The sequence below is a fragment of the Chryseobacterium sp. FR048 genome, from assembly GCF_056844665.1.
The window spans coordinates 57672-115342 of record NZ_JBXDSE010000002.1 but is presented as its reverse complement, the minus strand read 5'-3'; the positions used below and the strand labels follow the sequence as shown (position 1 = coordinate 115342).

At 35.8% G+C, this 57671-nt stretch carries 57 protein-coding genes, 1 other RNA gene and 1 pseudogene (2 of these 59 cut by a window edge); 5 read left to right on the top strand and 54 right to left on the bottom strand.

Features of this window, described 5'->3' with window-relative positions; genetic code table 11:
- The 3 genes from AC106K_RS05465 to AC106K_RS05455 all read right to left on the bottom strand — a co-directional run.
- Positions 1-109, bottom strand: the start of a protein-coding gene (locus AC106K_RS05465) for a hypothetical protein (protein WP_482443622.1). Its footprint begins 239 nt before the window's first position; only the first 109 of its 348 coding nucleotides appear in the window; it begins with the start codon at positions 107-109; its stop codon lies beyond the left edge, outside the window.
- Between the two features lie 234 nt (positions 110-343).
- Positions 344-1294: a glycosyltransferase family 2 protein gene (locus AC106K_RS05460; protein ID WP_185288660.1), complete on the bottom strand. Its 951-nt coding sequence runs from the start codon at positions 1292-1294 to the stop codon at positions 344-346.
- Positions 1295-1310: 16 nt separating this feature from the next.
- Positions 1311-1913: a DUF4199 domain-containing protein gene (locus AC106K_RS05455; RefSeq protein WP_482443621.1), complete on the bottom strand. Its 603-nt coding sequence runs from the start codon at positions 1911-1913 to the stop codon at positions 1311-1313.
- Between the two features lie 131 nt (positions 1914-2044).
- Between AC106K_RS05455 and ffs the strand changes: the two genes are divergently transcribed.
- An RNA gene (gene ffs / locus AC106K_RS05450) (signal recognition particle sRNA small type) lies at positions 2045-2142 on the top strand.
- A gap of 115 nt (positions 2143-2257) precedes the next feature.
- On the opposite strand, the gene AC106K_RS05445 is transcribed toward ffs, so the two are convergent.
- From AC106K_RS05445 to gyrA, 6 genes are all read right to left on the bottom strand, one after another.
- Positions 2258-2944: a metal-dependent hydrolase gene (locus AC106K_RS05445; protein WP_482443620.1), complete on the bottom strand. Its 687-nt coding sequence runs from the start codon at positions 2942-2944 to the stop codon at positions 2258-2260.
- A 142-nt stretch (positions 2945-3086) separates the two neighbouring features.
- On the bottom strand, positions 3087-3533 hold the full coding sequence (locus tag AC106K_RS05440; RefSeq protein ID WP_482443619.1) for an SRPBCC family protein: 447 nt from the start codon (positions 3531-3533) through the stop codon (positions 3087-3089).
- A gap of 17 nt (positions 3534-3550) precedes the next feature.
- Entirely contained in the window at positions 3551-4480 is a 930-nt protein-coding gene (gene menA / locus AC106K_RS05435; protein ID WP_482443618.1) for a 1,4-dihydroxy-2-naphthoate octaprenyltransferase, read from the bottom strand.
- Between the two features lie 84 nt (positions 4481-4564).
- Positions 4565-5401 (bottom strand): 1,4-dihydroxy-2-naphthoyl-CoA synthase, encoded by an 837-nt coding sequence (locus AC106K_RS05430; RefSeq protein ID WP_045497172.1) that lies wholly within the window; start codon positions 5399-5401, stop codon positions 4565-4567.
- 384 nt (positions 5402-5785) lie between these two features.
- Positions 5786-6829, bottom strand: a complete 1044-nt coding sequence (locus tag AC106K_RS05425) for a tetratricopeptide repeat protein (RefSeq protein WP_482443617.1) — start codon at positions 6827-6829, stop codon at positions 5786-5788.
- Between the two features lie 28 nt (positions 6830-6857).
- Positions 6858-9470 (bottom strand): DNA gyrase subunit A, encoded by a 2613-nt coding sequence (gene gyrA / locus AC106K_RS05420; protein ID WP_482443616.1) that lies wholly within the window; start codon positions 9468-9470, stop codon positions 6858-6860.
- Positions 9471-9618: 148 nt separating this feature from the next.
- Here gyrA and AC106K_RS05415 point away from each other — a divergent pair, with 148 nt between their 5' ends.
- Positions 9619-9933, top strand: a complete 315-nt coding sequence (locus AC106K_RS05415) for a DUF4286 family protein (RefSeq protein ID WP_482443615.1) — start codon at positions 9619-9621, stop codon at positions 9931-9933.
- Between the two features lie 40 nt (positions 9934-9973).
- On the opposite strand, the gene AC106K_RS05410 is transcribed toward AC106K_RS05415, so the two are convergent.
- The 4 genes from AC106K_RS05410 to AC106K_RS05395 all read right to left on the bottom strand — a co-directional run bounded on the left by AC106K_RS05410 (position 9974) and on the right by AC106K_RS05395 (position 11626).
- Positions 9974-10174 (bottom strand): hypothetical protein, encoded by a 201-nt coding sequence (locus AC106K_RS05410; protein ID WP_482443614.1) that lies wholly within the window; start codon positions 10172-10174, stop codon positions 9974-9976.
- Between the two features lie 149 nt (positions 10175-10323).
- On the bottom strand, positions 10324-10509 hold the full coding sequence (locus AC106K_RS05405; RefSeq protein WP_482443613.1) for a quinol oxidase subunit 4: 186 nt from the start codon (positions 10507-10509) through the stop codon (positions 10324-10326).
- Between the two features lie 108 nt (positions 10510-10617).
- A complete protein-coding gene (locus AC106K_RS05400; RefSeq protein ID WP_482443612.1) occupies positions 10618-11109 on the bottom strand; it encodes a GNAT family N-acetyltransferase in 492 nt (163 codons plus the stop codon).
- Positions 11110-11113: 4 nt separating this feature from the next.
- Complete coding sequence (locus AC106K_RS05395) at positions 11114-11626, bottom strand: YetF domain-containing protein (RefSeq protein ID WP_047095775.1); 513 nt, start codon at positions 11624-11626, stop codon at positions 11114-11116.
- Between the two features lie 145 nt (positions 11627-11771).
- Here AC106K_RS05395 and AC106K_RS05390 point away from each other — a divergent pair, with 145 nt between their 5' ends.
- Entirely contained in the window at positions 11772-12320 is a 549-nt protein-coding gene (locus tag AC106K_RS05390) for a hypothetical protein (RefSeq protein ID WP_482443611.1), read from the top strand.
- Positions 12321-12350: 30 nt separating this feature from the next.
- On the opposite strand, the gene AC106K_RS05385 is transcribed toward AC106K_RS05390, so the two are convergent.
- From AC106K_RS05385 to AC106K_RS05340, 10 genes are all read right to left on the bottom strand, one after another.
- Positions 12351-12485, bottom strand: a complete 135-nt coding sequence (locus AC106K_RS05385; protein ID WP_002979182.1) for a bacteriocin-like protein — start codon at positions 12483-12485, stop codon at positions 12351-12353.
- Positions 12486-12598: 113 nt separating this feature from the next.
- Positions 12599-13003, bottom strand: a complete 405-nt coding sequence (locus tag AC106K_RS05380; RefSeq protein WP_482443610.1) for a hypothetical protein — start codon at positions 13001-13003, stop codon at positions 12599-12601.
- A 278-nt stretch (positions 13004-13281) separates the two neighbouring features.
- Positions 13282-13986: a hypothetical protein gene (locus AC106K_RS05375; RefSeq protein ID WP_482443609.1), complete on the bottom strand. Its 705-nt coding sequence runs from the start codon at positions 13984-13986 to the stop codon at positions 13282-13284.
- A 191-nt stretch (positions 13987-14177) separates the two neighbouring features.
- The gene (locus tag AC106K_RS05370) at positions 14178-15338 is read right to left on the bottom strand and encodes a hypothetical protein (protein ID WP_482443608.1); all 1161 of its coding nucleotides are present in this window, start codon (positions 15336-15338) and stop codon (positions 14178-14180) included.
- On the bottom strand, positions 15325-17637 hold the full coding sequence (locus tag AC106K_RS05365; RefSeq protein ID WP_482443607.1) for a hypothetical protein: 2313 nt from the start codon (positions 17635-17637) through the stop codon (positions 15325-15327). The genes AC106K_RS05370 and AC106K_RS05365 overlap by 14 nt, the downstream gene beginning before the upstream one ends.
- Before the next feature lie 78 nt (positions 17638-17715).
- Complete coding sequence (gene uvrA, locus AC106K_RS05360) at positions 17716-20547, bottom strand: excinuclease ABC subunit UvrA (protein ID WP_185288649.1); 2832 nt, start codon at positions 20545-20547, stop codon at positions 17716-17718.
- Positions 20548-20853: 306 nt separating this feature from the next.
- Entirely contained in the window at positions 20854-21744 is an 891-nt protein-coding gene (gene bla / locus AC106K_RS05355) for a class A beta-lactamase, subclass A2 (protein ID WP_482443606.1), read from the bottom strand.
- Between the two features lie 107 nt (positions 21745-21851).
- Positions 21852-23735, bottom strand: a complete 1884-nt coding sequence (locus tag AC106K_RS05350; protein ID WP_482443605.1) for a type VI secretion system baseplate subunit TssF — start codon at positions 23733-23735, stop codon at positions 21852-21854.
- A gap of 25 nt (positions 23736-23760) precedes the next feature.
- Positions 23761-24201, bottom strand: a complete 441-nt coding sequence (locus AC106K_RS05345; protein WP_047095769.1) for a GPW/gp25 family protein — start codon at positions 24199-24201, stop codon at positions 23761-23763.
- A gap of 170 nt (positions 24202-24371) precedes the next feature.
- Positions 24372-25784 (bottom strand): APC family permease, encoded by a 1413-nt coding sequence (locus AC106K_RS05340; RefSeq protein WP_482443604.1) that lies wholly within the window; start codon positions 25782-25784, stop codon positions 24372-24374.
- 142 nt (positions 25785-25926) lie between these two features.
- Between AC106K_RS05340 and AC106K_RS05335 the strand changes: the two genes are divergently transcribed.
- Positions 25927-26427, top strand: a complete 501-nt coding sequence (locus tag AC106K_RS05335) for a DUF4920 domain-containing protein (protein WP_482443603.1) — start codon at positions 25927-25929, stop codon at positions 26425-26427.
- 238 nt (positions 26428-26665) lie between these two features.
- On the opposite strand, the gene AC106K_RS05330 is transcribed toward AC106K_RS05335, so the two are convergent.
- Entirely contained in the window at positions 26666-27775 is a 1110-nt protein-coding gene (locus tag AC106K_RS05330; protein WP_482443602.1) for a M14 family zinc carboxypeptidase, read from the bottom strand.
- A 970-nt stretch (positions 27776-28745) separates the two neighbouring features.
- Here AC106K_RS05330 and AC106K_RS05325 point away from each other — a divergent pair.
- On the top strand, positions 28746-29282 hold the full coding sequence (locus AC106K_RS05325) for a helix-turn-helix domain-containing protein (RefSeq protein WP_482443601.1): 537 nt from the start codon (positions 28746-28748) through the stop codon (positions 29280-29282).
- An 86-nt stretch (positions 29283-29368) separates the two neighbouring features.
- Here AC106K_RS05325 and AC106K_RS05320 read toward each other — a convergent pair whose 3' ends face one another.
- The 30 genes and pseudogenes from AC106K_RS05320 to atpA form a co-directional block, all read right to left on the bottom strand.
- Positions 29369-30391: a T9SS type A sorting domain-containing protein gene (locus AC106K_RS05320; protein WP_482443600.1), complete on the bottom strand. Its 1023-nt coding sequence runs from the start codon at positions 30389-30391 to the stop codon at positions 29369-29371.
- 233 nt (positions 30392-30624) lie between these two features.
- Positions 30625-31791: a proline dehydrogenase family protein gene (locus tag AC106K_RS05315; RefSeq protein WP_482443599.1), complete on the bottom strand. Its 1167-nt coding sequence runs from the start codon at positions 31789-31791 to the stop codon at positions 30625-30627.
- A 63-nt stretch (positions 31792-31854) separates the two neighbouring features.
- Complete coding sequence (locus AC106K_RS05310) at positions 31855-32784, bottom strand: UbiA family prenyltransferase (protein ID WP_482443598.1); 930 nt, start codon at positions 32782-32784, stop codon at positions 31855-31857.
- Between the two features lie 10 nt (positions 32785-32794).
- Complete coding sequence (locus AC106K_RS05305; protein WP_047095680.1) at positions 32795-33721, bottom strand: mevalonate kinase family protein; 927 nt, start codon at positions 33719-33721, stop codon at positions 32795-32797.
- A gap of 160 nt (positions 33722-33881) precedes the next feature.
- A pseudogene (locus AC106K_RS05300) lies at positions 33882-33977 on the bottom strand (T9SS type A sorting domain-containing protein); the annotation flags it as partial.
- Positions 33978-34143: 166 nt separating this feature from the next.
- Positions 34144-35634 carry an MFS transporter gene (locus AC106K_RS05295; protein ID WP_047095682.1) on the bottom strand — a complete coding sequence of 497 codons (1491 nt, stop codon included), beginning with the start codon at positions 35632-35634 and terminating at the stop codon, positions 34144-34146.
- 106 nt (positions 35635-35740) lie between these two features.
- A complete protein-coding gene (locus AC106K_RS05290; RefSeq protein WP_482443597.1) occupies positions 35741-36919 on the bottom strand; it encodes a thiolase family protein in 1179 nt (392 codons plus the stop codon).
- 58 nt (positions 36920-36977) lie between these two features.
- A complete protein-coding gene (locus AC106K_RS05285; protein WP_482443596.1) occupies positions 36978-37394 on the bottom strand; it encodes a hypothetical protein in 417 nt (138 codons plus the stop codon).
- Positions 37391-37795 (bottom strand): hypothetical protein, encoded by a 405-nt coding sequence (locus tag AC106K_RS05280; protein WP_185288637.1) that lies wholly within the window; start codon positions 37793-37795, stop codon positions 37391-37393. The genes AC106K_RS05285 and AC106K_RS05280 overlap by 4 nt, the downstream gene beginning before the upstream one ends.
- 149 nt (positions 37796-37944) lie before the next feature.
- Positions 37945-39036: a hypothetical protein gene (locus tag AC106K_RS05275; protein WP_482443595.1), complete on the bottom strand. Its 1092-nt coding sequence runs from the start codon at positions 39034-39036 to the stop codon at positions 37945-37947.
- 77 nt (positions 39037-39113) lie between these two features.
- The gene (locus AC106K_RS05270; protein ID WP_482443594.1) at positions 39114-39821 is read right to left on the bottom strand and encodes a hypothetical protein; all 708 of its coding nucleotides are present in this window, start codon (positions 39819-39821) and stop codon (positions 39114-39116) included.
- A complete protein-coding gene (locus AC106K_RS05265; RefSeq protein WP_482443593.1) occupies positions 39787-40341 on the bottom strand; it encodes an RNA polymerase sigma factor in 555 nt (184 codons plus the stop codon). The genes AC106K_RS05270 and AC106K_RS05265 overlap by 35 nt, the downstream gene beginning before the upstream one ends.
- Before the next feature lie 115 nt (positions 40342-40456).
- Complete coding sequence (locus tag AC106K_RS05260) at positions 40457-41839, bottom strand: nucleoside permease (protein WP_482443592.1); 1383 nt, start codon at positions 41837-41839, stop codon at positions 40457-40459.
- 22 nt (positions 41840-41861) lie between these two features.
- Positions 41862-42461 carry a bifunctional nuclease family protein gene (locus AC106K_RS05255; RefSeq protein ID WP_047095690.1) on the bottom strand — a complete coding sequence of 200 codons (600 nt, stop codon included), beginning with the start codon at positions 42459-42461 and terminating at the stop codon, positions 41862-41864.
- Between the two features lie 189 nt (positions 42462-42650).
- On the bottom strand, positions 42651-43598 hold the full coding sequence (locus AC106K_RS05250; RefSeq protein WP_482443591.1) for an electron transfer flavoprotein subunit alpha/FixB family protein: 948 nt from the start codon (positions 43596-43598) through the stop codon (positions 42651-42653).
- Between the two features lie 49 nt (positions 43599-43647).
- Positions 43648-44394 (bottom strand): electron transfer flavoprotein subunit beta/FixA family protein, encoded by a 747-nt coding sequence (locus AC106K_RS05245; protein WP_047095692.1) that lies wholly within the window; start codon positions 44392-44394, stop codon positions 43648-43650.
- A gap of 149 nt (positions 44395-44543) precedes the next feature.
- Positions 44544-45251, bottom strand: a complete 708-nt coding sequence (locus AC106K_RS05240; RefSeq protein WP_482443590.1) for an SDR family oxidoreductase — start codon at positions 45249-45251, stop codon at positions 44544-44546.
- Positions 45252-45329: 78 nt separating this feature from the next.
- Positions 45330-46268: a T9SS type A sorting domain-containing protein gene (locus AC106K_RS05235; protein WP_482443589.1), complete on the bottom strand. Its 939-nt coding sequence runs from the start codon at positions 46266-46268 to the stop codon at positions 45330-45332.
- Positions 46269-46488: 220 nt separating this feature from the next.
- Entirely contained in the window at positions 46489-47406 is a 918-nt protein-coding gene (locus AC106K_RS05230) for a T9SS type A sorting domain-containing protein (RefSeq protein ID WP_482443588.1), read from the bottom strand.
- 309 nt (positions 47407-47715) lie between these two features.
- Positions 47716-49095 carry a dipeptidase gene (locus AC106K_RS05225; RefSeq protein WP_482443587.1) on the bottom strand — a complete coding sequence of 460 codons (1380 nt, stop codon included), beginning with the start codon at positions 49093-49095 and terminating at the stop codon, positions 47716-47718.
- Positions 49096-49265: 170 nt separating this feature from the next.
- Entirely contained in the window at positions 49266-49541 is a 276-nt protein-coding gene (locus AC106K_RS05220) for a hypothetical protein (protein ID WP_482443586.1), read from the bottom strand.
- Positions 49542-49679: 138 nt separating this feature from the next.
- Complete coding sequence (locus AC106K_RS05215) at positions 49680-50828, bottom strand: class I SAM-dependent methyltransferase (RefSeq protein ID WP_482443585.1); 1149 nt, start codon at positions 50826-50828, stop codon at positions 49680-49682.
- Between the two features lie 129 nt (positions 50829-50957).
- Positions 50958-51341 (bottom strand): GxxExxY protein, encoded by a 384-nt coding sequence (locus AC106K_RS05210; protein ID WP_482443584.1) that lies wholly within the window; start codon positions 51339-51341, stop codon positions 50958-50960.
- 196 nt (positions 51342-51537) lie between these two features.
- A complete protein-coding gene (locus tag AC106K_RS05205) occupies positions 51538-52701 on the bottom strand; it encodes a methylmalonyl-CoA mutase family protein (protein WP_482443583.1) in 1164 nt (387 codons plus the stop codon).
- Positions 52702-52805: 104 nt separating this feature from the next.
- Positions 52806-53162, bottom strand: coding sequence for an FtsB family cell division protein (locus AC106K_RS05200; protein WP_482443582.1), 357 nt, complete (start codon positions 53160-53162; stop codon positions 52806-52808).
- A 3-nt stretch (positions 53163-53165) separates the two neighbouring features.
- Positions 53166-53780, bottom strand: coding sequence for a uridine kinase (udk, locus tag AC106K_RS05195; protein ID WP_034697618.1), 615 nt, complete (start codon positions 53778-53780; stop codon positions 53166-53168).
- A gap of 535 nt (positions 53781-54315) precedes the next feature.
- Positions 54316-54621 (bottom strand): ATP-dependent Clp protease adaptor ClpS, encoded by a 306-nt coding sequence (locus AC106K_RS05190; RefSeq protein WP_482443581.1) that lies wholly within the window; start codon positions 54619-54621, stop codon positions 54316-54318.
- A gap of 14 nt (positions 54622-54635) precedes the next feature.
- Positions 54636-55994, bottom strand: a complete 1359-nt coding sequence (locus AC106K_RS05185) for a hemolysin family protein (RefSeq protein WP_185288622.1) — start codon at positions 55992-55994, stop codon at positions 54636-54638.
- A gap of 271 nt (positions 55995-56265) precedes the next feature.
- A complete protein-coding gene (gene atpG, locus AC106K_RS05180; RefSeq protein WP_047095704.1) occupies positions 56266-57129 on the bottom strand; it encodes an ATP synthase F1 subunit gamma in 864 nt (287 codons plus the stop codon).
- A gap of 77 nt (positions 57130-57206) precedes the next feature.
- Positions 57207-57671 carry the final stretch of a F0F1 ATP synthase subunit alpha gene (atpA, locus tag AC106K_RS05175; RefSeq protein ID WP_482443580.1) on the bottom strand. 1113 nt of this gene lie beyond the right edge of the window, so only the last 465 of its 1578 coding nucleotides appear in the window; its start codon lies beyond the right edge, outside the window; its stop codon occupies positions 57207-57209.

Sequence of the window (57671 nt, the reverse complement as noted above, 5' to 3'; positions counted from 1 at the left end):
AATTGTTTGTTTGGGTTTTCAAAGTGTCGGTGTTACGAATTTCTCCTTCATAAATATCAATAAACTCCCAGGAACCGGAAAGTTTGTTGGATGAACAGGAAGTTATCATGAATAAAAGAAAATAAAAAAAGATTGATTTGAGTTTGAACATTGAGGATAAAAGTTTTTATAAAATTACAAAAAGCACCCTGTTGACAGAGTGCTTTATTGATTAAGATGAAGTTCTTATAATTAATTGTGGTGTATATTTAGTTTAAAAACCACTAATTACACTAATTTCAGACACGAATATCACAATAAATAGTGCTATTTGTGAAGCATTTATGACACTAGTGTTTAAAAATTATATCACTTCATCAATATTATAGTTCTTATGTTCACGGTTGGTTCTGATGATCATTTCGCCTAAGAATCCTGCCACAAACAGCAGCGTTCCTAAAATCATCATCGTCAGTGCAATGAAAAACCATGGGTTGTTGGTGATTAAATGTCCGTAGATTCCTCTGGCTACATCAATCAGTTTTGAAATTCCCAGCCAAAGTGCTGAAAGGAAACCGAAGATAAACATTACTGTTCCTACTGCTCCGAAGAAATGCATAGGTCTTCCGCCAAAACGACTTACAAACCAAAGGGTTACCAGATCTAAAAATCCTCTTACAAATCTCTCTGTCCCGAATTTTGAAGTTCCATAAGGTCTTGCCTGATGCTGCACTTCTTTCTCGGTAATTCTTCTGAAACCTGCATTGGCAGCCAATACCGGAATATAACGGTGCATGTCTCCGTATACATCTACAGATTTTACTACCTGTTTTTTATACGCTTTCAATCCGCAATTGAAATCATGAAGATAAACACCGGATACTTTTCTCGCCGCCGCATTGAACAGTTTTGAAGGAATATTTTTCGTCATAACATTGTCAAAACGTTTTTTCTTCCAACCGGAAACAATGTCATAATTGTCATGGATCACCATATTGTACAATTCCGGAATTTCTTCAGGGAAATCCTGTAAATCTGCATCCATGGTGATAACTACATCCCCATTTGTTCTTGAAAAGGCCGCATGAAGTGCCTGTGATTTTCCATAATTTCTGGAAAATTTGATGGCGTGGATCTGAGGATGCTGTACTTTCATATTCTCAATAATGCTCCACGACAAATCCGTACTTCCATCGTCTACAAACCAGATCTCATAAGATAAATCACTGGTTTTACAGACTTTATCAATTCTTGAGAAAAGCTCTTCCAGAGAGTCTTCTTCGTTCAGTAACGGAATAACTATAGATAAATTCATTTAATTTTAATAAAAATTAGGCTTGATTGGTTTCTTCGGGTTGATGAATTGTTCTTGTTCTGAAAAACGCTCCGAAAAACACCGACAAAACTACGTAAAATATAAGAATTGCTGCAAAATATCCTGAAAAATGACTTGCGGTAAGCATATCTTTTCCTTTTACAGCCTCTGGAGTAAAGCTTTGCAGCCTTTCTTTATACTTCTGATCCAGTTCATCAATATCTTTCTGATGCTTCAGGATCTTCCTTGCAGTGGTATACTCTGTATCCAATTCTGATTTTTGTCTTTGAACATATTGGTAGTTCAAGAGTTTTTTGGCATCTGTATCTGCAAAGTTTAAAAAGGCATAAATACTGAAGATGGAAAGAATCCCTCCAATGAACATTGGAACGAATGCTCTTTTGAAAGCTTCTTTAAATTTTACCACTCTATGGTTGTTCCAATATGATTTTACGGACCAAAAAGCTGCACCTGCATACAAAAGAGGCAGAACAAAAGCATTGGCTTTCAGTGATATATCAAAATAATTGATTCCTGAAAAAAAAGTGTATACTACAAAGAAAACGATCATTGTAGCAATAAAAAGTATAATTCCTAGTGTTGATGGACTTTTCGTCATATTTAATTTTTTAGAAAAAAGTTGAAAAATTATTTCCCTAAATGTCAGCCGATTAGCTCTACCACTGCATTTTTTCTACTAATTTTCTTTAATAAAGTTTTGAAGTTAACAAATATTTCCTACCTTTGCAACGGCAAGTCCTAAACAACCAGCTCCTGAGAATCCTCCAGGGTGGGAACGCAGCAAAGGTAATCGGTCGTAGCGGTGTGATTTAGGTAGCTTGCCATTTTTTTTTGTTTTAAAGTAAGAAGAGAGGTAATTTGATAATTATCTTTTTTTGTTTTTAATACCTTACGCATCATTTTCATTTTTCTAATTTTCAGATTACCTCTATACAGTTTTGATTAAAATTCGAACGTCTCGCCTAATTTTGGTAAAACAAGTTCTACATTTTTCTCAGCGAAATGCTTTAATGCACTTTCATGATTGATCTCAATTGCCGGGAACGTATCAAAGTGACATCCGATTACTTTTGGAGTTTTTAATAGTTCTGCTGCTGCAAAAGATGCTTTTCTAGGGCACATTGTATAGTGGCTTCCGATTGGAAGGATAGAAAGGTCGATATTCCCGTATAATCTTGGAAACAGCTCCATATCTGCCATTACTCCTGTATCTCCAGCCAAATAAACATTCTTCCCTTCAGGAAGTCTGAAAATATATCCCACAGGAACACCACCGTAGCTTCCATCAGGGAAAGAACTTGTATGGTGAGCCGGAACCATGGAAATTTTAAGATCGTCGATTTTTGCAGACCCTCCGAGGTTCACATCGTCTGTATTTTTAGCCTGTGTAAAGTAACCGCATACTTCCGGCACCCCGATTACAGTAGCTTCCGGATAATGCTGTAATACTTCTGCCACATCTGCGATATGATCTCCATGCGCGTGGGTCAACAGAATGTAGTCGATCTTCTGAGCGGTAATATCAAATCCTGATTCCGCTTTTTTGTAATTGTAGAAAGGGTCGCTCAAAATTGTCTTGTCCTTGTACGTAAACAGGAAGCAATTTTGCCCTAAGAATTGTATTTTCATTGTCAATTTAATTTCAATTATTATTAAACACAAATGACTCAAATAATTTCACAAATCACACAATGAGGTGAGTGATACTCGTGAAAGCATTCGTGCCATCCGTGTTTTCTTTAAAACGCAAAGCGTTGTTTATTTACTTTATCTATTTCGACGGGAATTTATCTTCGATAAGCCTCAGATTGATCCCATGTTCCAGATAAGCTTTACAACCATCTAAAACCGTCGTAAAACCGCCTGTATTGTCATTAATTACCTTCAGCAGATCTTCACCGGTCTGGCTGAATCCATAGCTTTTAATGACAACAAGAGTACCGTTCTCCATCGTTTTGAATTCATAGTCTACGTTGACTGAAGGATCGCCCCATTCTGTTCTGATAAGTTGGTTCGGAATGATCTGGTGAACTTTCACTACGTTTTTTACACCGTACATTTCCCATTCCCAGGTAATTGTCTTACCCTCTTCTAGTCTTCCGGTAGATTTTGTAAACCAGAAATTAGTCGTCACTTCAGGGTTGATGAATGCTTCAAAAACATCTTCAACCGGCTTTCTGATAAGCATTTGAGCTTCAACATACACATTAGAATCCATGATATACTATTTTAGATTTAGTTAAATAAATTAAGTCCGGCTGCCGTAAGAATTGCCATTACAAACGTCATGATCCCCACCTGTTTTAAATACTGATCTAATTCCTTTGGCTCTTTTACCGACATGATGCTTCTTCTCAGTTTTGCCAATGGGAATAACAGGATCATTACGATGAACACATAGTAATTCTGCTGCTGTATAAATCCGTTTACTCCTAAAAAGATAAGGATCAGTACTAATGGAAGCTGTAATAGGATCATTTCATAGATCATTGCATTTTTGAATCCGATTCTTAATGCAAAGCTGTTCTTTCCTGACAGTTTATCACTTTCAATATCTCTCATATTGTTCAGGTTCAATACCGCCATACTCATCATCCCTATTGCAGTTCCCGGCAACAGCATATCCCAGCTGAAGGTCTTCGTAAACAGAAAATAACTTCCGCATACTGAAACCAAACCGAAGAAGATAAATACAAAAATATCTCCTAATCCCATATACCCATAAGGTTTCTTCCCTACTGTATATCCAATTGCAGCTAAAATACATGCCACTCCCAAACCTATGAAAATATAGAACTCATTCATATACTCCGGAATGAAAGCAACATACAATAATGCAATTGTTGCAATGAAAGACAACGCTGAAAAAAGAATCACCGCATTTTTCATCTGTTTTGCTGTAATTTTCCCTGATGCGACTGCTCTTGCTTCTGCTTCATTGCTTCGCTTTGCATCGGTTCCTTTTACCCCATCACCATAATCGTTGGCATAGTTTGATAAAATCTGATACAAAAGTGTTACCAGAAGTGCCAGTGCAAAAATCTTCCAGTCCCAGGTTCCGCCTTCTCTGTACAGCCTCCATTTTGCAATGAAAGCTCCCATAATAATTCCGCTTAACGAAAGCGGTAAAGTTCTGAGCCTTGCGGCTTTTATCCAATCAATCATATTATTTAGATATTAGACATTAGAAGTTAGAAGTTAGTAAGACCATTCTGTCTAATATCTAGCTTCTAACCTCTAACTTCTTTTTTATGAGATCCACTTATCGTCTCCGAAATTCGGCTTTCTTTTTTCAAGGAATGCATTTCTGCCTTCCTGAGCTTCTTCTGTCATATAAGCCAGACGGGTAGCTTCTCCGGCAAATACCTGCTGCCCTACCATTCCGTCGTCTGTAAGGTTCATTGCAAACTTCAGCATTCTGATAGACATCGGAGATTTTCCTAAGATTTCCTGAGCCCATTCGTAAGCGGTATCTTCTAATTCTGCATGGGGAACAACTTTGTTTACCATTCCCATTTCAAAAGCCTCCTGAGCGGAATAGTTTCTTCCTAAAAAGAAGATTTCACGAGCTTTCTTCTGTCCTACCATTTTTGCCAGGTAAGCAGATCCGTAACCACCGTCAAAACTTGTTACATCAGCATCGGTTTGCTTGAAAATAGCATGTTCTTCACTTGCTAAAGTAAGGTCACATACTACGTGAAGTGAATGCCCACCACCAACAGCCCATCCAGGAACTACGGCGATCACCACTTTCGGCATGAAACGGATCAGACGCTGAACTTCAAGAATATTCAGACGATGTCTTCCATCTTCTCCTACATATCCTTGATGACCTCTTGCTTTTTGGTCTCCGCCACTGCAGAAAGCCCATCCCCCATCTTTAGGGCTCGGTCCTTCTCCTGAAAGCAAAACAACACCTATTGAAGGATCTTCAGAGGCGTCATAAAAAGCATCGTATAATTCTGAGGTTGTTTTAGGTCTGAAGGCGTTACGCACTTCCGGTCTGTTGAAAGCAATTCTTGCTACACCGTTACATTTTTTATAGGTAATATCTTCGTATTCCTTGGCGGTTTTCCACTCGATCATCTTATAAAAATTTTTCTCAAAGATACGGAATTGCAAAGAATTTCTGAGGGTGAATTTAATGATCATCTCTACTAAAAGGGAGAAATTTTGAAGGATGATTTTTAAGGTCAGGATTTTGAGGAAAAACAATATATTTTGCTCTTGATAACTCAACCTAACAGGTTTTAAAAACCTGTTAGGTTTGTCAAATTAATCCAACATCCTAATGGGCTTACAAACTCACATTTTTTGTAAACCATACAAATTCATAAGCTTATCTGAATGTATCCGTAGAACTACAACAATTATTTATCGTGAGCCCAGAATAACAGTCCTTTTCTGTTTAAAAATAAAAAACCGGAACATTTCTGCTCCGGTCTTCATATCTGTTGTTATCAAAAATGATTATTTCGCTCCAGCTGCTGTAAGTTCAGCTTCTTTAGCCTTCATTTCTTTAACTTTATCCATGTTTTTCGTTACTACGTAGATTTCTTTCAACGCAGTCACTGCATCAAGGCTTTTTGGAGCTGCTTTGTACCATCCTTCAGCGTATGGTAATGCTTTAGCAAATCTCTCTCTTCTTGCATCGATCAATTTAGAAGCTTCGTCCGGCTTGTCTTTTCTCAACGCATTGATCTGTCCTACTACTGTAGCATCATCTCCGATAGTAGTATATACCAGGTTCTGGTGTGCATCAGCAAAGTCCGGTTTCAACTCGATTGCTTTTTTGAATGATTCTAAAGCATCATTTACCGTTGCCGGAGTTTTAGCCTGCATTACCCCAAGGTTGTACCAGTTGGTAGCATCGTTCGGGTTTTTCGCTAACTGCTCTTTCAAACCTGAAACGAATTTATCTGTATTTCCGGACTGAAGATAGGCAGTAGTCTGAGCTTCTTTAAGTTTAGCATTATTTGGATATTTAGCTAATCCTTTCTCGATAATCGCAAGAGCTTCATTTGATTTCTTAGCATTAAGAAGTAATGAAGATAATGTTTCATATAATTCAGGCTCTACACTTTTCGTCTGTTCTGTTTTGAAATCGGTATAATCCGGGTTCTTTTTCATAAGATCCCAAGTTGCCTTATCAAGGTTTATTACCTGACCGCTTTTCTTTTCTTTTGCAGTATAAGTAGTTTCTACTCCTGTAAATCCAGAATTAATCAGGTCTGTATATATTTTGATTGATGCATCACTGTTGTTAGCCAATGCATGGCTAAGTCCTGCATAATACATATATATTTTGTTGTCCTGACCGCTAGATTTCAATAGGTCATAAACTTCAATAAACTTAGGTGCTGCTGCTGCATAATTCTTTGCATTGTAAGCATCCATAGCTGTTTTGTTTGCTTCCTGAAGCTGAGCATTCAAAGCATTTGCATCTTTTTTATCTTTCTGCCCGAAAGCAAGAGAAGACGCAACGATAGCCATTCCTAAAATCAGTTTCTTCATAATAACTATTTTATATTAATTGTACAATTTATTCTTCAGAATCGGAATTCTCAGTTCCCTCTGCCTGATCTTCAGCCTGAGGTGTTGTATTGTCGTCTTCTAGGTTATCAAATAGTGTTCCTGTTCCTTCCAGAATTACTCCTTCAGTTTCTCCGGTTTCTTCAAATTCTTCAGAATCTTCCTCTACATCTTTATCCATTTCTACTTTTGCAATCGCTGCAATTTCGTCATTTTTCTTAAGGTTGATCAGTTTTACTCCCTGAGTATTTCTACCCATTACTCTCATTTCATCCATTCCCATTCTGATAGCAACCCCAGACTTATTGATGATCATCAATCCGTCTTCGTCTGTTACATTCTGAATAGCAATCAGATTTCCTGTTTTTTCGGTAATGTTCAGGGTGATTACTCCTTTTCCTCCTCTGTTGGTAATTCTGTAGTCTTCTACCGCAGTTCTCTTTCCATATCCTTTTTCAGATACTACAAGTACTGTTTCGTTCTCCACATCATTCACAACAATCATACCAATAGCTTCATCACCATCTTCAAGTAAAATTCCTCTTACTCCAATAGATCCTCTACCTACTTCTCTTACTTTTTCTTCAGGGAAACGGATACATTTACCGTTTTTGGTAGCGATCATGATCTGAGAAGTTCCGTTGGTAAGGTAAGCTCCTAATAACTGGTCATTATCTCTGATCTCAATAGCGTTCACCCCATTTACCCTTGGTCTTGAGTAAGCTTCCAATGATGTTTTCTTAATGGTACCATTTTTAGTTACCATCACTACACTCATTTGGTTTACATATTCTGAATCTTTAAGGTTATTGGTTCTGATATATGCTTTGATCTTATCATCCGGTTCGATATTGATAAGGTTTTGTACCGCTCTTCCTTTCGCTGTTTTTGAACCTTCAGGAATTTCGAATACTCTCAGCCAGTAACATCTTCCTTTTTCTGTAAAGAATAACATGTACTGGTGGTTGGTTGCAGATACAATATATTCAAGGAAATCGGAATCTCTTGTTGTAGCTGCTTTATTTCCTACACCTCCTCTACTTTGAATTTTGTATTCTGAAAGTGAAGTTCTCTTGATGTATCCTGCGTGAGAAATCGTAAGAACTACAGATTCGTTAGGGATAATATCTTCAATAGACATTTCTCCTCCTGAGTAATCGATTTCTGTTCTTCTTTCGTCTCCGTATTTTTCTTTGATCTCAACCAATTCGTCTTTGATGATCTGGAATCTTCTCTCTTCATTAGCTAAAATATCTTCCAAATTAGCAATCTCTTTCATGATTGCATCATACTCATCACGGATCTTGTCAAGCTCCATTCCTGTAAGACGAGCCAATCTAAGATCAAGAATTGCCTGAGCCTGGATTTCTGAAAGTTCAAATGCCTCGATCAAGCCTTCTTTTGCAGCCTGAGGGTTGGCACTGTGACGGATAATTGAAATGGCTCTGTCTAAAGCATCCTGAGAACCGATCACCTTCATGAATCCTTCTAGGATATGAGCTCTCTCTTTTGCTTTTTTAAGCTCAAACTGAGTTCTTCTTACGATTACCTCGTGTCTGTGCTCTACAAAGTGATGAATAATATCTTTAAGGTTCAGCTGCTCCGGTCTTCCATGTACCAATGCAATATTGTTTACACTGAAAGAAGTCTGAAGTGCCGTATATTTATAAAGTAAGTTTAAGACTACATTCGGGATGGCATCATTTTTCAATTCATACACCACACGAAGTCCTTTTCTATCCGATTCGTCTCTGATCTCATGGATACCAGGAATCTTTTCGTCTTTAACAAGTTCTGCAGTTCTGGCAATCATTTCAGCCTTGTTAACCTGATAAGGAACTTCTGTCACGATAATCGCGTTTCTGTTACCAATTTCTTCAAAGTTAACTTTAGCTCTCAGAACAACTCTACCTCTACCTGTATGGAAAGCATCTCTTACTCCGTCGTATCCATAAATGATACCTCCTGTAGGGAAATCCGGAGCAATGATAAACTGCATCAGTTCATCGATGGTAATATCCTTGTTATCAATATAAGCACAGATGGCATCTACAGATTCGGAAAGGTTGTGAGGCGCCATGTTGGTAGCCATCCCTACTGCAATACCTGAAGCTCCGTTCACCAAAAGGTTAGGAACTTTAGTAGGCATTACCGTTGGCTCCTGCAAACTATCGTCGAAGTTATTTTGGAAATCAACAGTCTCTTTGTCAAGGTCAGAAAGAACCTCATCAGAGATCTTTTTCAATCTTGCTTCGGTGTAACGCATTGCTGCCGGCGGGTCACCATCCATAGAACCGAAGTTACCCTGCCCGTCTACCTGAGGATAGCGCAAGCTCCATTCCTGGGCCATTCTCACCATCGCATCATATACAGAAAAATCTCCGTGCGGGTGATATTTACCCAACACATCCCCAACAATTCTCGCAGATTTTAAATATTTCCTATTAGAAAAAACCCCTAATCCGTACATACCATAAAGTACTCTTCTATGAACGGGTTTCAGGCCGTCTCTTACGTCCGGTAACGCTCTTGAAACGATAACCGACATCGAATAATCGATATAAGACGATTTCATTTCATCAACAATGTTGATAGGAATCAGTCTTTCTCCTTCTTTTTGCATAAACAAATTTTATTATAATGATAGTCAGACCCTTAGCTGAAAGCCTGAAAATTATTTATTTCGAATTTTTATTAACGGGCTAATTTACGAAAAAAATGCCGATTTTTGTGTTAGAATTTATCCACAAAATCTTAAAAATTCTTAAAATATGAGCGTATTAAGTATAACTTTCCACTGCACGAAAAATAATCTGGAAGAATGGGAAAATTATATTGATGAAACCCTGGTTTTAATGACCGAAAATCTGATGGATGTCAGCAAATATATGCTTTCTGAAGTTCACAGTGATTATATTGATGAAGGTAAGAATTATAACCTTCTGCTTATCTTTGACAATGATGGTCTCAGAAATGATTTTATTGAAAGTGAGCTGAAAAATATAGCTGAGCGTATTGAAAATAAATTCGGCCAGGAAGTAATGATCTTCAACACCTTCCTGAATCCCAAAAAATCAAGACTATAATATAAAGGAAAAGCACTGAATTTTCAGTGCTTTTTTTATTTTAATACGATCTGTGGAATCCTCCATGGTGACCTCCCCCGAAATGATGAAATCCTCCGTGATGTCCACCATAAACATATATCCTTTCTGTATATCTGGGACCATAACCGTAGTATCTTGGTCCATAATATCCATATCCCGGTGATCTTACTCCATAATATGCATCTGCTGTACAAGATGACAGCATGAATATTATTGCCATGACTCCTAAAGCCTTAAGCATTGTTTTCATTGTATTGTCACATTTTGTTACACCTTACAATAATCAATGTTGATGCCAAATCAATCAAAAAAATATTCATTTTAAATAAAAAAATGCCCATTTTAAAAGGGCATTTGGTATTATTTTTCTTAGTAACCGTTTCTTTTTTTAACCTGTCCCGGAGCATAATCCTTTGCGCTTCCTCCGTATATCTTTTTAGCCTGTCCCGGCGGAATTTTCTTAGTCTGATAATATCCCCCGTTATCATAAGCCACACAAGACGTAAACATTGATATGACCACCAGAACACCAGTAATTTTCAATATATTTTTCATTATTTTCTACTTTTTCCAATTTAATAGATAGAATATAACAAGGTTTAGGCCAAATGGATTAAAGTTCAATAGCTAAACTGATGATCTATGGTGAAATTAGTCCTTACATTATAGAATTTCACTTCTCTTCTCCATCAGAACCAGGTCTTTCCATTCGCCGTTCAGTTTTCCCATTTTTTTACGAACCCCTACCATTCTGAACCCGTTTTTCTGATGAGATTTGATGGCGATTTCATTTTCAGAGAAGATATGGGTCTGTAAGGTCCAGAATCCGTGGTCCTCGCTGTCCAGAATAATCTTTTTAAGCAGTACTGAACCCAATCCTCTCCCCTGATATTCATTATCGAAATAAATGCTTACTTCTGCCACTCCTTTGAAACATTCTCTCTTGCTTACCGGTTTTAAGGCACACCATCCTATTACTTCATTATTTTCATTTTCCAACACCCAGCGGCAGTCGTTGAAATATTCCATACTCCAGGCCTCGGCAGTAGGGACTTCTGTTTCCAGGGTGGCAATACCGCCATCTACTCCCTGTCTGAAAATTTCCAGGACTCTGCCTTCATCAGTGGGAAGCATTTCTCTTAATTCGTAATTCATAGGATTAATGATATTTTCTTTTGTACTTTCTTTTGATTCTTGAATAATGGGTCTGTTTGCTTTTCTCGTCCTGAGAAACGACACTGATGTTTCCATCTACTTCTAAAACAGACAATTTTACATCTTTGATATTTTCGATGCCATGTTCTCTTATAGCTTCTTCCAGCTCATTTTCGGTAATTTTTACCCGATTAAGGGCTGCCTGATCTGCAATTCCGTCCCTGATTAAAATAACGGGTTCATCCTGCATAAAGGATTCAAAGGAGCGGTTAGAGAACATTAACCTCTTCAAAATGAAGTTGGCCACAAATAAAACCAAAGCTGCTACAATACCGCCTTCCAGAGAAGTATCCGGTCCTACCATTGCATTCTGAACGGCATTAGAAATCAGCAGCAATAACACTACATCTCCTGCGTTAAGCTGTGAAAGCTGGTTTTTACCAAATAACCGGATAGCGATCACCATAAAAAGGTAAACGCATAGGGAACGAACTGCAACATTAAGAATGGAATCCACTATTTTTTTTATCTATTCAAATGTATTGATTTTTTGTTATTGTACGAATGATATATTGATAGTTTTTGACGGACTATTCATGGTTTACAGAAGGCGAAATTATTGGTATAAGATTTGACTTCTCTCCATGAATTATTATTTAAGAATGAAAAAATTATTATTTCTCTCTTTAGGAGTCCTGCTTCTTTTTGTATCCTGTAAAAAGGATGTACCTCAGCCTACTTCCTCTTCAGATGCAACCATCCATGAAAAAGTAAATGAGCTTTACACCCATTACGGTAAATCTAATGAGGTAATTTACAATGAACCTGTTTCGGGAGATTTATTTTCCAAGGATTTAAAGGAAGCATTGGAGGTTGCAATAAATACCTCAAAAGCAGATATAGAAAAGGTAAAGAAAAGCGATCATCCTGACGAAAAGCCTCTGATCTTTGAAGGAGCCATTTTCTCCAGCCTGTATGAGGGATTTACCAATTATAAGATCAAATCTGTTACAATTCATGGAAAAACAGCGGAAGTACCGGTAGAATTGGAATATAATATGGCTGTACCAACAGTAAAATGGATCGATACTATACATCTTACAGACACAGAGAAAGGATGGAAAATAGACAATATTATTTTTGATAAAACAGGAAATTCCAAAGATCTCAAAGCAAGATTAAAAGAATTTACACAAAGTGTTTCACAATAGAAAAGCCGCTCCTTGAAGCGGCTTTATTTTTTACGGGCACTGAACGATTGGAACATCACTGCAAATTACTTTATTTGCCCACTCGCAAAATGTACAGTATTTTACAGGTTCTCCTCCGTTTACTGACTTTAAATCTGACTTTGTCAGTTTCTTTAAATTTTTCATATTGTTTTAATTTTATGGTTTGGCAAAATTAAAACGTATCTGATTATTATTGTTATAATTTAATCTTATAAGTTTTCATTATTCACACATCATTGAATAATAAACCCTTCTTATTACCTATTGTGAATCTCGACTGTCACAGGCATTACATAAGTGTAAGCCACCATGTTATCGGTCAGTTTTTTGCGGTCTACTCTATAATCCAGATCACTTAATACCGTTTCAATTTCTTTGCTTACGGTTTTGCAGTCTCCGGTAGAATGAACGTTGACAATTTTTCCGTTTTTGGCAATATCAAATTTCACCACAGAATTGACAGTTCCTTGTTTATAATCAGGGTTTGTAAGGTCAAAATTGGCTTCCAGTCTGTTCCTTATATCATTAAAGGTTTCACTTCTATTCAACTGAATCTCCTGAATGGTATTATGATCTGTAGCTTGAGCTTTAGCAGTGTTAACAACAGCAGCAAACCCGCAAACGAAAAATGAAGCGATCAATATTTGGATTTTATTTTTCATAACTAACTGGTTTTAAATATTATACTCAACTTATTTTGTATCTCTTAACCAAAGTTATTAAAAATATTTCATATTAAATTCACATTGAGTTAACATTCAGTTAACATTGAAATTTAAATTATTGATTATCAGTGTTATAAAATTTTAAAATAATTGAAAAATTAATATTGGAAGTTCATTTATGTAGCAAATTCATAAATCTTCAACTCTCTTTTGACCATTTTATAAAAAATAAACCACTTAAATAGGAGGTTTACTTTTATCTCTAAAATGTACAACTACAGGCATGGCAGGCCGAGAAGATCCATTTCTGAACTCCAAAGCAGTTTAACCTGCCCTTTTTCATCTGTTTCAAAAACAGCTCTTTCCGGAAACTGACAATCGGAATCCGCGTTTTTATTGTGCCATCTGAAATCATCATAATAAGTAAAATACAGATTTTTGTAATTGCCATAAACAATGGGATTGTAGCTGCCTTGTCCATAAATGTTTTCTGTACTTTCTTTAGAAGCTGATTTTTTGATGGACTTATTGATCTCTGCGTAATTATTCCCATATTTCAGTGGAATTTCTTTTTCTGAAGCAATAAGAGCGTTTCCAATCAGTTTTTTATCTACATCAAGAATGTAGGCAATATAATCATTACCACACTCCGTCGACTGAAAAATTACTTTTTTTATCTTACATCTTTGAAAGGCTTTGGTACCATACACAAAATAGATGTCCTTCATTTCTTTCTTAAAAGTATCTTCAAATCTTTTATTATAAATCAGCTGTCCCCGAGATAGCGTATCATAATATTGATAATCTTTCATATCCTTGTGATAGATCCATGGAAGTGAGTCTTTATCCAAAAAATCTTCGTATTTGCCCGATAAATGATTATCCTTATCATCAAACTGTACCGGAACACAGATGGCTATATCTTTATCCGTAAGCTGATACACCCCAAAAATAGAATTTTTATCCAGCTTATACTCCACTTCAGTTGTCGTATGTCTGTTTTTGGAACTATAGTTTCAGAATGATTTGTTTTCTCTTTTTTGCAAGATGTCAATAACGTTAAAGAGAGTAACGTCAGGATCATGTTGTTTTTCATTCCCTTAGGTTTAGTTTCCATAAAAATAAAAAAAGAATCTGCTTTCGCAAATTCTTTTGTGTGAGATCGTAGAAATTAAATTATACCTAGTTGCTCAGCAATATCTTGTTTATATTTTTCAAATGGAGCATTTGTAGATTCAAAAATTTCTGCGCCAAAAATATCTTTTTTAACTCTTTTAATATCCATTTCCTCTAATATATCAGCAATTTCTTTTATTTGAGAATCAGAATATCTTTTTCTTTTATTAATAATATCAAATGAAATATTCTTATGAAATTCGTATCTGTATTTTAGTTTAAACATTTCTAAAAATCTATCCACTTCTTCTAATGATGACAAGTTTTTTAAACGAACAAGAATATCTTCAGAAGAATTTATATTAATAATTTTATTATGGAAATCTTTTTCTTTATAATTAAAATTTAATTTAAACTTTAACATTTTATCTAAAATAAAATCCTCTGAAACCGGTATTACTTTTGACAAATGTTTATTTTTAATATCAAATTCTTTCTCTTTTTTAAACAACGAGTTACAAGGATAACAACTTGGTACAAAATTGAATATGGATAATGAAAGAAATGGAAAAGCATTCTTAGGAAATACATGATCTAAAGTAAAGTGCTTTCTATACAAAGCTATTCTTATATTTACATTTTTAGATAGTTCATTGATTACAATTTTTCCAATTTTTGGGAACAAGTATTCTATATCTTTAACTTTAAGTCTTCCTCCTTTCCTTTTTTCCAAAATTTTGTTAGCAGTATTTTCAGAAACCCCTTCAAAAGTTTTTAAAACTTCCTTAGGTGCGTTATTTAATATTTCATCAACAGAAATATAATTATACTCTTCAGTAGTAAAACTATTTATAAAATCTATATTACAGTAATAACAAGTTTTTATTTCTAATTCCTGTTTGATAAGAAAATTTGCAATTTTAGGTTGATAAGTTTCATATTTATAAGTTTCATTTTCGTAAAAAATTTTATTTAAGTCTTTCCAGTTATTATCGTCTAAATCCTGTTTTTCTATCAACTCTTTCATTTCTGAAAAACTGCTAGACAAAATCAATTCTACACTAAGGTTAGTATCTATCTTTTTTACAGCAGTGTCTATTTGTCTTTTTAATTTTTTTGAGAATAATTTTAAATATTCATTAATGAAGTTTTTCTTTTTTATTTCTACAAATTCTGAAGTAGTATTGTTTAAATATGGATAATTAATCTTTCTCATTATTTTGTTTTAAAATATTAATTTCATTTAATCTTTTTTTCAATCTAACTTCTTCTATATCTAAAAGAGTTGTTTCTAAAAAAAATAAAGCTAGCTCGTCTAAGTGATCTTCTAAAATATTTTTAAGATACTTTTCTCCTATCAAAGAAATTAACTTAATATAATTATCTTTCTTTATTTTATATATATATTGAGCTTTTAAATATTCCTCAGAATTTTTTTCTAACCCAATCCATACTTTAAAATCTTGTAAAAATTCATGAACTTTTGAAACAGCAAATTCTCCCTTAGTACTTGTAATGAAAAAGCCATCAGTTAGCATTTCGTGAATATTCTCGGCAAACGTATTATCATTTTGATATTTTTTAGGCCATCCATTATCTAAAAATAAAACATTTTGTTTAGGTATATCTGATAAAATAAAAGGAGAATGTGTTATAAAAATGATATTTAAATTATGTGTACTAGAAACTTTATAAACAGCCTTTAATGATTCTAAAAAATATTTTACAAACTCTCTCTGATATTCAGGATGTGCATATAATTCTATCTCATCAAAAACAATATTTATATTTTTATAAGTAATTAATTCATGTTCACCTTCCAAACTTTTAAATTTTTGAAAATGGTAGGATTGTACAGATTTTAAATTTCGTAAATGATAAATAACTGAATGAATGCTAAATATTTTTTGCTTCTCACCAGAGCTAAAATTGCTAAAGTTATTATTGCTGATTTTATTTTCAAAGAAATACTCAACATTAAAAAAAGAGGGTAAGGATTCTTTGATTGAAAAATTATTACTTAAATACTTTCTTAATTTTGTTTCAGATACTTCATCTAAAAAAATAGAATAGCTTTCCTCTATCTTTTTAGATAAAAAATCAATTGTAATAGTTTTTGATTTATTATTTCTTTGAATATCTTTTTTATCTATATATGTATATCTCAAAAAAAATAAAGCTTGCCTAAGTTTATCTGTATTATGACTGGAATCATTCGATAAACTTTCAATATATTCTTTCAGTAAAAAAAAATTTGCAACCTTATATGAACTAATTAATTCTCCGTCAATATTTAAAGGCTTATCTTCATAAAAACACTCTTCATACTCATTATATATTGGATAATGAGTAATTTTTCTTAATTTATTAAGTACATAATCTAAAGCGAAATGATAAAAAAAATTGTTTTTATTAACATGTACTTTATACTTCAATCCATAAAATTCTTCAAATAATATTTGTAAAATTTTTTCTTTTTCATTTTCAGAAATATTAATTCTTTCATCTTTTTTCAATTTATCATCCCATAAAAGCTTTTCATAATCTAAACTTATAGTGATATGTGTAATTATTTTGTTTTCAGATAAAACTCTTAATTCTTTTTTCTGAAGAATATTAACAAGAAACCTGGAGCGTGCTAACTCCTTTTCAACATTTATATCAATATTTCCTTTATTTCTATATGGATTAATAACTATAGGTAATTGATAACCATCATTTTTGTGAAAGACTCCTTTTAACCATTCTCCCATTTCTTCTGTATTGTATCCATAATGAGAATAATTAATAATCATATTATAAAACAAGTCTTTGAAAAAATTAATTTCTACAGGATATAATTCTAAATCTTTAAAGCTATAATCTTTTCCAATATCATGAATCTTCAAAACATTCTTAGGCTCACCACTTCTATTGTAACTTTGTCCACTATTAAAATAATCTGAGAAAAATATTTCTTCATTAATAATTGTTATTTTTCTAATATTACTTCTTGTAATATCCTTATTAAGTTCTAAAAAAGGGCTTTCATGATAATAGTACAATTCAATATTTAGCTTACTTAAATCTTTAGAAAGACTATTTTTCATTTTTTTTATATTCTTTCTATATAAAATTTTGCTTTCCTTATTTTTTCCTTTTTCATATAGATATTCAGGAACAATAAAGTTTTTATCAATTTGCAAAGCAATTCTTACAATTGATGCAGTCATTAATTCTATAATTGCGCTCTTACCACTTCCGTTTTTTCCAACAATTGCAGAAATATTAATCTTAAGTGGAGTATCTTCTCCTTGATAATACAGGTTTTCTGGTATTGTTGTTTCATGTTTAATTCTTGTAACGTCTTTAATATTTTCGACATCAATATTATAATCAAAAGTATCAATCCTTTCTTCCTCATTAAAAAACTTATAATCATTATAAAATTTATAAATTCGTCCCTCTTGTAAATTTTTCAAAAATTTTGGATTGCACCCAGGCAAAGGTCTAATCGCTAAAAGTTTAAAGCTCATGTATTATCGTTTTTCCCAAAAGTAAATAAAAAAACCACAATTTTCATTGTGGTTTTCCGTAATATATTTATATAATTTTTATTCTAATTCTCTCTTCAAAAACTTCCCGGTCAAGCTCTTCTTAGATTTCACAATTTCCTCAGGAGTTCCTTGTGCTACAATTTGTCCGCCATGTTTTCCTCCTTCCGGTCCAACGTCAATAATGTGGTCTGCCAATTTGATGACGTCCATATTATGTTCGATGATGATGAATGAGTTTCCTAATTCCACCAATTGGTTGATGGCATCCATCAGGATCTTTACATCTTCGAAGTGAAGTCCTGTAGTAGGTTCATCAAGAATGTAAAGGGTATTTCCAGTTTGTCTTTTTGCCAGTTCGGTTGCTAACTTGATACGCTGCGCTTCTCCTCCTGAAAGGGTTGTTGACTGCTGTCCCAGGGTAATATAGCCTAAACCTACATCCTGTAATGTTTTTACTTTCGCAAAAATCTTAGGAATCGGCTGGAAAAAGTCTACAGCTTCATCAATCGTCATATCCAGAACATCGGAAATTGATTTTCCTTTGTAACGAACTTCAAGGGTTTCTCTGTTGAAACGCTTTCCGTTGCAGGTTTCGCAATGTACATATACGTCCGGAAGGAAGTTCATTTCGATAACTTTCAATCCGCCCCCCTGACAGGTTTCGCATCTTCCGCCTTTTACATTGAAAGAGAATCTTCCCGGTTTGTACCCACGGATCTTACTTTCCGGCAGTTCTGCGAAAAGATTTCTGATGTCGGTAAACATTCCTGTATAGGTCGCAGGATTGGAACGTGGCGTTCTCCCGATTGGAGTCTGGTCTACGTCTACAATTTTGTCGATATTTTCAAGTCCTTCTATCTTTTTGTAAGGTAAAGGTTCCTGAACAGCTCTGTAGAAATGCTTGTTAAGGATCGGATATAAAGTTCCGTTGACCAATGAAGATTTTCCACTTCCGGAAATTCCGGTCACCACTACCAGTTTTCCTAAAGGAATATCCAGGGTTACATTTTTAAGGTTGTTTCCTGTGGCTCCTTTCAGTACAATATTTTTACCACTGCCTGCTCTTCTTTCGGCAGGTATTTCAATTTTTCTTTTTCCGTTAATATATTGAGCCGTGATCGTATCTGCCTTCAGTAAGTCTTTCGGTTTACCCTGCCAAAGGATTTCACCTCCGAATTTTCCAGCTTTTGGACCAATATCCAGAACCTCATCAGCTTCCAGAATCATGTCTTTATCATGCTCCACCACCAATACGGAATTTCCGATGTCTCTAAGGTTTTTCAGGGAATGGATCAACCTCTCGTTGTCTCTCTGGTGAAGTCCGATACTTGGTTCATCAAGGATATACAGTACATTAACTAACTGGGAACCGATCTGTGTTGCCAGACGAATCCTTTGAGATTCTCCTCCTGAAAGAGTTTTGGAACTTCTGCTCAGACTCAGGTAATCTAAACCGACATCCAGTAAGAACTGTAGTCTTGTTTCGATCTCTTTTAAAATCTCATGAGCAATGATCTTATTTTTCTCTGAAAATTTATCTTTAACATCTGCCAGCCAGTCTTTCAAATCTGAAAGGCTCAATCCGTTCACCTCAGCAATATTCTTTCCATCAATTTTAAAGCTTAAACTTGAAGGCTGAAGACGGGTTCCATTACATTCCGGACAGGTTTCTTCTGTAGTGAAGTGTCTTTCCAGCAAAATAGCTTCGTACGATTCTCTTTCATCGATAATCTCTTCCATGAAAGTGATCAACCCATCAAAACTGATCTTTATTTTCTTGGTAATCCCTGCATATTTCAGGTCTTTATTGAATTCTTTATGACATCCGTTATAGATATAATCAAGAGCCTCTTCAGGAATATCCTTCAATGGCGTTGTTAATCCTAATCCGAAGATCTCAAGGATGTTTTTGATCTGTGAAAGAATCCATTTATTGGATTTAATATCTTCTAAAGGAAGTAATCCACCCTGGTTGATCGATAGCTTGGGATTGTCTATAAAATAATCGGTATTGATCTTTTTGATCGTTCCCAGTCCTTTACAGTTGGGGCAGCTTCCTTTTGGAGAGTTGAATGAGAAAGTGTTAGGTTCAGGTAATGCCAGAGAGTGTCCTGTCTCAGCATCCATCAGGTTTTTAGAGAAATATTCTATATCTGTACTTCCCAATTTCTGAATTCCGATAATTCCCTCACCCATTTCCATCGCTGTACGCAATGATTTTTCCATTCTTCCTTCTGATGCGCTTTCTCCGATGATCCAACGGTCGATAACGATGTCAATATCGTGGGTTTTGTATCGGTCAAGTTTCAGATCATATTCAATATCCTGAAGTTCGCCATCAATTCTTGCCTGTCCGTACCCTTTTTTCGCCATCTGTACAAAAAGCTCATGGTAATGTCCTTTTCTGGAACGTACCACAGGCGCCAGCAGCATGATCTTTTCTTTTTTATAGTTTTCTTTGATGGTTTCCAGAATCTGATCTTCGGTATAACTTACCAGCTTTTGTCCTGTAGACAAAGAGTATGCATCCGAAACTCTTGCGTATAAAAGACGCAGGAAGTCATACAGTTCTGTAACGGTTCCCACAGTAGATCTTGGGTTTTTATTGGTGGTCTTCTGCTCAATGGCAATCACCGGAGAAAGTCCTTCAATCTTATCTACATCCGGACGCTCCAATCCACCCAGGAACTGACGTGCATATGCCGAAAATGTTTCGATATAACGGCGCTGTCCTTCGGCAAAAATCGTATCAAAAGCGAGTGACGATTTCCCACTTCCGGAAAGCCCGGTAATCACAACAAGTTCGTTGCGGGGAATTTTAACATTAATATTCTTTAGATTGTGTTCACGAGCTCCGTAAACTTCTATATATTCTGTTGATTTGCTCATAATCTGGAGTGATTTTGTCTGAAAATCACGACGTGCAAAATTACGGATTTTTATGGAATTTTTTCGAATTTCAAAGGGTTAAAATTTTTATAATAAAGCTTTGTTTCTTCTGATTGCTATGGTTTTATTTACAAGAATACCGATTATAGGTTTTGGCTAAAGCCAATGGATCTTTTATTATTGAAAAAACGGGCTAAAGCCCGTTTCTATTGAATTTTCAAACCAGAGTTTGTGCTGATTTTCAAAGATGTTTATTAATAATCCTGAATATTGTAAGTTTAACAGAAGAGTGAAACTTACCATCAATCAGGGTTTACTTACATAATATTCCCAGACTGCGCGGCTGATGTCTGCAATGATCTTTTCTGTATCCTTCATTTCTTCGTTGATGTTTTTCAGATATACTGATAAAATATAATGTTTCCCATTGGGAAGTGTTACAATACCAACATCGTTCATTGCAGCTCTCATATTATCATCATTTCTATTTGATATTCCGGTGCGGTGAGCCAATTCGGTACCTTCCGGCAGGCCTGCCTTCATCCAGGTTAATCCTCTGGAAGTCTCCACCATGATTCTGTACAGGTATTTTGTGGTATCTTTCTTCAGTACTTTTCCCTTATAGAATTTTTCTAAAAGGGCTGTTGTGGCAAGCGGAGTTGTGGTATTCAGATAGAATTTTTCAAAAGACGACATTTGCTGTTCGTTCACTTTGATGGTAAAATCTTTAATCCCCTGCTGGTTGATGAATTTCTGAACTGTTTGGGTGCCTCCTAAAATATTCAGAAGTATATCGCATCCATTGTTGTCACTATGTGAAACGGTATATCTCAGTAACTGATCTAAGGTAAGGTTCATGTTTCCCTGCGGATATTCGTCTCTGATAGGGCTCCAGGTATCAGGAAGCAGCTCTTCTTTTTTAATGAAAAACTTTTGATCCAGCTTCAGTTTTCCTTTATCCACCCGGTTTAAAACCGCCAAAGCAATATGAAATTTGAAAACACTCATCAAAGGGGTATTTTTGTTTCCATTGATGCTTAATGTATCCTGATCTTCTATTCCTTTCAGAGAGATTCCTACAGTCGCATTTTTGATTGAAATAATTCCATGGATCTTATTTCTCAGGTCATTAATGGTCTGACTCTTAATTTGAATACAGGAAATGAAAAGAATGATTAAAAATGAGATTTTCTTCATTGAAATAAAGTTTTATTTATCACCTAGGTCAGGCAATAGGATGTTAAAAATGCCGTATTTTCTACGGCATTTTATATTTTAACGGATGATATACTTTTAAAGGAATTTTACATATCCTGAAACTCAATATCTTCATTACTTATTTTCACAAGATATTCAATACCGTCTATTGCTTTGGCAATGATCTGATTTCTCAGGATATTTGCCATATTTTCCCAATAAGCTCTTCCATAAAAAGAATAGTTTTGTGGTATAATTTCTACCTCAACGGTTCTTACAAAACCTTCTTTAGGTTTATTGCTGATCATAGTTCCTCTTCTTACCCTTACTTCTCTCAATTCATCTTTCAGGATCATACGACAATAGTTTTTGACATCTTCAAGGGAAATAATTTTATCTCTTGTTGTCAGGGCATATTTATAAGCCTGAATGCTATCTGTTCCTTTTTGCTCTTCAGCCCCACCCAATGTTTCTGTAAGCAGAACGACCGTCTGAGATTTCAGCTGATTAGAGAGTTCTGTTCCGGGACGCATATGATTCGCCAATGTAGAATTGGTTACCCAGAAAGAAGCATAGGTATGGTCTGTTTTTTCCACCGGCTCCATGATAACATAGTTCAGCTCCTGTCTGATATTTCTCTTGGCATTGTTTACTTTCTGCACCATAGACTTCATTTTATCAGACATCTCACTCAGAACTCCTTTTACATTGTCTCTGTTCAAAAGGGAAAATGCTGCAATTTCATCTCTTGTAAGCTCCAGAACATTAGCGATCATATCTACTGCATTTCTACTGGTGAAACGCTCCATTCCTCCTTTTCTTACGGTGTACAATCCTTTCTTCAGATCTCCGGCAGGCGTAAAAGGGATTTCCGTATATTTTCTTCCATCGCCATCCTGAACCTCATCTACATACAGGAAGTGCTCTCCTTCATCTGTTACCAAAGGAATATTGTTTCCCATAATATCAAGGCTGTACTCTGTTTTCTTCCAGCCCCGGTTATAAATCGGGAAAGCATTCAGTACAAATGAGAAGTTATCCAGGATCTCAGCAGAAAACTGTGGCGGAAACTCAAACGTAAGCCAAAGGTATCTTTTACCATCTATATACTTTACAATTTCTTCTTTTGCAGTAAGGAAATCAAGATTTTGCGGCAATTGGCCCGGCTCTGAAAACAGACTGCTTGATATTCCGGTGATCTCAATAAATTTATGGCGGTAAATGCTCTTTATATCTTCAATCACTTTATTTCTGATAGACTGTTCTTTGAACATCTGCTCATAGCCATCTGTATGACTTTCCGTCAGGTAGCTCAGTCCTTCTCTTACAAATAAAGGATTCCCATTACTGGAAACGGTTATATAAGGCAATAATTTATAAACAAAGTCAAGATGCTCAAAGGCTGGATTGGAACAGAATACGCTCAAATATTTAGGAAAGTTTTCACTCACATATTTAGTAACATCCACTCCTATTGTAATTTTTCTGTAATCTTCCGGTTTACCGGCAAATCTCGCAATAGGAATTTTATTGAACCGGTCATCAATACTATAGCAGGTATTTCCTACAAACATAATTGATGTATGTACTTTATTGATTCTTACATTCCCTACTGGTGTAAAAGGAATATTCAACTGTTTATCAGATTCTGATTTTACCGTAGAAGTCATTTGTTTACGAAAGAAAAACTCCGTATGTTCCAGTAAAACTTCTGAAGACTCATAAGGCTGTGTAAAAGCAACCGCATGAGACGGAATGGGATGGGTATAAATAGACGGGGTAAGCAGTTTGGCCAGTTTTTCCAAAATACGGGCATTTACCGTCTGTATTTCATTATTCGCTTTAAAAACTTCTGTACTGAATGCATCAATCAATAGTTTGACGAAAGGGTCTAAAGATTGTGGGCTCTTCAGTCCCCATACTTTAGTGGCATTCTGAAGCATCCTTGCTTTTACAGATTCTTTGGAATAAATATTCTGATCTAAATTCATAATTTTTTTTTCACTGTTAAAAATATTAATCAATAGACATAGGGCTCAGAAACAGCTCAGTAGAAAAACTGAAACGTTCTCCTGTTTCTTCCATTTTTGCATTGATGGCAATTCTTACTTTCTTTTTGATTTCGGTGTGTTCTTTGGTATCGTAGCTGTGTTCTACAAATTGTATGTGAGCATCGATCTGCGGGTTTACAATTCTTGGTTCATATTCAAGAATCTGTCTTCTAAGGCTTTTGACAAAAACATTTTCCCAGATGGCGCTGGTAACTCCATTATCGAATTCCAGGTTCCAAACGTCGTTTCCATAGTTTTCATCATATCTGTTCTCCCCTTTTTTGGTGGTGATCAGCAGCATTATATTGTGGGCAATACTTTCGCCCATATCGCAGGTATCGATACTTCCGCCTTCGGTCATTAAAGTAGACGGAACGAAAGGCATTCTGTAATTTGGTGTATCCATAACTTCTTATTTTTTACTTCATGGTCCTGTCTTAAAAACGAAATACCAAAATACACATTTTCACCAAATAATTGCTACAATCCATCAAAATATTATTCAAAAATAAGGGCCCTCAAACTGAATTGAAAGCCCTGAAATTCTTATATGCCAGTATATCTCTTACGATTACTTTAGTTGTCTGCATTTTTCCTGTTGATAAAATAATAGACCGGAAGTCCCAATAAGACCATTACAAATCCCGGCCATGTATATTGCTGTTTATAAATCAACAACAGAATACAGAAACAGGTTCCTATAAGCAGATAAATAATAGGTGTTACAGGGTAAAGCCACGTTTTATAAGGTCTTTCCAATGCAGGCTGTTTAATTCTCAGATAAATAACCCCGAAAACCGTTATCATATAAAATAATACGATCACAAAAGAAATCATATCCAAAAGATTTCCGTACTGCCCGCTCAGACAAAGGATGGAAGCCCAGACTCCCTGCATCCACAAAGCATTTTCCGGAACTTCATTTTTATTGTTTTTGATGGCTGATTTAAAGAACATTCCATCTTTAGCCATGGTTTGAAATACTCTCGCTCCCGCAAGGATCAGCCCGTTATCACATCCGAATGTAGAGATCATCACTAATAATGCAATAATAATGGTTCCCGCACTCCCGAAAATATTCTGCGATGCAGCTACAGCAACCCTGTCATTGGTGGCAAAGGCAATTCCGTCTCTGTCTAATGCATTAAGGTATACAAAATTCACAGCTATATAAAGGATCATGACAGCTGAAGTACCATAGATCATTGATTTTACTACATTCCGTTTCGGATTATCTATTTCCCCTGAAACAAAAGTAACACTTTCCCATGCTACAGAACTGAAAACTGAGCCCACCATTGCTGCTGCAATTCCTCCCAATAAAGTCATCCCCCCAATAGGTTCCCAACCTTCTTTAAGAAAGTTGCCCGTCAGATCTTTTTTAAGATTATTGAATGAATCTGCTCCCAAGCTAAAATTTTCAGACAAATGAGAGAAGTCAACCAGAATAAAACCTAATGCAATCAACCCTAGTAATGCAATAATTTTGGATCCTGTAAATACATTCTGAAGGATTTTTCCACTTTGTACTCCTCTGGTATTAATATAAGTAAGCAGGAGGATCACGGCAATAGCCAGAATCTGAATCCATGTAATTTTAAATTCACCACTTTGGAAAATAGGTGCAGCATCATTAAGAGAAGGTACCAGATAGGCTGTAAATTTACCAAAAGCCATCGCTACCGCAGCAATCGTTCCGGTTTGTATCACCGTAAACAAGCCCCAGCCGTAAAGAAATCCCATTCTTTTCCCAAAAATTTCTTTAAGATAAGTGTATTGTCCCCCGGCTTTAGGAAAAAGAGCAGAAAGTTCGCCATAGCTTATAGCCGCTGCTACTGTCATTATCCCTGTAATGATCCATACTACAATCAGCCAGAATCCTGATCCCAGGTTCCGCATCATATCAGCACTTACAATAAAGATCCCACTTCCGATCATAGATCCCATCACCAACATGATGGCATCCCATAGTTTCAGTTTTTTCTGCATAGTCAAGTATAGGCCTCAAATATAAACAAATCTCTCTTTGATTTTGAAATTTATTGATATTTTGCGCAATTGCCTGTTTTTTATCACCCCTTACTCCTTTATGATTCAATTTTAATTAGTATTTTTGAGGAAATATTAAAAAATGAAATTTAAAACGATATTATTTGCTGCAGCGGTAACTGCTTCCAGCCTGGCTTTTGCACAACAAAGTGGTCCGCCACCCGGAAATGCTTCAGTTGGTGACACTTATGGAGGTGCGGTATCTTCCTCTGTTGAATCTAAAGCTATCACGGTAGATAAACTGAATAAACAACTCAAAAAAGACAATAAAAAGATTGAAAATATAGCCGTTAAAGGAAAAGTAACCGATGTCTGTGATAAAAAAGGATGCTGGCTTACTGTTCAAACAGAAGACAACTCAAAGTTTTTTGTGAAAATGAAAGACTATGCCTTCTTCGTACCTACTGCTCTAAAAGGTAAAAATGTAGTATTGGAAGGTAATGCAGAGAGAAAAGTAATTTCTGTAAACGAGCAGAAACATTATGCTGAAGATGCTAAAAAACCGCAGTCTGAAATTGATGCCATTACACAGCCGAAAGAAGAGATCAGGTTTGTAGCGAATGGAATCAAAGTGGTTAATTAAATTTTAATTATATAGGTCCTTTTATAAGGATAAAAAAATAATAAAAAGCTCTGGAATTTATTTTCAGAGTTTTTTTAGGTTTTGGCTAAAGCCGGATTGTATTGGATTTTTATTAAACGGGCTAAAGCCCGTTTCTATTGAATGAATAGAGTTTGTAGATTAATAAGGTCTTTTATAGGAATGAGCATTACCTTTTCTATAGAATAAGTTTCGGCGATCCTTTGGATCGCCGAAACTCTTAATCTTCTATTTTAAAATCTACCACTGCATCCAGCTTAGGATATTTAGTCGCAGAAATAAATTTCTTTCCGGTACAGTCTATTTCCAGCCAGCCTTTTTTTCTTCTTACATCTCCGGCTTCCATCACAAAAGGAATAAAAGAGATTTCCTCCTTTCCTTCTTCTTTGGTTTCCCGATACTGAACAGCAATGTCTAAGATACACTCGTGTTCTGTATTCAGTTTTACATTTCTGTAGACAATATCATAATGAGTTTCTTTATTCTCCGGAATTTCAAGGTAAGTTTCCCAACCTGTAATATCTGAATTCAGCTCACTGATTGCCTTGAGTGCATAGTATAACGCAACCGTATAGTATTTTCGGGTTCCCTTTCTTGTATAGTCGTCTACAAAATGTCCGCCTTCAAATAATATGGTAGGCATTCCGGCTTTGATGAAGTTATCTCCGGTGGAAGTTGGATAAAATTCATCAGAATATCTTCCGATCTGGTTGGGGATCATTTCTTTCAGGTGGTTGTAAACATTTCCGATTACTGCCATACATTTCTTACGGTTTTCGGTTACGGTACGTTCCACATTTTCTGAAGGAGCCAGAAAGGAAAGTGTAGCAGGATGAATACCATCTGTTGTGAAAATGGTTCGCTGCTCATGGAGGTTTAATGCATAATCATATTTCTTTGAAGAAGCTGCTTTTTTCAGAAACCTGATCTCTTTACTGGCTTCATTATGAAAATCTCTGTTCAGGTCAATATCTGAAGCATTAAGTCTTGTCCATCTTTCAGAACCATCGGGATTCAGCATAAATATAAAATCCAGTCTGATCTTACTAAGAAGATCTTCTTTCATTTCAGGAGCTTTATCAAGACTAATCAAAAGGTCTAGCATAGCATGGGTGGCGTTGGATTCGTTACCATGCATTTGTGACCAGGCCAGTATCTGAATGTTTCCGGTTCCGATGCTTAACTGATAAATCGGTTTATTTAAATAGGAAGTACCGATCTCCTGAATATAATCGCTGAGATTCGTCTGTAGGTAAGAAAATAATTTTTCTGGGGAAATATAGCGATTTGGAAAATCGGGGGTTTGAGTATAGATCTGTTCAAAATTCATTGTTGGAATAATTTACAAGAATCAAATTTAACCATTTTAAGGCATAAAAACTAAATTAACATATGTAAACAAGTGTAAAATCGGGCAATTTTTAGAATTTACATTAAAATTTAAGCTGTTTACAGAAGTTAATCCGTGATGTTTTTAATGAAATTTACAGATTAACACCTGTAACATTATTAAACAATCTGCCTTGACAAAATGTCTGTGGATAAAATTGTGGATTGCGAATAATTCAATTCAATATATTTAAATAGCATATTTTCAGCTAGTTATGAAATCTATCTAAATACTATTTGTAAATATACTTGAAGTCAAAAAAGAGATGTTTTATGACAAATATGCCGTATTTTATTAAACATATAAAATGAGTATAACAAGGTAATTTAATCCTATAAACAATTGTAAATCGAACAAAATTCTAAAATCAGCAGGAAAACTGATCCTGATTTCTATTTTTTGGAGCTTTAAAAACATCAAAAAAACGAGCCATTTAAAAAATAGAGGTTTAGCTACTAATTACTTCTTAGAATAGCCATAAAACAAGCTATTTACATCAGTAATTTACGCTTGTATATCATATAATATCCTTTATTATTAGTACTTTAGTCAATATTTCCTTCTATTCTACCTATTTTGATCATAATCCAGTAATTTAACAATGTAAATAAGCGAAATAAGAGCTTTAAGGGAGCGAAATCTTCTTTAAAAAGCAATAATTTACATTTATAACCTGATTTTAGCCGTAATTATTATAGAATATTACCTGGGATACCAGCCATATAGAATCTGAAGTTTAGTATTATATATAATAGAACACATTTGTAATTAATTTATATTTTATTGTTTTATAGTATATTATAACTAGTTTACATTTGTATATGAAACAAATTTTCATTTATTTACAATTGTAGTTTGTATTTGTAAATTTTATGTTTTACATTTGTAATATAATTAAAGACTTATTTTTATGAGTTTAAACGAAAGAATTTCAAAAGTTATAGAGTATTCCCAGCTTACCTCTTCCGAGTTTGCAGATGAAATTGATGTACAGCGTTCTTCCATTTCGCATATTACTTCGGGAAGAAACAAACCGTCTCTGGAGTTTATCATAAAAATAAAATCCCGATTTCCGGAACTTCTTTGGGACTGGTTGGTTACTGGTGAAGGCGAAATGTTGAAACCAAAGACAGCCGATCCTGAACTTACAGAAAAACCTATAGAGGAAGAAAAGGTACATACTACTCCTCTGCCCGATCTCTTTACCATGATCAATGAAGATGATGAGTTCGGAACTGATGAAACCGAAATGGAGCTTCCTCAGACACCTTCTGGAGAATCGTTTATACCGTCCCAAGGTAAAGCTTCTGAGCAAATATCCGATTCTCAGCGATTAGATAATTCTGCGGAACAAATACTGAGTCAAGTTATTGGAAATCAAACCAATAAAATAAAACGTATCGTTTTGTTCTATGAAAATGGAAAATTCGAAAGTTTTGAACCTTAAAAAGTCAAAATTAATAGCTCATCCTAAATAAAAAAACCTGGCTAAAGAATAGCCAGGTAAAAAATATTTGAAGAAGAAAACTAAAGCTATTGCTTTATTAATTTTGTAATTTTGGCAGGTCCGCAATCATTATATATTTTAAGAATATAACTTCCTTTCGGCAGATCTGAAACACTGTACTCTTCTGAACCTTTCAGCGTTCTTACCATCTTACCGGAAGCATCAATAATGTCTACTGCACTTATTTTCATTCTTTCCGGATTATTGATCTTAAAATGATCTTTCACCGGATTCGGATATACCTGTACCCTATTGTCATACTGCATGGTTTCTTTTGTGCCCAATGAAGACGTAGTGTATGTGATTATAAAAGGCATATCTACAGGAACGTCAGGAGCTGTTGTTGGGAGCCCGTCATCTAAAATACTTACCCATGTTCCTCCAACGGCATTGAATTGTTTAGCATTAAAAGAGGCTAATCCTCGTGAATCAACAATCGTTACAGAAGGTAAAAAGCCTCCACTGGCTGGTGTCACATTCTGTAGCTGATATTTTATCCAGTAGGTTCCCGGATTTAATGTAACAGGAGTATTTGCCGTTATTTTCCATATTTTACGGTTGGTAGCAGGGGTTGTAACCGTGGAAGGAACACTTGTATTTCCAATTCTGTACATTCCCGCATCTACTCCGGCACTGAATCTATTGGTGGTATCATCTCCATATACACTTACAGCACCTGCTACTGAAGGATCTGAACTATAGATATTAACTCTTACGGTATTAAAAGGAGCAGTAGTTCCTGTATAGCCGGTCTGGTAGGCAAAGAAATCAATTTTACTGATCTGCCACTGTCCCCCTGCAGGAATTATAAAATCATCTGCTAAGAAAAAGCTTGCAGTAGCTGAATTGTATGTTCCTGATATTCCAAACGAAGAATTTGTCTCTGTAGTATTTCCTGCATCATTCTGCAGTTCTGACCATGTGTACCCTGCGGGTGCGGCTGCACCACTTTTAGAATTTGCCCCAGTACTTAAACCTCCGCTAGAGAAAGTTTGTGAGAGGCAGAAATTAGCTACCACTAAGGCAGCGAGAAGTAAAGTTTTTTTCATGTTTTAGTTTTTATCGTTTTATCAAATGTAAAAAATATAAATGAAATTAACAATAAAAATTAATTTATTTTATCAAATACACATATAATAAAACAATTAATAACATTATATTCAATAATCATTAAATGCAAAAAACTCATTTTTCATAGTAAACATCGCTATTCTCTCTCATTAACTCGAATAAAAAAAGCCCACAAATTATGTAGGCTTTTGGTATTTTATAATCGTATCTGTTATTTTCTTCTTCTTTCAAGTTCTTTCTTGATAAGACCGAGCTCTCTTCCGGTCTGTCCGGCTACAGAGGTGTTTTCTCGGGCTCTTCTTGTAAGATAGGGTACAACATCCTTTACAGGTCCATATGGAAGATATTTAGCCGCTTTATAGCCTTTATCTGACAAGTAGAAGGTAATATTATCACTCATCCCGTAAAGCTGTCCGAAATAAACGTGTGGATTATCATTTTCGAGAGACTTGGCTTTCATTTTATCCATGATCAGTTCTGAAGAGATCTCATTATGGGTTCCAAAGAAAGCAGATACCTTATCCAAATGGTTCATCACAAAGTCAATTCCTGCATTATAGTTTTTGTCAGAAGCTTCTTTGGTTGGCTGTATCGGATCTTCATATCCTTTTTCAGCAGCTCTGGCTCTTTCTTTCTCCATATAAGCACCACGAACGATCTTATATCCGATGAAATAATTCTTCTCTCTTGCTCTCTGAAGGTTGGCCTCCATATACTCCAGCCTTTTGGTTCTGTACATCTGGATGGTATTCCAAACGATAGGCTTCTGCTGGTTATATTTCTCCATCATCTCTTCGCAAAGGTGATCTGCCGCATCCTGCATCCATGTTTCTTCCGCATCTACCATTACTTTTTTATCATGTTCGTGGCAAAGACTGCATACCTCATCAAATCTTCTTACTACTCTTTCCCATTCTTCTTTCTGACTTGTGGTAAGTTCTGCTCCTTTCCCAACAGCTTCGTACAGATCTATTCTTCCAAAAGCAGTAGGCTTGAATACAATAAAAGGAATTGCCGGGTTTCCTACTGAGAATCTTACGATGTCTTTGATCTCTTTACATACCGCATCAAAAGTTGCTTCGTCTTCCTTTCCCTCAATCGAGTAATCGAAAATACTGCCGACTCCCCTTTTGAAAAGCTGTTTTACAACCTTCATACTTTCTTCACGGGTTTCACCTCCGCAAAATTGCTCAAATAAAGTGTTTTTTACAATTCCTGTAACGAAAGGAAAGTTGTTGTGTACGGTGAAGTTAAGAACAGATGTTCCAAGACTTGTAAGAGCGGGCTGTTCAATCATTTTAAACATCCAGTACGCCTTTCTCAATTGTGCATCAGACTTGTCTGCAAATGCAACTTTAGTATCATTAAAAATGGGCATTCCTATTTATTAAATTTAGTTACGCAAAGGTAATAATAACCTCAGTTTATTTAAAGAATTTTTTTATAATTTATGTTCTATTCCATTTAAAAGCATCGCAATGATTCCTACAAAAACCCAGAATCGTAATAGATTCAGTGTAAAGAAGTTGCTTCTTCGGGTCGGATTTAAAAAGAGATAAATACAAAGAATCATAACGAAAAGTCCGCCGGCAAAATAATAAGCCATAAATCCTGACACCCCTGTTTTGGTAATAATCTTCATAGAAACAGCCATGGTAACCAGCAATAGCGTGATCAGGATGATCTTTGTATTTCTGCTTTTGAAATAATTGGGAATGGTGATATACCCAAATGTTTTATCAACACTTTTGGTAAGGGTATCTTTGACAATATCAATGCATAAAAGGATCAGGAAAAGGAAAACAGCCATCAGAAATACCTTCTTGGAAAAGGTTTCATAATACACCATCATTCCGAAAAAAGGATACAGGGTAAGGCTGACAAAAGTAAGATTGTTCAGAATCAGTATCCGGCTCAGTTTATGGCTGTAAAACCACATAAAAAACTGATACACCACAAAGAAAACAAAAACATTATGGGAAATTGCCCAGGCTACCCCCAAAGAGATTGCACTCAGCCCCAGATAAGCATATAAAAAATATTTCTGCTTAATGAAACTCTGAACTCTGGTTCGGAAAGGTTTTACAATATGGTCTTTCTCCAGATCATAGAACTGATTGATAATTCCACCTGCGAGAATGGTAAGAACCGTACAGAAAATAATGCCATGAACTTTAAAGTCGAATACAAAATTTCTGAAAGATTCATCCTGGTTGAACAGGAAAAAAGTGGAAACATACAGGGCAAACGTCAGTAAAGCAGCTACAAAAAAACGTGCTCCGAGCAGAAAGCCCACGAATTGTGAAAATCTGTAAAATAGAGATTTTGAAATAAAATTTTTAGATTGGAAAGTTTCTTTTTCAGAATTCATTCCAATCTGTTTAAAATCTGTAAATCACCTCTTTTTGGAAACCGTCAAGCATTTTTTCTGCTTTTTCGTAATCTTTGGTGAATCCCAAAATATAGCCACCGCCTCCGCTTCCGCAAAGTTTCAGATAGTATGCATTGGAATCAAGACCTTTTTTCCAGATATTAAAGATACTTTCAGGGATCATCGGGCGGAAATGTTCATATGCCCAGTGAGAAAGTTTTTTTAAGTTTCTGAAGAACGGATTCATGTCTTTTTTCAGGAAAGCATCGATACAGGCGTTGTTGTAACGGATAAACTCTTCTTTCAGCGTTTTACGGAAACCTTCGGTTTTCATTTTCTCAAAGAAGATCTGGATCATAGGCCCTGTTTCTCCGGTAATGCCGGAATCGATCAGGAAGATTGCTCCTTTTCCTTCTTCTCCATCCGGAATAGAAACTCTGTCTAAATTTTCTTTATTTTCAATAAGGATCGGAAGGTTCATGTAGCAGATCAAAGGATCCATTCCTGAACTTTTGCCATGGAAATAGCTTTCCATTTCTCCGAAAACAGCTTTTAATTTCTTAAGATTATCTTTTGAGATATTCTCAGGATTCAGCTTGCTGATCGAATATTTTTCAAAGATCGCAGCCACCAGAGCTCCTGAACTTCCTACTCCATATCCCTGAGGAATGTTGGAATCGAAGAAAAGTCCGTTTGAAATATCGTTTTTGAAACGATCAATATCCAATCTGAAATCATCAGACAGATCAAGCGTCGTAAGAAAATCTGAATATTTCTGCAGATGTCTGTTGGAATTAAGCTCAAATTCAGAACCTAGATCTGAAAATTTCAAAGCTCCTTTATAGAAACTGTAGGGTACTACAAGTCCCTGGGAATCTTCGATCATTCCATATTCTCCAAACAGAATTATTTTTGCATAAAATAAAGGGTTGGTCATTTTGACAATAAATCTTTTTGCAAAGTTAAAAATTATTCCGCTGAATATAAGCAAAACTCAGGCCGAAATATCTATAATTTTAGGTTTATATCCTCGTTTTATGTTCTAAAAATAATAAAAAGCCTGGATATTCAGGCTTTTTATTTTCATTTAATGACAATTATTGTTTAATCAGTTTCTTATTTACGGTTTGTTTTTCTGTTTCAATGGTGATGATATAAGCCCCTGTCTGAATTGTAGAAAGTTTCACTTTCTCTTTATTTCCTTTTAAAGAGGATTATGACAGCATCAGCCTTCCGGCTTCATCATAGATTTTATAAACCTTCAGACCTTCTTTGGAAGAAATGATCATCATTTTTTTGGTAAGATTCGGATAACAACAATTAAAACAAAAAAGACGCTAAAAATAACGTCTTTCAATTTTATAAAGTTTCTCTGTCTTTTCTCATTTTTACTTTCAGGAATCTGATCAATATCAATCCGGCCCCAAAGAACAGGGTCATTGATAATGCAGCGATCCTCATATTATTAAAATGTTCGATCAATGTTGCAAAGATGAATGTTCCGATAATGATGGCAATCTTCTCCAATACATCATAGAAACTGAAGTAGGTAGTATTTTCCATAGAGTTTTCCGGAAGTAGTTTTGAATAGGTAGATCTGGACATTGCCTGAAGACCTCCCATTACTAATCCCACCACGGCTGCTACTCCATAGAACTGGTATTCTACCGTTGGATTTTCTTTGTTCAGGAAGTAAGCCCATACGCAAGCAACAATCCATAAGGCAATGGCAATTGAAATCACATTTCTGTTCCCTATCTTTTTGGAAAGTCTTGAGAAGATCACCGCTCCGATAATTGCTTCAATCTGGATCACCAAAAGGGTTCCGATCAGCTTATCCTGGGCAAGATTGATCTCACTTTTCCCAAATAAGGTAGCCATAAGGAATATCGTCTGCATCCCTACACTGTAGAAGAAGAAACTTGACAGGAAGAATTTCAGATTTCTGTCTTTGAAAAGTTCTCCACCTACTTTAAATAATTCATGGAAGCTTTCTTTTGCAATATCTTTATAGAAGCTCATATTGTCTTTCAACACTTCAAAGAAACCTCCCTGCTCTTCATGTTTTTTGAAGATATTCTTGTAATTCAGCAGGACAAGGTCTTTAGGAAGTTTATCTTTCACATCCCCAAATTGAGGAAGATGCTTGAAAGTGTATTGTGAGAATCCGAACCACCAAGCCCCCGTCAACAGGAAGCTGATTCTTGTGAATAAAAGCTGCTGTGCTGCTCCTTTGGCAAAAACCTGGATCAGAACCAGACAAATTACTACCAATACTACAGAACCGATATATCCGTAAACATATCCTCTTGCAGAAAGGGCATCCTGTCGATCCGGTGTCGCAATATCCGGCAGGAATGAGTTATAGAACACCAAACTTCCCCAGAACCCTACACTCGCTGTAATACTGAAGAGAAGTCCCAGAAACACGTTATGCATTCCTGTAAACATTGCCAGCCCCATGCATGAGGTTGCTCCCAGATAGCAGAAGAACTGCAGGAAAGATTTTTTGTTCCCAATGGTATCGGCCAGTGAAGATAAAAACGGTGACAGCAATACAACAATAAAGAATGATATGGTCAGCGAATACCCATAAACGGCATCCGGCTGGTATTCTTCTCCAAAAATTTTGATCATATGCCTCACCGGAACATCAATCCATTTTTTTGTTTCCGCTACATATTCTTTCTTTTCATACGCAGTGGTAAGAATAGAGTAATAGATAGGGAAAATGGTGGAAGTAATGACCAGGGAATACACGGAGTTTGCCCAGTCATATACAGCCCAGGCTTTCATAATCTTCGGATTATTCTTTATGTTTTTAGGCTGTCGATTCTCAGTTTCAGACATTTCAAATATATATTAGTAGCACAAAAATAAAAAAACCATTAAGAAATGGATGATTTTTTAAAAAAATTATCGATTCCTTAATGGCAATATATTCTGAAACAGAATATTAGATATTTTCAATCACAATCGCAGAAGCACCTCCACCACCGTTACAGATCGCAGCAGCACCATATTTTGCGTTGTTTTGTTTTAATACGTTGATCAGGGTAACAATGATTCTTGAACCTGAACTTCCCAGTGGGTGTCCTAATGCTACCGCACCACCGTTTACATTTACTTTAGCAGCATCTAATTCTAAGATTTTGTTGTTCGCTAATCCTACTACAGAGAAAGCTTCGTTGAATTCGAAGAAATCGATGTCTGATATTTCTAAACCTGCTTTCTTAAGAGCGATTGGTAATGCTTTAGCCGGAGCAGTTGTGAAGTTTTCAGGCTCCTGAGCTGCATCAGCATAAGAAACGATCTTTGCTAAAGGTTTAAGGCCCAATTCTTCCATTTTTTCTTTGGAAACAAGGATCAATGCAGAAGCTCCGTCATTCAATGTAGAAGCATTGGCAGCAGTTACTGTTCCATCTTCTTTTTTGAACACGGTAGGAAGGGTTGAAATTCTTTCGAAGTTTACTGCTTTGTATTCTTCATCTTCAGCAAAGATTACAGGCTCTCCTTTTCTCTGAGGAATAGAAACCGGAACGATTTCTTCATTGAATTTTCCTTCGCTCCATGCTTTTGCGGATCTTTTGTAAGATTCTACAGCGAAGTTATCCTGATCTTCTCTTGTGATGTTATAGTCTGTAGCACATTTTTCTGCACAAACTCCCATATGTACTTTGTTGTATACGTCTGTAAGACCGTCAAGTACCATTCCGTCCTGCATTTTGATGTCGCCTAATTTTGTAGCCACTCTTGCATTATAATAGTGAGGAACCAAAGACATATTTTCCATACCTCCAGCAACAATTACCTCTGCATCTCCGGCTTTGATAGCCTGAGCAGCCATCGTCACAGCCTTCATTCCTGAAGCACACACTTTATTAACGGTAGTGGAAGGGGTATTGATTGAAAGACCTGCTCCTAAAGCTACCTGACGAGCCGGCGCCTGGCCTTCTCCAGCCTGCAGAACATTTCCCATATAGATTTCCTGAACATTCTCAGGGGCAAGACCTATTTTGTCTAATGCTCCTTTTACAGCAGTTGCTCCCAGTTTTGTAGCCGGAACTGTTGATAAACTTCCCATAAAACTCCCCATTGGTGTTCTTACTGCGGAAACGATGAATACTTCTTTCATGTATATAATTTTTATTTTAGCTCAAATGAAACGATGGTTTCATTTTTATAGTTTAAATTTATTTTACTTTAATGTATACCATATCAAACTGATCACCTTCAATCTTAGTATTGACTTTCAAGAGATTATCCTGAGTAGCCACTACTGTATTGTTGAAAACATCGCCAATCTGTGCGGGATCATTTTTATCAGATTTTTCTATAACAATCGATTTATAGTGGCAATCATCAACGAAAACTAATGTTGATTTTATATAATCTTTTCCATTGTTGAAATATTCGGTCTGAACATTATCTTTAATGGTCATATGCCATATGGCTTCCGGATAGTTTGCTCTCAGAAATTTTCCATCTTTAATGTTGGTACATTTTACAGGATTATCCGGTTTTTTCTCTTCTTTTTTCTGGGCCTGAGCCCCTGTAGCAATCATCAACAGTATTCCTGCTGAGAATATCTTTAAAAATTTACCATTCATATCTGTGTTCTGTTGTTTACTTTTTTGTTGCTTCCGGCAAAAACCATCAGAAAAACGCCTAAGAACTCTACTACCCAGCCCCATCTTAATTTCACAACGCCAGCAAAAGCTTCTCTCCAGGATTTGAATGGCAAAAAGCTGAAATACTGCAGAGATTGCATCTTCACCGCCACCAGGGTAAATCCAAATAAAAGAATAAGCAGAATTCCGAAAAATCTTACAATTTTTGTGTTGTTATTGACAATTCCAAAAACGGCACATGCAGCCAGAATCCAACAGGCAATAGCAAGATAATGATCAAGTTTCCAATAATTCCAGTTCCCAATAATAGGGACATGAACCAAAGGTAAAAAACTACCTATGACTACCAGCAGTAATCCTAATAACTGAATATTTTTCATATTTACTAAAGTGCCAAAATACAAAAAAAAACACACTTTTAAATAGTGTGTTTTAAAAATAGGTGTTCGACACCCAAACGACTGTTAGTTATAATAAAAATTAAAATATATTATTTAAAAATCAAAAATATTCAACATTCATTATCAAATTAAAAATTAACACTTGCAATCTCTATTCCAATCTGAAGTCCATATTTTTTCTTCAGCAATGCACTGTCGTTGAAGGCAGGCGTAAAGTCCTTTTGAATAAACAGATTAAAGCCATGATAACTGATTCCCAATTTCGCACCCGCTATAAAATCATTCACCCCATGCATCACTTTCTCTCTCTCAACAATCCTCCCGGAATATTCATTGGAATATTTGGAATAATTGACACTTCCTACCCTTAGTCCACCATAAATCCCCAGAATAAGACACAGCTGATCTTTTCTGTTATCCAGATATTTAACTCCTTCATATTCTTTATATTTTGGATTCAAAACCCACTTCAGATCGGCCGGAATCATCACATACGTATTGTAAAGAAGGCTTTTTTTAAGGGTTCCGCGATCAAAATCTGCGATGAATAAATGATGATCATCCTGTTTGAATGACAACCCATATTTTGGGGTATACTGATCTGATCTTGCTCCAAGTCCGAACCGGTAGAAAAGAGGACTGGTATATCCTCCGATCTGGTTTCCGTACCATAAGGTAAGCTGCCACGAATCTATGATGTTGTTCCTCATATCAGACCCTTTGTTGTAAAAATTAAATGGCTGATTTTTTGAGGTAAGCCCTGCTCCTACCATACCAACTGAGAGTTCAAAAGTTTGCAGATAATTTTTGGGATTATTATTTTTTCTTCTTTCATTAAATTTCATATTCAGCCCATTAAATCCCAGCCAAAATTGGTCTCTGCCTGATTTTATAGTATCAGGTCTTAGGACAGCGTCTTTCACAAGTTCCTTCGTAGCCATTTCAAGATCCTGTTTCTGCAGGTCTACTTTTTCATTAATGATCTGTTCATATTTCGAAGCTACCATAGCCCGCTGATTCTGTTTTTCCTCGGAGGTAATTTTCTTTTCTTTAAATTTTTTGTCAATCAGGTCCAGCTCTGCATTCATTTTGCTTTTTTCAGTCTGCACAATGCTATCAATCTTTTTTGAGTAGGCGGTCAATCCGTTTTCCGGAGATTCCTGAGCCATTGCATAGCCAAAAGCCATTATAGCTGCGATTAATGTTAATTTCGTTTTCATAGTATTGATTATTTTTAGACAATATTTCACCTCTGCCCCTATTGTGAGACAGTTTCTTTATGGTAGAAAAATCATTGTTATTTACTTTCCAGAGAATCGGAATAAACGGTTATTCCCAATATTTTAAGTGAATTAGGATTTTTGAGCCGAATTTTCGACATATTCAAAGCTCCGAATTTTTTAAGATCGGTCTTATTCTCTTCTCTTTTTTTGTCAAATTCCCGCCCCAAAAGCAATTCGTCTGCTTTGATATAATCTGTTTTTTTAGCTGTAATATTTTTTTCAGGGAAGTCATTTATATTCTTCTCCAGCGTCGGAGCGTAGATTTCATTATGCTGAAAAGCTACTGTTTCTTTTTCAGCGAGCGTCAGTTCTTTATTTTTCCAGACGAACTCCTGTTGATAAAGTTCGGGGGTATCGGTTACTTCCTTAGTATTCTTATGATTGATATTATCCTGTGTTATTTTGATTTCAGTTGTCTGTATTTCCGAAGTCTGTGGAAGACTGATATTCGGGGCAGCATTATTTTCTTTTGGCTTTACCTGAACATGAGCAGTGGTACCAGAAGGATTTGCCGGATGATCTCCATTCAAATAAAGCAATGTACCCACCGAAATCAAAACGATCAACACAGCAGCATACCTCAACCACTGAAAGCGTTTTTGAGGACGTAAAACAATGGATTCCGGGCTTCCCTGCTCTATTCTGTCCCAAAGATCTGCAGAAGGCCTGATCTCGAGCTCTTCATAGTCAGATTTTAATTGTTTCAGCATTTCTTTTCTCATTTTCTTTTGCTTTTAAAAATTCGGCAAGCCATTTTTTCGCTTTGTTCAGTTGACTTTTACTTGTTCCTTCAGAAATATTGAGAATTTCCGCAATTTCGCTATGTTTTTTCTCTTCGAAAACATACAGGTTAAAGACCAGTCTATATCCCACAGGCATCCGGGAAAATATTTCTTCAAGGTTGATTTCCCCAGGGTATCCTTCATCGCTTTCATCGCTATAGTCTTCTGCAATCTCCACATCAGCATAAAGTATATTTTTATGCTTCCGGATGGAGGTAATGGAATCATTCACAATGATTTTTCTGAGCCAAAACGGAAAACTGTTCCAGTCTCTGCATTCGTTCAGCCTGGTAAAAGCTTTCATAAATGCATTGAGAAGAATATCTTCTGCATCATGAATATTATTGACATAAGAATTTGCAATGGCCAGCATTTTTGCCGAAAACATTTCGTAAAGAGCTTTCTGTCCTCTCCGGTCCTGTTTTTTTGCCAATAAAAAATTCTCTTCAAGTTTTTTCATGTATCGGTTTCTATTGATAAGACGACATCTTTTGCAAAAGGTTGCCTGGAAAATAAAAAAAAATGCACTTTTTTTCAAAAGTGCAATTTAATATTTTAATAACCGTTAGTTCAGACTAATGTTTCACTGATGAAACATCTTCCGGGTTATGTTTGTGTCTGAATAATACCGCAAAGAATATGGCCAGTACTAAAGCGTAAATCGCAAATGAAAGCCATATCTGATGCCAGTCTTTTACCATCACCACTGAAGAAAGCGTTCCGTCTGCATTGACTGCAGCATTAAAACTATTTTTCAGAATTCCCAGAAATGTAGGATTATCTGCCGTGGTATCGAGGTACGTTGAAAGCTCTGAAGCCGTTGTAAACTTGTGAGTAAAGAATTTATCAATCGCCCAACCTGCAATATAGCTACCAAAAACAGCTCCAAAACCATTTGTCATCATCATGAACAGTCCTTGTGCAGATGAACGGATTTTCTTGTCTGTTGTAGTCTCTACGAAAAGAGATCCGGAGATATTAAAGAAATCGAAAGCCATTCCGTACACAATGCATGAAAGGATGATCAGGGATAATCCGAAACCATCCGGTACCCCATAAGCAAAGAATCCAAATCTTAGAACCCATGCCAGCATAGACATCAGCATTACTTTTTTGATCCCGAATTTTTTCAGGAAAAAAGGAATAGCCAAAATAAATAAGGTCTCTGAAACCTGTGAAATAGACATGATAATAGTAGATCTCTGTACTACAAATGAATCTGCATATTTTGGAAAATGAGCAAACTCACTTAAGAATACATCTCCATAAGCATTTGTCAGCTGAAGTGCTGCTCCTAAAAGCATAGAGAACAAGAAGAACAAAGCCATTTTATAGTTTCCAAAAAGTTTGAATGCATTCAATCCTAACTGTTCAGATAATGGTGAATTTTTGTCGATCAGCTTTTGTGGCGGACATTTTGGTAGCGTAAGCGCGTAGATTCCTAAGAATATTGCTACAGCACCTCCGATATAAAACTGTCCTTCAGTCGCTTTGTTTCCACTAAGGTTGGTAATCCACATCGCAACAATGAAACCGATAGTTCCCCATACACGGATAGGTGGAAAATCTTTCACTACATCCAGATTATTATTTTTCAGGATCGTATAGGAAATTGAATTGGCTAAGGCAATGGTAGGCATATAGAAACACATTGCAACAAGCATTACCGTAAAGAAAGAATTCGGATCTGCAGAGTGAGGCAATATGAAAAGTATAATACCATAAAGAATGTGTAGTACTGAAAAGATGCGCTCAGCGTTAATCCAACGGTCAGCAATAATTCCAGTAATGGTTGGCATAAAAATAGAAGCAATTCCCATGGTTCCAAACACAGCTCCAAACTGTGTTCCTTCCCAATGTTTTGTGCCAAACCAGAAGTTCGCCATCGTAATCAGCCATGCTCCCCAAACAAAAAACTGGAGGAAACTGAGGATGGTCAGTCGTAATTTTAAATTCATAGTTTATATAAAAAGTATCTCTTTAGTCAATTTTCTTTTTCCTCCTCTTGATTTCTTCCTGGATTTCAAGGGCGGTATCATAATCTTCTTCTTTAACGGCGTCATCCAGCAGTTTCTGAAGCTCTTCCATAGAAAGAGATTTTAAATTGTCTTCCGTCTGAACGGTTTCTGAAAAAGATTGCTCTTCTTTTGAAACATCTTCCAGTTCCAATAGGATTCCGGCCTCATTCAGGACCTGCTGGGTGGTAAAGATAGGAGCATCAAATCTTACAGCCATTGCCACAGCATCTGAGGTTCTGGCATCAAGAATCAATTCTTCTTCTGTTACTTTATTTTTAAAGTTGATATTTGAAAAGAATACCCCGTCTACAATCTGATAAATGATCACAGAAACCAACTCATAATTGGCAGAGACTATAAATTTTGTAAATAAATCATGGGTAAGGGGACGCGGTGGATGAATATCTTTCTCAAGTCCGAGAGAGATTGACTGGGCTTCGAAATTTCCTATAACAACAGGTAATTTTATGTGTGTTTCTTCATGTTCCAGTAACAATGCGTACGCCCCCGATTGGGTCTGACTGTACGATATTCCGCGAATAATTAGCTGCTTATAATCCATAGCTACAAATATAGATTAATTTTTTATTGTGATTTCACTTTTTTACGCAAAAATAAAAGCCCGGAAAGCCGAGCTTTTATTTGTATTGTTGATGATTGTCAAAAGTCAATAGTAAATTTTGCTTCGCCAGTGAATTATTTAATTAACAATTGACGAGTAAAGCGAATTGACTATTCACCATTCACTTTCTTATCCTTTTATTGCTTTAATTTTCTCTGTTAAGGCAGGAATAATCTGGAAAGCATCTCCTACTACTCCATAATCAGCAGACTTGAAGAATGGTGCTTCAGGATCGCTATTGATTACTACAATCGTTTTTGAAGAGTTTACTCCGGCAAGGTGCTGAATTGCTCCAGAAATCCCTACAGCGATGTAAAGGTTAGGTGAAATTGCTTTACCTGTCTGTCCTACGTGCTCTGTGTGAGGTCTCCATCCGATGTCAGAAACCGGCTTAGAACAAGCTGTAGCAGCTCCTAAAACATTCGCTAAATCTTCGATCATTCCCCAGTTTTCAGGACCTTTCATCCCTCTACCAGCAGAAACAACAACTTCAGCTTCTTTAAGGTCTAATTTCCCTGAACTTTGCTCGTGAGAGATCACTTTAGTATCTTCATTGGCTACTGATAGATTTTTAACTTCTTCTGAACCTGATACTGCATTTTCTTTAACACCGAAAGCGTTTTGAGAAACCGTAACGATTACTCCGTTTCCTTCTGCTTTTGCGTGCATGAAACCTTTTCCTGAGAATGCTCTTCTCTTCACCTGGAAAGGAGAAAGGCTTTCAGGAGCTTCCAAAGCGTTAGTGATCAGAGAATAATTCTTCATGATCGCCAACATAGGAGCTACAGAAGAAGCGTCAGTAGTATGAGGGAAAACGATGATGTTTCCGTCTACCACTTCACTTACAGCCTGTGCGAATGCTTTTGCTGAGAAATTTTTAAGACCTTCGTCTTTGATATTGATTACGTTGGATGCTCCATATTTGTATAATAAATCTGAAGAATCTGTAGGGTTTACAGAGATCGCTGTAACGGTATCTCCTGCCTGATCTGCAATAGCTTTAGCATAAGAAACCGCCTCAAAAGCCGCTTTTTTGTAAACTCCGTTTATATTTTCTGCGTATACGAATACTGCCATTTTTTTAAATTTAAAAATTAAAAGATTGAAAAATTTAAAGAATCAATGATTAGATTACTTTTGCTTCTTCGTGAAGTAATCTTACCAATTCATCCAGATTGTCAGGAGAAACCATTTTCACAGCAGCTCTTGGTGGAACGCTGTCATAAGATACTCCCTGAACTTTCACTTCAGAAGAAGTAGGTTCTACAACCTGCAAAGGTTTTGTTCTTGCAGACATAATTCCTCTCATGTTCGGGATGATAAGGTCTTTTTCATCTACCAATCCTTTCTGTCCTGCAATGATTGCCGGTAATTTTACAGAAATAGTTTCTTTTCCTCCTTCAATTTCTCTTACTGCAGTAGCTTCGCTTCCGTTTACGTCTAATCCTACTGATGCATTTACGAAAGGTTGGTTCAATAGCTGAGCCACCATTCCCGGAACAGAACCTCCGTTATAATCAATAGATTCTTTACCGCAAAGGATAAGATCATATCCTCCGTTTTGTGCTACAGCAGCGATTTCTTTTGCTGTAGAGAAGCTATCTTTTGGATCAAGATTTACTCTTACTGCATCATTAGCACCAATTGCTAAAGCTTTTCTGATTACAGGTTCTGTAGCAGCATCTCCTACGTTGATTACTGTTACTGTTGCTCCCTGAGATTCCTGAAGTTTAACCGCTTTTGTCAACGCAAATTCGTCTAGAGGGTTGATTACCCACTGAATTCCGTTCTTGTCGAAAGCAGATTTGTCTGCTGTAAAGTTAATTTTGGAAGTAGTATCCGGAACACTACTAATACAAACTAATATTTTCATGTGTACTATTTTATTTTTTCTCTTTCAGGCATAAAATCATGACAGTTTATGCAGAGATTTTGTGTGAATTAATTTTTGCTAATATAAATAAAAAATATATTATGCATGCATAATACTTATTAAATTATTATTCAATACATTAAATGTACTTATCTGGCTGGCTGCGTTGCCCTAAACTCTATTTTACTTGGTAGAACTCTTGGATTCATCTTTAAAATATCCAATACCAGATTCCCCATATCCTCGGGCTGAATCTTCCAACTGTCTTTTTCTGAAGGAACATTTCCATTAAAGTGAGTCGCTACAGATCCGGGCATGATCACCGTAGATTTAATGTTATATTTTCTCAGATCAATCATGGCAGCCTGTGTGAAACCTACCACTCCGAATTTTGAAGCGTTATAGCCTGTACCGTTTTCAAAGAAATTGGCGCCTGCCAGGCTTGAAATGGTGACATAATATCCTTCTGTCTTTTTCAACTCTTCTACAGATGCTTTCAGCGTGTAAAAAACTCCGGTAAGATTGGTTTCGATCATGTCATTCCATTCTTCTGTGCTAAGCTCATCTACGGGCTTAAAGATTCCCAATCCGGCATTTGCTATCACATAATCCAGTCTTCCAAATTTCTCCACAATATATTTGACAGCTTCCTGCTCGCTTTCCAGGCTTCTTACATCTGAAACAATTCCCAATACATTTTCAGAGTATTGCTGAAGTTCTTTCTCTGCCTTCATGACATCTTCTCTTTTTCTTCCTGAAAACGCTACCGAAATCCCATTTTCAAGTAAAATTTTAGCAATCCCGAAACCGATTCCTTTGGTTCCTCCTGTTATATAAGCTGTTTTATTCTCTGACATAGGCATCAAAATTTTAATTCTCTAAAATAACAAAAACGCTCCAATTGGAGCGTTTTACTGATACTAAGATTTATCAGGTTATTTCTTGATGAATTTCTCGGTAGTTCTACCTTCTTTCGTCTCAATATTAATGATATAATTTCCAGAATTTAGATTTTTAACATTTACCTTATCATCATTTAGATCGGCATTCACTTTTCTTCCTCCCATATCATAAATAGAAACATTCTGAATTTTTTCTTTAGAGTCAATGGTTAGCAAATCTGTTGCCGGGTTAGGGTAAAGCTTAATTGCGTCTTTGGTTTTAGTAAGCTTACCTTCCGCTGTAGATAAGGATGCTTCGTTATTAATCGCAATATTATCAATAAATGCGCTTCCCAGATAGTTATCATGAACAAATCTCATTTCGTTGAAATCCGTTGTAGTAAAATAATTTCCAGAGTAAATCTGTGTATTATTTACAAAGTAAGCAATAGAAGTACCTGTTCCCACAATCTTAACTCTAAACCAAGTATTTGCTGTCCACGTTCCTGTAGTTGTAGCAAAAGTAGAACTTGTTCCGGTAGTCTGTGCTGCCAAAATACCACCCGTCGGAGTGAATCTTAGCCTAATATGATATGATCCTCCTGTAGCAGTAGGTCCCACCGTCTGAAACTCAAAAATAGATGCTGTAGCAGATAAGTCTGTGAGTTTCATATCAAAAGAAATAGTAAAGCTATTGTATGGGTTGGTAGCACCTAAAGCTTTAAAGGCTCCAACAATTGGATTCGTCTGCCCTGCAAAAGCCGTTTCTTTCGTTATTTTTAATGAGTTTGCTCCTGATCCGGTATGATCTGTATTGGTGATTACCTGATTGGTGATATTAGGGTTACCTGGACCAGTTCCTGTTGTAGTCCAGCCTGACTGTCCATCAATATTTCCCACTGTATATCCCTCAGAAGGTTCAAATGAAATAAGCTGCTGGGAATACCCCAGAGTCGTGATAAAAAGCAGTCCTGAAAGTAAAATTTTCTTCATGATAAATAATTTTTATTTTTTTGTAAAAATAGAACATATATTCTATATAAAAAAATAAAACCCCAATTAAAACAAATAAAATTCAACAAAATCAACGATTTACCATTCAATTTAACATAATAACAAAACACCATCAAAAAGTAAAATATAAATACAATATATAAATATTATGAATTTTATTAACAAATTCTATCGCAAATTATAATCTTCTACTTTGTTATTATTTTTTTATAAACTTTTCAGTGCTGCTTTTCTCTCCCGACTTTACTTTCACATAATAAGTTCCTGGTATAAAATGCTTTACATTTATTACATCTCTATTCCATTCAAAATGCATTTTATTTCCCGTAACATCATAAATTTCAATTTGTTCTACTCTATGCGGTGAATTTATGGTGATAAAATCTGATGCCGGATTGGGATGTAATCTTATAATACTGTTGTCTGTCTTAAAATCATTAACAGCCATCACCAATCCGGTGTCGATGACAATATTATCAATATAAGCTGTTCCCAAAGCATTATTATGGACAAAACGAAGCTGATCAATCTTAAATTGAGACACAGCTTCCCCTGTATAAATCAACACTCCATTAAGATAGTATTTAATATCCATCGCCGTTCCTACCACTTTGAAGCGATACCAGGTATTGGAAGACCAGCTTCCGGAAGTGGAAACCAGGTTTTGCGCCCCTGAAACAGTGTTCAGAATTTTAATGATCCCTGTTTTTTCAAAGTCTACTCTGGCAGCATACTGCTCAGTAAGAGAATTAACTCCCTGAAAGCCAAAGTCTGATCCATTAAGCTGTGACATACGAATATCAAATGAAACTGAAAAATTGGAAGAAGCCAGCTGATTGGTAAGATTATAGAAACCTCCGATAATGGGTTCCGACTGAGTCCCATAAACAGGTTCTTTAACAATTTTCAGAGAAGCATTCCCATGAGTAGCTGTCTCTGCACTGATGCTCTGGAGCTCTACATTTTCTGGAATTCCTCCTGTAGGAGTACTGATCCAGGCTCCCTGCCCGTTGATGTTACCAACAGTGAAGCCTTCATTAGATTCAAAAGATATGGTCTGTTGTGCAAAAAACAGCACTGAAAATAGCGAAAACGCAATTGTGTAGAATTTTTTCATGGTTAAGTCAAGTTTTGTATTAAAAATATAAACTTTCCATGAATAGTGAAATAACTTTTAACAAATTATAAACAATACGCTTATTTTCAATGAATTTAATTTCAAAAACTTCATACATCCGCTATTCCAACATTCAACACGCCCGGTTTCGGGCATAAAAACAGTTCTCTTTAGTGCCTGCAACCTGCCTTTACATGATAAAATTTTTAAGACCAAAGCAAACGGAGTTTTTTAAATTGATCAAAAAAAACAGGATGCATCATAAAGAAACACCCTGTTTTATAAAAATATATTGTAGAATATCTATTGTTATTTCGAATAGTTTTCAAAAAACAATGGAATACTTTCAATCCCTTTGTAAAAATTAAATAATCCATAGTGCTCATTTGGAGAGTGGATCGCATCGGAATCTAATCCGAAGCCCATCAATACGGATTTTGCTCCTAAAACTTTCTCAAACATTGCTGTAATTGGAATACTTCCTCCACTTCTGTAAGGCAGTACTTCTTTACCAAATGCTGTTTCCATTGCTTTTTTAGCTGCTAAAAACTCTTTTGTATCGCTTTGTAATACATAAGGCATTCCTCCGTGGTGAGGAGTTACTTTTACTTTTACAGTATCCGGAGCAATTTTTTCGAAATACTTCGTGAATTTCTCTGTGATTTCTTCAGGAGTCTGATAAGGAACCAGACGCATAGAAATTTTAGCGAAAGCCTTGGAAGGAATTACTGTTTTAGCACCTTCTCCTGTGTACCCGCCCCAAATTCCGTTACAGTCTAAAGTAGGACGAATTGAAGCTCTTTCAAGGGTTGTATATCCTTTTTCTCCTTCAATATTGCTCAGTCCGATTGATTTTTTGTATTCTTCAGGATTATCCTTCAGCTTGTTCATTTCAGCTCTGTCTGCGTCTGAAACCACTTCAACGTTATCATAGAACCCATCAATGGTAATATGACCGTCTTCGTCGATCAGGTTGGCAATCATTCTTGAAAGTACGTGAATCGGGTTTGGAACCGCTCCGCCGTAAAGTCCAGAGTGTAAATCTCTGTTTGGTCCCTCCACTTCTACTTCTACATAGCTCAATCCTCTTAATCCTGTAGTCACCGTTGGCTGCTCATTGCTATAGATGTGGGTATCAGAGATCAGAATACAGTCACAAGCCAGTTTTTCTTTATTTTCGTTAACGAAATCACCAAGACTTACAGATCCTACTTCTTCTTCTCCTTCCAGGATAAATTTCACGTTGCAAGGAAGCGCATTGGTTCTCATCATCGCTTCGAAAGCCTTTAAATGCATAAAGAACTGCCCTTTATCGTCAGCTGATCCTCTTGCGAAGATAGCTCCTTCAGGATGAAGCTCAGTTTTCTCGATATAAGGCTCAAAAGGAGGTTTTCTCCAAAGCTCCAATGGATCTGCCGGCTGAACGTCATAATGTCCGTAAACCAATACCGTTGGAAGGTTTGTATCTATAATTTTTTCTCCAAAAACAATAGGATACCCTTTCGTTTCGCATACTTCAACATTATCAGCTCCTGCATTTCTAAGGTGTTCTGCACATACATCCGCACACTTCAATACATCATCTTTATAGGCCGGATCTGCAGAAATAGAAGGGATTCTCAATAACTCAAATAATTCATCCACGAAACGCTGCTTGTTTTCGTTAATGTAATTTAATGTCTCTTGCATTGTAAAATTTTATTTTGTTAAAATTAAAAAAAAAGCGCCGCTGGGCCAAGCAAAAACACAGGATTTTCTAAAGAAAAAGATTATTTCCCGAAGATTGCTCCAGCAGTGATTTCTTTAAACAAAAAATGCCCTGTTTTGTACAGAGCATTTTTATATTGTATACTAATTAATTAGTGTCCAGCTTTTGGAGCCTCTTCTTTTGTTTCAGCAGGCTTTGCAGCAGCAGTACTGTCTTTTTTAGGAGCTGCAGCTTCTGGTTTTGCAGCCTCTTCCTTGTGTTCAGCAGCAGCTTCATGTGTAGCATGAGCTTCTCCACCCTGATGGTCATCAGAATATCTTTCTACTCCTTCTTCCAGTTTCAAAGCACCTCTGTTTCCTCCTTGTGGAACTTTTTTACAGCTTACCGCAACTGTTGCAATCGCTAAACATATAACTAATTTTTTCATATGTAAAATTTATTTTTTTAAAGATCATATAAAACCGCAGTATTTTTACTATTCTAAATTACCTGAACAGTGAGCGATTTCACACTTAAATTTTTAATTGCCCAAAAGTAAGAAATCCTGCTTTTTTCGGCAACATTTTTAGACTGATTTTACTATTATTTTTCCTTTTTTGGATTGTGTAAAAATAAGGTAGCGGTCTCCCCCGTCTTTCAGTCCGTATTTCTTTTTAATTTCTTCAGGTTTTAAAGGATAATTTTTTGAAATAATATTGAATTGCTCCTTCTTTTTAATGCTTTTAGAATCAATTACATCCATTTCAAAAATCCTTCCCGGAAAGTTTTCTTTCTTTTCAGAGGAGGTATAAAGATGGGTATTCGGGTGAAGTTTTTTCAATCCTGATTTTTCTGAAATCAAATTGAAGATTCCGGCTTTCAAAATGGCATTATTAGGGATATAAATGTATTTTTCCGGCTCGGAATAGTCTGCCACTGCATTTTCTTCTTCCCCAAAACTAAAGGTGAAGACGGCCTCACCACTCTCAAGGTTCACACAGTTACAGGTAATCCCGCTTTTATTTTCATCGGATAAGAAGGCTACGACTTCCTTCACATCATTTTTAAGGGCAATAATGTCTATTCTGAAAATATTCGGCAGTACTGAAACGAGGTATTTCAAATCGATCAGCGGGGAAAGTTTGATAACTACCTGACTGGAGATTGAGCGTAATTTTTCCTGAATTTCAAGAATATTCGGGGAAAGATCCTCCAAGAGAAAGACTTTATTTTTATTCTGATCTCTTCTGGCCGGATCCAGATAAACAACATCAAATTTTTCCTGGTTCTCCTCTAAGAAATCCTCCAGCTTACGGTTTATAAATCTTGCTTTCCTTCCCAAAGCATTCCAGTTATGCTCTACAATCTCTAAAAGCGCTGTATTCTGCTCTACCAAAGTGATGTTCTCAAAATTCTGAGACAGATAATAAGCGTCTATCCCAAATCCGCTGGTGAGATCAATGAATTTCTTCCCTTTTAAAATTTCCGACTTATAAACTGCGGTTTTTTCAGATGAAGACTGCTCCATATTGAGCTGAGGCGGAAAAATAATTCCTTCATTCAACAGAAAAGGGAACTTTTTTTCTGCTACCTGTTTTCCTTTGATCTGCTGTACGATTTCCTGCATAGAAACCTCCGGAAATGGTGTTTTTTTTAAGAGTAATGAGTGCAGATCTGCTTTTAGATTTGCATTGATATAGTTTTGGACTTCTTGTTTTAATATTGTATTTTCCACAGATTTTTATACTTTAATTTTCGACCCAATCATCGGTAAAGAATCATATAATCTTTCGCAGAATAATTGTTCAAAATTAATTAACCACAGATTTTCGCAGATTTACACAGATAACGCTGTTTTAATTTTTTAATCTAGATTTCCATTTATCTTTCTAAAGATACTTTTATCAATATAATCGGTATTAAAATTGACTAAAATTCCTAATTTCAAATTTGTTAATTTTAAGTAGGTTAACAATTGTTGATGATGGATATTTGATATTTCAGTAACGGCTTTTACTTCTATAATCACTTTATCTTCAACAATCATATCTGCTATAAAACTTGAATCAATAAACACATCTTTAAATTTAACTTTCATTGGAATCTGAGTCTGCACTTTCAGACCATTATTTTCCAGTTCATAAGCTAAAACTTTTTCGTAGACTTTTTCCAATAGGCCAGGTCCAAGTTCGTTGTAAACAGAAAATATAGATTTTCTGATATAAAAACTGATCTCATTTTCTTTCATTTCATTGTATTTTTATCAAAAATACAACATTATGGGATAGCTCTGTCAATTTAACAGAATCCTCCTGTTTCAACTTTATTTGAATCTAATTCTACAGAAGTGTTTCATAATTTATGATGTATACAATAAAAAAAATTCACAGAATCATATACATAATCATCTGTGAAAATCCGTGTAATCCGTGGTTAAAAATAATTTATTCAAACATTTCTGCCCAACGAACCGCTTTTATTTCTTTTTCGTCGTATAAATCTGCAATCGACTTTTTAACGTCTAATTTAGGGTATAAATTAACTCCTATCAGCTTGATCTTCCCTTCTTCTATCCATTGTTGCTCTTCAACAGCATGATCATAAATCTTTTTCTGTACAATTCCCTGTTTCAACAGCTCTAGATAACCTCCTGCTTCTTCCATTTCAATGAATAAAGCCCAGGATTTATTTGCAATCTGTTGGGTAATATCTTCAATATAGTAGCTTCCGTTGGCAGCATCTTCAAATACGTTGATGATACTCTCGTAAGCCAGAACAATCTGCTGTTTGAAAGAGATCTCCTCAGAATTGTCCGTGCTTCTGTCTACAAGATAATTGTTGGTGAAAACGGCATCTGCCCCACCGATCATTGCTGAAGCCAGCTCCAAGGTGGAACGGATCAGGTTGTTTTCGTTATCGGAAACAGCCTTATTTCTAAGGGAAGTCTCTGCAAAGATGTAAGGAACTTCATCCAGACCATACTCCTTGGAAAGTTGATTAAAAACAATCTTGAAAGCCCTTAATTTGGCCATTTCGAAGAAGTAATTCCCTCCTACTGCAATTTTGAAAATCAGTTTACCGAAAATTTCAGGACCGTATACTTCTATCAGTTCTTTTGTTTTGGCTAAAGCGATCCCTAACTGTTGATAAATAGCCGCTCCCGCATTCTGATGCAGTGAAATATCAACACAGATACTTCTTTTGAATCCTTTTGCCAGTAATTCTTTTGCCAACTGATCATCAATAGCTGCCTCTTTTTCATTGAATACATCGATCAAAGAAAAGTATTGGTCTTCTTCCTGTGGTGTAATGTGGCCCGCAAGATCTTTATTATTAACAAAAAGAGTCTTTTCGCTCAGATTTTCTACATTCTGCTCAAGCATAAATGCAAATACTTCTTCTTCCAGGCTTTCGTGATACCTGGCTACCAGATGGGTACTTTCTTCTACTCTTGGCAAGTTAGCCAAAGGTTTTTTAACATCTGTATAAAAAGGCTTTACTTCTATTCCTTCCAGGTTTTCCTTTTCCAGAATAGGATAAATATCTTCTGTTTTAAGCTGTTTTTTTACTAAGTTTTCCCAGTTTGGAAGTGTAGTTGTATCTGACATTAGTTTTATTTAAATGGTGAATTGTCAATGGTGAATTTTGCTCCGCAAGTGAATAAAAAAACTGACAGACAAAATTCACTATTGATGTATTCTATTCAGTTGTATTATTTCTTAGCGACTTTTGTACTGTCGACCACCAAAATGAAAATTTCTTCATTAGGCTTCTTCATAAAATAATTTTCTCTTGCGTATTTTTCTTTTTCTGACTTGTTGTTCATCAGTTTTTTATAAAAAGCATCATTTTTTTCGTATTCTTTTTTGTAATACTCCAGCTGCTCTTCATATTTGTGAATCTCGCCATTCAGTTCGTTGATTACAAGAAATGAAGTTTTGTCGAAGAAAATCATCCATACCAAAAACAGACAGATCGTAATGGTATACTTATTCAACACATATTTCTGGATAAGTTTGAATATTTCAGATTTCGGCTGAATGTCTTTGATAAGTTTGTTTTCTTCCATTTTTTAATGTTTTTTCAACGAGTTCTTAATAACAGTAGTTAAAAAATCTATCGCTACGGAATTCTGTTTCATATTCGGGATGATAAGATCTGCATCATTTTTAGATGGCTCGATGAATTCCTGGTGCATTGGCTTCAAAGTAGTCTGATAGCGGTGTAATACTTCGCTCAGATCTCTTCCTCTTTCCTGGGTATCTCTTCTGATCCTTCGGATAAGTCTTTCATCAGAATCTGCATGAACGAATACCTTCAGGTCAAATTCTTTTAATAATTCTTTATTGGTAAGTACCAAAATTCCTTCTACCACCAATACGTTCTTAGGCTCTACAGTAACATGATCTCCTGTTCTGGAATGGGTTACAAAGCTATAAATCGGCTGTTCGATCGATTCATTGTTTTTTAAAGCTTTCACATGTTTTATCAGTAAATCAAAATCTATCGACTTCGGATGGTCATAATTTAAAGCCTCTCTTTCTGTCAGCGTAAGACCCTGGTTGTCGTGATAATAGTTATCCTGAGAAAGGATGTTCATTCCTTCGATGTCAAGCTGCTGAAGTATCTTATCAACAACTGTAGTTTTGCCGGATCCTGTCCCACCGGCAATTCCTATTACAAGCATTGTTTTTTGTTTCTTTATAGTTGGTACAAATATACTATTTTAGATAAAATGTGGCAATGCGGAGAGCGAAATTGAACAATTAAGAAATTCTTACTTCCTGAGGTTAAAACAATTAGTCTCAAAAATTGTGGAGATCCTAAAAACGAGGTCAATTTAATTAGAAAAAATGGGCTTTTTTATCTTTTAAAACTATAATTTTCTTTTTTTAGCGCAAGGAATACGCGAAGCGTTTTTTAATTGTAAGGATTTTTTTTCGTTCGCAACGGCATTTCATTCAGCAATGGATCCCGTTAAGTAGTCTCTGCTAAGTGTTAACGCCTTTGCGAACGGAATTTTCTATCTTTTTAATAAATTACTTTGCGAATTTTGCGATAAAGTAATCTACATAACAGATTAGGGTTCTAAGAACTTCGGGCCAAATTTAAGATATTTGAATAATCAGTTCTCTTCTTCGTTGGAATGATCAAGATTTATTGTGGAAGCTTTTTAAAAAATTTTCACAAAAAAAACCGCCCTCTATTGGACGGTTTTTATTTTATACGATTTCGCTTGTTAATTCCCGCGAAAGTAATTTTTCGTGCATAGGCTTCAAAATGTCTAATGAGCCTGTTTTTACGGTGCATTTGCCCTTATAATGGACAAGCATGGTACATTGCTCTGCCTGTTCCAGTGTATGCTTGCATATTTCGATCAGGCAATCGATCACATAATCGAATGTGTGTACATCATCATTATGAAGCACCAGCTTATAGACTTCATCGGTATCATCCAGTACAAGAACTTCTTCTTCATACTGACGTTTCGGGTTTTCGTAATCTTTTATCGTATTGTAAAAATTCATCTTAAACTGTTATTTTAAACTTCGCCAATTTTATCGGCTAAATTATCAATAGCATTCGGTTCCTGATAGATCAGCTCTACCAGCTCTACACTTTTATTATTCATTTTCAGAATTTTGAAGTGGTAATTGTCAAGATCAAACTCCTGATTTTCCTCCGGAATTTCTTCCAGCTCATACAAGATAAATCCTGCTAATGAATTGTACTCACTTTCTTCGGAAAGCGGCAGTTTTTTAGGCAGAAACTCATTAATTTCATCAAGAGGCTGTGTAGCCTGTACCCAATAGGTGTTTTCAGCGATTTTATCTACTATTTTTTCCTCGTCGTCTTCTTCATCCTGAATTTCTCCTACCAATTCTTCCAGAATATCTTCAAGGGTAATGATCCCTTCTGTTCCTCCAAATTCATCGATAACGATAGCGATATGCTGTTTTTTCAACTGGAAAGTTTTCAACAGATCTGAAACTTTTTTGCTTTCCACTACGAAAAAGGCATCACGCATCAGATCCTTAAGATCTTCATGATCCAGATCTCCTTTTCTTTTGACAAATTCTCTGATAATTTCCTTGGTATAGAAAATCCCGATCACATTGTCAATAGAATCGATATAAACAGGAATACGGGAATATCCGCTGTCCATAATCTTATTGATAATATCGTTGACATCTTCTTCAAAGTCGATAGAGGTAATATTCTGTCTTGGTACCATGATCTGCTTGGCAGAGTGATCTGTAAAATCAAAAGCATTTTTGATGATCTCATAGTTTTCTTCTTCAATCTCCCCACTGTCTGCACTCTGCTTTACCAAAAGCTGCAGTTCTTCTGTGGAGTGAATTTCCTGCTCTGAAGCCGGATGAATTTTGATCAGTCTTAAAAAACCATTAGACATGGAGTTCATCAACCAGATAAACGGTTTGAAAATCGTGTAAAATACTCTCAACGGAACGGCTGTTGCCATTGTTGTAGATTCTGACTTTCTAATCGCTATTGACTTTGGAATAAGCTCACCAAATACAATGTGCATAATAGTAATCAATACAAAACTGGTCACTACTGAAACTGTAGTAATTGTAGTTTGGGTTAAATCTACATTTAAAGAGTGAAAAATGTTTTCAACAATATGATGTAAGGCGCTTTCTCCTACCCAACCCAGGGCAAGGGATGCTAATGTAATACCTAATTGTGTAGCGGAAAGATATTCATCAAGATGTTTGATGATGTGCTCTGCCTGCTTAGCCATAGAATCGCCTTCTGCGGCTTTGATTTGAATTTGAGAGTAACGAACTTTAACAATTGAAAATTCTGCGGCTACGAAGAAGCCATTTAGTAAAACAAGAAATAAGGCCAGCAAAAGCCTGACTATGTCCGAGTCCATTTAGAAGTTGTATAAATTTTATTAGGTACAAAGATATGTAAAATAAAAATAACCTGACTGCGGGATAAGTTATTTCAATGAAGGATTTTTTTTGAGCAAAATATGACTCTTATAAACACAGCTATTTTCCAACAAAAAGAATAATTGGATCATCTATTCATTTTCAGAGAGAAACAGGTTTTTTAAGCCTTAAAAATTTGTTTTTAACTTTTTTCAAATAAAAAAAGCACCGATGGTATCGATGCTTTTGATTGTATGTTAAAATAATTCTTTACGAATTTTTTAAAGCTTCTGCTCCGGAAACAATTTCCAAAATTTCGTTGGTAATTGCAGCCTGTCTAGCTTTGTTGTAGAAGATCTTAAGTTCATTTCTTAAGGCTTCTGCGTTATCTGTAGCTTTATGCATTGCAGTCATTCTCGCTCCGTGTTCAGATGCAACTGAATCTAAGATGGCTTTGAAAACCTGAGTTTTGATAGACTTAGGGATCAAGTTATCCAAGATCTCAGCTCTGTTAGGTTCAAAGATATAATCTGTTTCAACCTGCGGCTCTGTAGTCTCAGGCATTGAGATTGGAAGAAGTTGTTCTGTAGTTACTTCCTGAGTGGCAGCATTAACGAATTTGTTATAAATAACATAAACTTCGTCAAATTTACCTTCTTTGAAGCTTGTCATTACCCCTTCAGTAATATGAGCAACTGCATCAAAGTTCAGGTTCTCGTAAACAGAACTTCCATTAGCATATACTGAACGATTTCTTCTTACAGCATCATATACTTTTTTACCTACAGGAAGAACTTCAATCTCATACTGAGAGTTGTTCTGGAACTGCTGGTTAAGCTCTTTTACGATTGAAGAGTTAAAAGCTCCCGCAAGACCTCTGTTTGAAGTAACAGCGATGAAAAGTATTCTTTTAACCTCTCTTTTCTGAGCATATACAGAAACCTGGTCAGGATCAGAGCTAGAATTTACATTCTGGATAAGCTCCTGTAATTTTTCAGAATAAGGTCTCAACATTACGATTGCGTCCTGTGCTTTTTTAAGTTTCGCAGCGGAAACCATCTTCATAGCACGTGTAATCTGCATCGTAGATGAAATTGACGTAATTCTGCCTCGTATTTCTTTTAAGTTTGCCATTAATTTGGGTTCAAAGTTTAAGGTCTAAAGTTTAAGGCTTAAAACACTATATTTTAAACCTTAAACATTGAATTTTATTAGTTGTATTTAGAAGCTAAATCGTTAGCTGCCTGCTTAAGAACACCTGTAATATCGTTATCGATTTTTCCAGCTTTGATAGCAGCCATTGTATCTGGGTGCTTAGATCTTAGGAACTCGATATATTCGTGTTGGAATTCTTTAATCTTGTTCAATGGAACGTTTCTCATTAAGTTTTCTGTTCCAGCGTATACGATCGCTACCTGACTTTCTACAGGAAGTGGTGCATTTACCGGCTGCTTAAGGATCTCTACGTTTCTTTCTCCTTTAGAGATTACTGCTAAAGTAGAAGCATCAAGGTCAGAACCGAATTTAGCAAACGCTTCTAGTTCTTTATATTGAGCCTGGTCTAGTTTAAGAGTACCAGAAACTTTTTTCATTGATTTGATCTGAGCGTTACCTCCTACTCTGGATACAGAGATACCTACGTTGATCGCAGGACGAACCCCTGAGTTGAATAGATC

Bases quoted from the DNA above. Each gene is read 5' to 3' on its own strand.
- AC106K_RS05460 (WP_185288660.1), bottom strand. From the start codon at position 1,294: ATGAATTTATCTATAGTTATTCCGTTACTGAACGAAGAAGACTCTCTG.
- AC106K_RS05455 (WP_482443621.1), bottom strand. From the start codon at position 1,913: ATGACGAAAAGTCCATCAACACTAGGAATTATACTTTTTATTGCTACA.
- AC106K_RS05445 (WP_482443620.1), bottom strand. From the start codon at position 2,944: ATGAAAATACAATTCTTAGGGCAAAATTGCTTCCTGTTTACGTACAAG.
- AC106K_RS05440 (WP_482443619.1), bottom strand. From the start codon at position 3,533: ATGGATTCTAATGTGTATGTTGAAGCTCAAATGCTTATCAGAAAGCCG.
- menA (WP_482443618.1), bottom strand. From the start codon at position 4,480: ATGATTGATTGGATAAAAGCCGCAAGGCTCAGAACTTTACCGCTTTCG.
- AC106K_RS05430 (WP_045497172.1), bottom strand. From the start codon at position 5,401: ATGATCGAGTGGAAAACCGCCAAGGAATACGAAGATATTACCTATAAA.
- AC106K_RS05425 (WP_482443617.1), bottom strand. From the start codon at position 6,829: ATGAAGAAACTGATTTTAGGAATGGCTATCGTTGCGTCTTCTCTTGCT.
- gyrA (WP_482443616.1), bottom strand. From the start codon at position 9,470: ATGCAAAAAGAAGGAGAAAGACTGATTCCTATCAACATTGTTGATGAA.
- AC106K_RS05415 (WP_482443615.1), top strand. From the start codon at position 9,619: ATGAGCGTATTAAGTATAACTTTCCACTGCACGAAAAATAATCTGGAA.
- AC106K_RS05410 (WP_482443614.1), bottom strand. From the start codon at position 10,174: ATGGCAATAATATTCATGCTGTCATCTTGTACAGCAGATGCATATTAT.
- AC106K_RS05405 (WP_482443613.1), bottom strand. From the start codon at position 10,509: ATGAAAAATATATTGAAAATTACTGGTGTTCTGGTGGTCATATCAATG.
- AC106K_RS05400 (WP_482443612.1), bottom strand. From the start codon at position 11,109: ATGAATTACGAATTAAGAGAAATGCTTCCCACTGATGAAGGCAGAGTC.
- AC106K_RS05390 (WP_482443611.1), top strand. From the start codon at position 11,772: ATGAAAAAATTATTATTTCTCTCTTTAGGAGTCCTGCTTCTTTTTGTA.
- AC106K_RS05385 (WP_002979182.1), bottom strand. From the start codon at position 12,485: ATGAAAAATTTAAAGAAACTGACAAAGTCAGATTTAAAGTCAGTAAAC.
- AC106K_RS05380 (WP_482443610.1), bottom strand. From the start codon at position 13,003: ATGAAAAATAAAATCCAAATATTGATCGCTTCATTTTTCGTTTGCGGG.
- AC106K_RS05370 (WP_482443608.1), bottom strand. From the start codon at position 15,338: ATGAGAAAGATTAATTATCCATATTTAAACAATACTACTTCAGAATTT.
- AC106K_RS05365 (WP_482443607.1), bottom strand. From the start codon at position 17,637: ATGAGCTTTAAACTTTTAGCGATTAGACCTTTGCCTGGGTGCAATCCA.
- uvrA (WP_185288649.1), bottom strand. From the start codon at position 20,547: ATGAGCAAATCAACAGAATATATAGAAGTTTACGGAGCTCGTGAACAC.
- bla (WP_482443606.1), bottom strand. From the start codon at position 21,744: ATGAAGAAAATCTCATTTTTAATCATTCTTTTCATTTCCTGTATTCAA.
- AC106K_RS05350 (WP_482443605.1), bottom strand. From the start codon at position 23,735: ATGAATTTAGATCAGAATATTTATTCCAAAGAATCTGTAAAAGCAAGG.
- AC106K_RS05345 (WP_047095769.1), bottom strand. From the start codon at position 24,201: ATGGATACACCAAATTACAGAATGCCTTTCGTTCCGTCTACTTTAATG.
- AC106K_RS05340 (WP_482443604.1), bottom strand. From the start codon at position 25,784: ATGCAGAAAAAACTGAAACTATGGGATGCCATCATGTTGGTGATGGGA.
- AC106K_RS05335 (WP_482443603.1), top strand. From the start codon at position 25,927: ATGAAATTTAAAACGATATTATTTGCTGCAGCGGTAACTGCTTCCAGC.
- AC106K_RS05330 (WP_482443602.1), bottom strand. From the start codon at position 27,775: ATGAATTTTGAACAGATCTATACTCAAACCCCCGATTTTCCAAATCGC.
- AC106K_RS05325 (WP_482443601.1), top strand. From the start codon at position 28,746: ATGAGTTTAAACGAAAGAATTTCAAAAGTTATAGAGTATTCCCAGCTT.
- AC106K_RS05320 (WP_482443600.1), bottom strand. From the start codon at position 30,391: ATGAAAAAAACTTTACTTCTCGCTGCCTTAGTGGTAGCTAATTTCTGC.
- AC106K_RS05315 (WP_482443599.1), bottom strand. From the start codon at position 31,791: ATGCCCATTTTTAATGATACTAAAGTTGCATTTGCAGACAAGTCTGAT.
- AC106K_RS05310 (WP_482443598.1), bottom strand. From the start codon at position 32,784: ATGAATTCTGAAAAAGAAACTTTCCAATCTAAAAATTTTATTTCAAAA.
- AC106K_RS05305 (WP_047095680.1), bottom strand. From the start codon at position 33,721: ATGACCAACCCTTTATTTTATGCAAAAATAATTCTGTTTGGAGAATAT.
- AC106K_RS05295 (WP_047095682.1), bottom strand. From the start codon at position 35,634: ATGTCTGAAACTGAGAATCGACAGCCTAAAAACATAAAGAATAATCCG.
- AC106K_RS05290 (WP_482443597.1), bottom strand. From the start codon at position 36,919: ATGAAAGAAGTATTCATCGTTTCCGCAGTAAGAACACCAATGGGGAGT.
- AC106K_RS05285 (WP_482443596.1), bottom strand. From the start codon at position 37,394: ATGAATGGTAAATTTTTAAAGATATTCTCAGCAGGAATACTGTTGATG.
- AC106K_RS05280 (WP_185288637.1), bottom strand. From the start codon at position 37,795: ATGAAAAATATTCAGTTATTAGGATTACTGCTGGTAGTCATAGGTAGT.
- AC106K_RS05275 (WP_482443595.1), bottom strand. From the start codon at position 39,036: ATGAAAACGAAATTAACATTAATCGCAGCTATAATGGCTTTTGGCTAT.
- AC106K_RS05270 (WP_482443594.1), bottom strand. From the start codon at position 39,821: ATGAGAAAAGAAATGCTGAAACAATTAAAATCTGACTATGAAGAGCTC.
- AC106K_RS05265 (WP_482443593.1), bottom strand. From the start codon at position 40,341: ATGAAAAAACTTGAAGAGAATTTTTTATTGGCAAAAAAACAGGACCGG.
- AC106K_RS05260 (WP_482443592.1), bottom strand. From the start codon at position 41,839: ATGAATTTAAAATTACGACTGACCATCCTCAGTTTCCTCCAGTTTTTT.
- AC106K_RS05255 (WP_047095690.1), bottom strand. From the start codon at position 42,461: ATGGATTATAAGCAGCTAATTATTCGCGGAATATCGTACAGTCAGACC.
- AC106K_RS05250 (WP_482443591.1), bottom strand. From the start codon at position 43,598: ATGGCAGTATTCGTATACGCAGAAAATATAAACGGAGTTTACAAAAAA.
- AC106K_RS05245 (WP_047095692.1), bottom strand. From the start codon at position 44,394: ATGAAAATATTAGTTTGTATTAGTAGTGTTCCGGATACTACTTCCAAA.
- AC106K_RS05240 (WP_482443590.1), bottom strand. From the start codon at position 45,251: ATGTCAGAGAATAAAACAGCTTATATAACAGGAGGAACCAAAGGAATC.
- AC106K_RS05235 (WP_482443589.1), bottom strand. From the start codon at position 46,268: ATGAAGAAAATTTTACTTTCAGGACTGCTTTTTATCACGACTCTGGGG.
- AC106K_RS05230 (WP_482443588.1), bottom strand. From the start codon at position 47,406: ATGAAAAAATTCTACACAATTGCGTTTTCGCTATTTTCAGTGCTGTTT.
- AC106K_RS05225 (WP_482443587.1), bottom strand. From the start codon at position 49,095: ATGCAAGAGACATTAAATTACATTAACGAAAACAAGCAGCGTTTCGTG.
- AC106K_RS05220 (WP_482443586.1), bottom strand. From the start codon at position 49,541: ATGAAAAAATTAGTTATATGTTTAGCGATTGCAACAGTTGCGGTAAGC.
- AC106K_RS05210 (WP_482443584.1), bottom strand. From the start codon at position 51,341: ATGAAAGAAAATGAGATCAGTTTTTATATCAGAAAATCTATATTTTCT.
- AC106K_RS05205 (WP_482443583.1), bottom strand. From the start codon at position 52,701: ATGTCAGATACAACTACACTTCCAAACTGGGAAAACTTAGTAAAAAAA.
- AC106K_RS05200 (WP_482443582.1), bottom strand. From the start codon at position 53,162: ATGGAAGAAAACAAACTTATCAAAGACATTCAGCCGAAATCTGAAATA.
- udk (WP_034697618.1), bottom strand. From the start codon at position 53,780: ATGCTTGTAATAGGAATTGCCGGTGGGACAGGATCCGGCAAAACTACA.
- AC106K_RS05190 (WP_482443581.1), bottom strand. From the start codon at position 54,621: ATGAATTTTTACAATACGATAAAAGATTACGAAAACCCGAAACGTCAG.
- AC106K_RS05185 (WP_185288622.1), bottom strand. From the start codon at position 55,994: ATGGACTCGGACATAGTCAGGCTTTTGCTGGCCTTATTTCTTGTTTTA.
- atpG (WP_047095704.1), bottom strand. From the start codon at position 57,129: ATGGCAAACTTAAAAGAAATACGAGGCAGAATTACGTCAATTTCATCT.